The following is a 57,671-nucleotide window of genomic DNA, read 5'->3' on the forward strand; positions in this document are numbered from 1 at the left end:
AGATCGATTCCCTCGAGCCGTTCGAGCGCCTGCTGCGGCGTGATCAGCCGCTCATGCACGAGGTCGACCGCGATGCGCAGTGCGGCGCGCGGCGTGCGCTTGGCGGCGCGCGTCTGCAGGATCCACAGGCGGCCTTCCTCGATGGTGAACTCGATGTCCTGGACCTCTCCGAACTCACCTTCCAGCCGCTTCAACGTCGCGCGCAATTGCTGCGCCACCTCCGGCAGCGTCCGTGACAGCGCAGCCTCCGTCTCCGGCGTCCTTCGGCCGGACACCACGTCCTCGCCCTGCGAGTCGAACAGCACGTCGATGACCGGCGCGTCCGCACCCGTCGACGGATCGCGCGAGAACGCAACGCCCGCGCCCGACGACGTGCCGCCATTGCCGAACACCATGGCCTGCACTGTCACCGCCGTACCCGCGAGATCCTCCAGTCCCTGGAGCCGTCGATAGGTCCGCGCCCGCTCGCTGGTCCAGGAGCGATAGACCGCCCGCGCCGAGCGCTCCAGCTGGACCGCGGCATCCTCGAGCCAGCCATCATCGTCGGAATCTTCCAGCAACCGTCGCTCCTCGGACGCCAGCCGCTCCAGCGCCTCGCTGTCGAGCTCGCGCTCGTGGGCCGCGCCCTCTGCCGCGATCATCTGAGTCAACCGCTCGGCGAGCGGCCCGGGATCGAGCCCGAGCACCGTTTCCGCGTAGCTCTCCAGCAGGCGCCGGCGGCAATCCCAGGCCAGCCGTGGCCGTCCGGTCGCGCGCACCAGCCCGCGCACGGCGCGCGACGTGCAGCCGACATTCAGGACGGTGTCGAGCATGCCGGGCATCGACCGCGCCGCGCCGGACCGCACCGAGACCAGCAGCGGATTGCGCGAGCAGCCGAACGATTTTCCGGTCGCCTGTTCGAGGAAGGCGATGCCCTCCTTCAAGCCATCGACGAGCTGACGTGTCGCGTGGCCCTTCCCCGCGACCACGTCGGCGCAGAGCTGCACCGGCAGCACGAAGGCGGGCGGCACCGGCAGATCCAGCGCGGCCATCCGGGCGAGGTTGGCCGCCTTCGCTCCGACCTGTTCGGCGCCGGGCAGCTCACGCCTTCCATCGCCAATCCGTACGATCGTCATTGCATCATTCCTCACGCCGAGAGGTCACTCATCGTATAGCGCCGCAGCAGATGGCCGAAGCTCGCCAGGCAGTCAGTGGCGCGCTCGATCGCGCGCGCAAGCTCCAGCGCGGCGAGCGATGCGGTCACGTCGAGGCCGCCGGAAAACACCAGCGTCGTGATCTCGCGCTCCCTCGCATCCGCCTGATGCTCCGCATCCATCAGCCGCGCGACCGCCGCCAACGCATCCTCGGAGTCCGCGCGGCGCCCCTCCTGCACCTCGGCCGCGGCGGCGAGGCCGGCCGCGGCATGCTCGGTCGCAGTCACCCCAATGCCGGCGAGCGCCTGCAGCGCGGAGCTGATCTCGGGCTTCATCGGCGCCGGCGTCAGCGACGCAATGAACGCCGCCTGCTCCAGCTCGTCGATCGCCTGCTCGACGCGGTCGACCAGATCGCCGATCACCGCCCGCGCATTGAGCCGGGTGATCTCCGCACGCGCCTCGATCGCGATCCTGTCGGCCTTCTGCTCGATACGGCCGGCGCGCTCCGCGAGTTGCTTGACCGCCGCGGGATCAGGTTCGGTCATCGCCAGGGATTGCTGGACCAGCGCGGCAACGTCGCGCGCGAGGCCGATCTGCCGAAGCACCATCGCGAGCAAGGCGCTGTCGACGCGGTCGAGATGCCTGACGAGATCGGCCCCGATCCGGTCGCGCGCGAGCCGCGACGACTGTCCCTCCAGCAGCGCCTCGGTCGAGATCTGCAGGCAGGCCTTGAGGAAGCTGATGGCGGCCTCGCGCCCCAGCACCTGATCGAGCCGCTCACCGAAACCGATCCGGGTCGGCGCGGCGCTGCGCACGGCGGCGCCGAGCAGCTCGTTGCCGCCGAGCTCGAGGAAGCCGCGGTGGCCGATCCGCTGGCGCGCCGCCCATTCCAGGATGCGTACCGCATCGGTCTTGGCGACCCAGCTGCGCAGCAGCTTGCGGGCCTTGTTCCAGTCGATCAGGAACACCAGCGACGCTCCGATGGCGGCAAGCAGATCGTGGCGGTCGTCAGGCCCGCCATACTCGTGGGATCCCGTGACGAGATAGAACGTCCCCTCGTCCTCGAGCCCGGCGGCGGCATGCTTGTCGAGGCCGCTCCATTTCAGCGCGCGTCCGTCGAACAGCGACACGAAGAATTTTGCGCGAGCCAGGTGAATGTCGGTGTAGGTGATCGTCACCGTGCTCGCGGTGACGACGATGACGATGACATGCGCGTCGGTGGTGCCGATGTCGTTCTGGATCACCAGGCGATCGCCGGCGCGGATCGCGGTCGCATCGAGCCCGGGATGGTTGAACTTGAGCGGCCGGGTCTCGCCGAGCCCGCGCATGAAGCTTTCGATCGGCGCGCGATCCGCCTCCAGCACGCCGAACACATGAGCGCCGGCGATGACCTGCTCGGAATGGCTCGCGGCCAGACGGTTCAGCGCCTTGTGCAGGTCCATCACCAGCCGGTGCAGGCTGTCCGGCCCGTCATGATCGACCCCCGTCAACCGGCCGATGCGGGCGATCTCGATCTCCGGTGTCGCATCCAGATGCCCGGCGCTGCGGATCGAGGCCAGACGTCTGTCGAATTGCTGGCCGCTCGCCGTGTCGCCCGCGGCAACGGCGCTGATCATCGCGAGAATGTCGCTGTCGATGCCTTTCAGGAGCGGCGCGAGCCCGGGAGCCACGACCTTGTCGTCGCCGGCGAGATGGGCTCCGCCGATCAGCGTGACCAGGGCTGCGTGGGCAAGTCCGGCTGCGCGGCTTTCCAGCGTGAGATCGGGCACGTCGCCGCGCGGGTCTCTTGCATGTTGGACCGCGGCCTGCAACGCGCTGAGGCGAAGCTTGATGCGATCGTTGGCGGCCACCCCTTCGGCCACCAGACGTGGCAGGAGAATGTCGGCTTGTCCGAGCTCTTTGACGATTTCAGTCTTCATGGGCCCGTGTCATCATCCATGTCATCGTTACGCGACGCGTTGGTAGCAGCCGCAGATGAAGAGTGTTTGCGCTGGATCATTCACTGAATTGTCACATTCACAGCAGAGCGCACGTTATGCCATGCGTCGGGATGCACTGTTGCTGGGATGTCTTCAGTTTGGAACAAGGTGATGCGTTCTCGCGGCGGATGGAGCCCGAGCCATGCGTATCGCATACCCTCATGACATGCAGGAGGGCGCAGGGAATGCCGGGCGAAGGCCTCGCCCATGGCCCGCCTGCGAAAGAAAATGCAGGCGGCAGGTACCACAGGTTCAGCCGACACTCCGGCATTCCCTGCGCGACGGGCTTACGGCTGCTTCGCGATCTCCCCGGTGCGCCGGCTTGTTGGCCACCGTCGTCAGCGCCGCGCGTCGGTAGCGGCGCGAACTTGACCTCAGCTTCGGGAGGCCAGGACCACGCGACTTGACCGTCCGCAAATGCTCGTTCGTCCGCACGCCCGACGAGGACATGCTGCGAGCTCTCGCGGCCATCGCATCCCCGCCTCGCGTGTCGTGACGATCGCGCGCAACGCCCCTTCCGAATGAGGCGGGATGAGAGGACAAAACCACATCTTCCGGAAAAACGCAAGTCTATTTTTTATTTTCCGAACTCCATGACATTGCGCCCGGATCTGCGAGTTTCACGCCCGGAAGCGGCCGCCGCATCTTGCGAGCATCGGCCCTCAAAAGGCCGCGGTGGTGCGTACGCCGAACACGATTGCATCGCGGATGCGCCGTGTCTGGGTCGGATCGCTGGGGTCGACCGCGCCGCCGCCGGGATGCATGACATACTCGACGATCGGCTGGACTGCGACGTTGGGAGCGACCTGGAACGAGTAGCTCGCCTCGATGACGGCTTCGAAATCGCGGACCGGCGTCGCTATTCCGGTGAACAGCTGGAGATCCTGATCGTAGCGGCGGACGTCGCGCGAGATCCGCGCGTAGGTCGCGGCGACGCCGAACTTGTCGTCCGGCCGTGCCGCGCTGAAGCCGCTGAACTGGATGCCGCCATCGAGATAGAAGCTGATGAGGTTGCGGTCGGAAGGGCTGACCGACGTCCTGATGAACAGGCCGGCGCCCTTCGCAGGATCCAGGGGGCTGCGCATCAGGAGCTGCTCGAACACGCCGAACAGACCCTGATTGCGGCGCATGCGCGCCGGCTCGCCGGAGCTGAGCGGATCGGCCAGCGATCGGCCGGCGGCGTCGAGAGATTGGCTGTCGAACGAGCCGAAATGATACCAGGCGCCGGCTGCGATCGTGCCGGGCAAGGCTGTCGTACCGAGCTCGAAATTGTATCTGAGCTGGCCGATCACCCAGGGCGGGTCCTGCACGCGGAACAGGATGCCGTGCGGATTCTTGAGCTGAGGATCGCCGGGGCCTGGCGGCGCCGCATCGCCGTTGAACACCGCGAGATAGCCGACGAGCTTCTCCGTCAGCTGTGCCTTGAGCCGGACGCCGGGCACCGCGAGCGGCGGCGATGGCCCGCCGCTCGGCAGGATGATGCCGGTGATGCCCGGCCATCCCAGCGCCGAATTGGCGAACAGGTCGTCATATTTGCTGTCGATGAACTCCATGTCGGACGGCTGCTGGCCGACGCGGACCTGAAGCCTGCCGCCGAGCAGCGCCTGCTCGACCCAGAATTCGTAGAGCCGGCTGGCCGGCAGCGCCTCGACGCCGCTCACCAGCATCAGATTGCCGACATAGCTGCGCGACAGGCCGTCGCCGTGGATCTGGAAGGCGTTGGCGTGGAAGGTCGCGCCGCCCCAGCCGACCAGCTTCTCCAGGTCAATGGTCGTGCCGACATCGAGCCGCCCGGTATAGATAGCGCCGTTGCGGACGCCGCCGACCGGGTTGGCGAAGGTCTCGCCGATATAGGTCAGGTTGAACTGGATGCCCCAAGCAGCGAGCCGCTGCCGCAGATCCTGTTGCCCCGTCGCGGTAGCTCGATCGTCGGCCCGGGCCCCGGACCACAGCATGCAGGCTGCAAGCAATGCAACCGCAAACGACGAGACCCGCACTCTGACCGACGCTCCAAAAGCCACGCGACGCCCGCACTATCTGATCAGGCCGATGCGCTTCATCAAGACATACGAGCCGAGCGCGGCGAGCGCCATCAGCACAACGGCAGAGATGAAGCCGGTCTCGGAGTCCGTGAACGGCAATCCCTTGGTGTTCATGCCGAAGATGCCGGTCACCAGCGTGGGCGGCAGCAGCAGCGCGGTCAGCACCGACAGAACCCGGAGGCTGTTGTTGGTCTGCTCCTCCATCTGCAGATGGAGCTCCTCCTGCAGCAGGCGGCTGCGGTCGCGCAGCTCGACGACCATGTGGTCGAGCCCGTCGAGCCGCTCGGCGAGATTGCGGGCTCGCACCTGCAAGGCCGGCCTGATGTCGGCCGGCGCGTTGCGGTCGAAACGATGCAGCACGACGCGCAGCTCCGACAGATGCCGGTGCACTCTGATGCAGGTGCGGCGGAGGCGGCCGAGCGCGGGAAGCTGGTTGCCCCCCTCCTCGGACAGCAGCTTCTCCTCGATCTCGTCGAGTTGCTGCTCGAAGCCATCGACGATGTGCTCCATCGCCTCGGCGACATTTTCCACGATGCGCTCGAACAGCACGGCTGCGCTGGGGACGCGCTGGCCGGATTCCAGCGCCCGCCGCGTGACATCGACCGCATGCAAGGCATGATGGCGTCCGCTGACCAAGAGACGCTCGGTCATGACGAAGCGCAGCCGCCCCGCCTCCTCCGTCGATCCGCCGATGTCGCGCGCGAGATCGGCGATCACGCCGTGCACGCAGTCCTCGGTGCCATGCAGCTGCTGAAAGCTGTCCTTCGACAGCAACAGGTCGCGCGCGGCCGGCGGCAGCTCGGCATGGCCAAGCCACTGCACGGCGCGCGCATCGGCCAGATTGAAGTGCAGCCAATACCAGCTGTCGTGATCGAGATGAAACGGCTGGTCGTTGGCGAGCGGCTGGGGCGTGCCGTCCGCGGTGAAGCGGAAGGCCCACACCAGCCCCTCCAGCGGCGGCGCCGTCACAGCTGCAAGCGCCGCCCGGTCAGCGCGCATCTTAGAAGATCCGGCTGAAGATCACGTAGAGCGAGCCCGACAGCAGGATCGCCGCCGGCAGGGTCAGCACCCAGGCCATCAGCAGGTTGCGGACGGTTGACATCTGCAGGCCGGAGCCGTTGGCCGCCATGGTGCCGGCGACGCCGGACGACAGCACGTGGGTGGTCGACACCGGCAGGCCGAACACGTCGGCGGCGCCGATCGTGGCGGCGGCGACCAGCTCGGCCGACGCGCCTTGCGCATAGGTCAGATGCGACTTGCCGATCTTCTCGCCGACGGTGACCACGATGCGCTTCCAGCCGATCATCGTGCCGAGGCCCAGCGCGATCGCGACGGCGATCTTGACCCAGGTCGGGATGAACTTGGTGGCGCTGTCGAGCGAGCCCTTGTAGGCGTTCAGGGTCGCGACCTCGTCCTTGTTGAGGTCGTTTTCCTTGTCCTTCATCAGGAAGCGGATGGCCTCCGACGCCAGGTACATGTCGTTGCGGGTGTTGCCAACCGCTTCGGCCGGCACCTTGTTCAGCGAACCGTAGGTGCGAACCTGCTCGCCGACATCCTTCACCAGCACGGCGAGCGAGGGATAGGTGCCCTCGTTGATCTTGCGCTGGGAGACGTAGAGCGTCACGGCCGGGCGCGGATCGCCAATCACGTTGTAGCCGGCGGCCTTGGCGGCGATCACCTTGGACGCGGCCTGCGAAGTCTCCTGGAATTTGGCGATGTGCGATTCCGGCAGCGTGCGGTTGAGCGCATAGGCGGTCGGCACCGTGCCGATCAGGATCAGCATGATCAGGCCCATGCCCTTCTGACCGTCGTTCGAACCATGCGCGAAGGACACGCCTGTGCAGGTCAGGATCAAGAGGCCGCGGATCCAGATCGGCGGCGGCTTTGGGCCATCGGGAGCGGCGTAGAGCGCCGGGTTGCGGACCAGGAATTTGAGGATGTAGAGCAGCGCGGCGGCGCAGATGAAGCCGACCAGCGGCGACAGCAACAGCGCGTAGCCGATCTCGGTTGCCTTGCTCCAGTCCACTCCCGAGGTGCCGTCGCGGCCGCGCAGCAGCGCGTTGGCGACGCCGACGCCGATGATCGAGCCGATCAGTGTGTGCGAGGACGACGCCGGCAGGCCGAAATACCAGGTACCGAGATTCCACACGATGGCGGCGATCAAGAGCGCGAACACCATCGCGAAGCCGGCGCTCGAGCCGACCTGCAGTATCAGCTCCACCGGCAGCAGCGAGACGATGCCGAACGCGACGGCGCCGGTCGACAGCAGCACGCCGAGGAAGTTGAAGAAGCCGGACCACATCACGGCGAATTCGGCCGGCATCGAGTGGGTGTAGATCACGGTCGCCACCGCGTTGGCGGTGTCATGGAAACCGTTGACGAATTCGAAGCCGAGCGCAATCAGCAGCGCGATGAACAGCAGCATGTAAGGCAGATAGGTCGTGACCTTCACGCCGGTGGCGTCCACATCGACATAGATGCTGTAGGCGACGAACAACAATCCGGCGGCGAGGATGCCGAGGAAGAGGATCATCGTCAGCGGGTTGAAGCCCTTGTCGAGATTGGGCCGCCCGGCCGGCTGGATCGGCCGCTCGTCTCCGACGGCTTGGTTGACAGTAATATCGGCCATTTGGCTCTCCCCGTGACCCCACAACTAGGAAGCCCGATTTTGGAGCGCGGATGCGAAGCGCAGATGACAAGCGGTCGCACCCCGGCTGAAAACGATTGACAATGGAGGTAGTCAATCAGCCGTCACGCTCGCGTCCTATAGCTGATGCACCGCAGCACGCGTATGCCTCGCTCAATCAAAGGGGCGCAGCGAGGATGCGAATTTCGGCAATGGAGCGCGAAATGAGCCCGACCGTCCGCAACAAGACTTGGGCTGAGCTCAAGGTCGGTGACAGCGCAGCCATCGAGCGCAAATGCGCGGTTCAGGACCTGATCCTGTTTGCCCATGTTTCAGGCAACACCAACCCGCTGATGGTGCCCGACGGCAGCGTCAATCATGGCGCGAAAGACGTCGTTGCGCCGTCGATGTGGGTCGGGTCGCTGATTTCGGCGGTGCTCGGCAACGTCATGCCCGGCCCCGGCACCTTGTATCGCTCGCAATCGCTCGAATTCAAGAAGCGTGTGCATGTCGGCGATCGCCTGCGCATCACCGTGACCTGTAGTGAGAAGCGCGAGCAGCCGGTGGCGGTGTTTCGCGCCGAGATCACCGATCAGGGTGGCGATCTCGTGTGCGCTGGACTTGCCGAGATCGACGCGCCGATGATCGCGATCGAGACGCCTGTCCGTGAGCTGCCGGCGCTGATCGTCGATCATGCCGATCATTTTGCGAAGCTGGTCGGTCTCGCCGCGCAGCTGCCGCCGCTCAAGACCGTCATCGTCTGCCCCGAGGATCACAACTCGCTCGGCGGCGCCCTGCTCTCCACCGAACGCGGCCTGATCCATCCGGTGCTGATCGGCGATCCCGACCGCATCTCGGCGGCGGCGCGCGAGATCGACGCCGACATCAGCGGCTGGGCGCTGGTGCCCGAGACCGATCACCGGGCCGCGGCCGCCCGCGCGGTGGCGATGATTCTCGACGGCGAAGCCAGCGCGATCATGAAGGGCGCGATCCATTCCGACGAGCTGCTCGCGGCAATCGTGAAGAAGGATGGCGGCTTGCGCACCAACAGCCGGATCAGCCACGTCTTCGCGATGGACGTTCCCACCCTCGACGAAATCCTGTTCATCTCCGACGCCGCGATCAACATCGCGCCGGATCTGCTCGCCAAGGTCGACATCATCCAGAATGCGATCGATGTCGCGCGGGCCTGCGGGCTCGATCGTCCCAGAGTCGGCGTGCTCTCGGCGGTCGAGACCATCAACCCGAACATTCCCTCGACCTTGGACGCTGCGGTGCTGTCCAAAATGGCCGAGCGCGGCCAGATCAAGGGCGGCATCGTCGATGGTCCGCTGGCGATGGACAACGCCATCGATATGGAGGCCGCGAGGACCAAGGGCATCGCCTCGCTGGTTGCCGGTCATGCGAATGTGCTGATCGTGCCGAACCTCGAGGCCGGGAACATGCTGGCCAAGGAGCTGACCTTCGTCGCGCGCGCTGAAGCGGCGGGACTGGTCGTCGGCGCGCGCGTGCCGATCATGCTGACCAGCCGGGCCGACAATGACCGCGCGCGGCTCGCATCGTGCGCGCTGGCGCAGCTCTACGATCACTGGCGCCGCGAGGGCCGCGCGTTCGTCGCGCCGGCGCAGGCGCTTGCGGCAGAGTAGACGATGACTGAAATCATCCTGACCATCAACGCCGGCTCGTCGTCGATCAAGTTTGCGGCCTATGAGATCGTAGCAGCCGCGCTGCGACCGGTCGCCAGGGGCCATATCGACGACATCGGCGACGACACGATCTTTACCGCCGGTCCGGCTGACGGCCCGTTCGAGCGGCAGCCGATCGATGCGCGCAGGGGCGCGATCGATCACCGCGCCGCGTTGGAGCTGGCGGTCGATTGGCTCCGCCGCCACGAGGGCGGCTGCCATGTCGTGGCCGTCGGCCACCGCGTCGTGCATGGCGGGCCGGATAATGCCCAGCCAGTCGTGATCGACGACGACACCGTGCAGCGGCTGCGGAAATTTGTGCCTTTGGCGCCGCTGCACCAGCCGCACAATCTCGCCGGGATCGCCGCGGCGCTGCATGCATTTCCCGACGCGGCGCAGGTCGCCTGCTTCGACACGGCGTTCCACCGCCAGCATCCGTTCATCGCCGATACGTTCGGATTGCCGCGGCGGCTCTATGACGAAGGCGTACGCCGCTACGGCTTTCACGGACTGTCCTACGAATTCGTCTCGCGACGGCTGCGCAGCGTGGCGCCCGCGCTGGCATCGGGACGCGTGATCATCGCCCATCTCGGCAACGGCGCCTCGGTCTGCGCGCTGCGCGACGGCCGCTCGATCGCCTCCACGATGGGCTTCACCGCACTCGACGGCCTGCCGATGGGCACGCGCTGCGGCCAGCTCGATCCCGGCGTCGTGCTATATCTGCTGACCGAGAAGGGCATGAGCGCCGACGAGATCACGCATCTGCTCTATCACGATTCCGGATTGACGGGCCTGTCGGGCCTCTCCAACGACATGCGCGAGCTCGAGGCCTCCGATGCGCCGGAGGCGCGCGAGGCGATCGACTATTTCGTTGCGCGAGTGCGCCGCGAAATCGCTGGGCTCGCGGCGACCATCGGCGGCGTCGACGCCATCGTGTTCGCCGGCGGCATCGGCGAGCACGCCTGGCGCGTGCGCGAGCAGATCCTCGGCGACATGGACTGGCTCGGCATCATCATCGATCGCGACGCCAATGCGCGGAACGCGCAGACGGTGAGCCTGTCGGACTCCCACGTGACCGTACTCGTCATTCCGACCGACGAAGATTGCATGATCGCCGAACACACCGCCGAGATCCTGGGGCTGATGCAGAGCCCTGCGGACCCGATGCGCCTGACAGCCTGACCAAAGGGACCACCAATGTCTTCTCCCTACAGCCCCGCCACCGCCCTCGCCCGCAGCTTCGGCGCCGCCGAGATCACCACGACCCAGACGCAGCGCATCTCGCACAGCGCGAGCCGACATCTGGAGCGCTTCGCTCACGAGCATGGCAAGCGGGTGCAGGAGCTGATCAGCGACGGCGCCGCGCTGGCGCAGTCGTTCAGCACCGCTCAGCAGCATCTGTTCGAGCTTGCCCGTGACTACTGGATCGATGCCGGCCAGCGCATGGTGATGACCTTGGACGTGCTCCGCGAGCGCGCCGACAACGATGCGCAGCACGAGGCGGCGGGCACGCCGCCGGTGCTGATCTACGACCACGAGGTCGCGCTCGACGGCAAGAGCCTCGCCCGGCCGGTCAACTACATGCTTTTGAAGGTCCTGCCGCCGGCGGGCGTCGTCACCTATGAGTGGAAGCGGCCCTATGTGATCATCGATCCGCGCGCCGGCCATGGCGCGGGCATCGGCGGCTTCAAGCAGGACAGCCAGGTCGGCGTCGCGCTGCATGGCGGCCATCCGGTCTACTTCATCGTGTTCCGGCCGCATCCCGAGCCCAGCCAGACGCTGGCGGACGTGATGCGTGCGGAGGCGGAATTCATCGCCGAGGTGCATCGCCGGCATCCCGAGGCGCCGAAGCCGATCATCGTCGGAAATTGCCAGGGCGGCTGGGCGACGCTGGTGCTGGCCGCGGCCAATCCCGACATCACCGGTCCGCTCGTCGTCAACGGCGCGCCGGTCGCCTATTGGTCGGGACGGCTCGGCGAGAACCCCATGCGGTACAATGGCGGCCTGCTCGGCGGCATCCTGCCGGCGCTTGTGCTGTCCGATCTCGGCGGCGGCGAGTTCGACGGCGTGCATCTCGTCTCGAACTTCGAGATGCTCAATCCCGGCCGTAACTATTTCGGCAAGTATTTCGATCTCTACACCAACCCCGAAAAGGGCCGCGCCAGCTTCCTCGAATTCGAGCGCTGGTGGGGCGGCTTCCATTTCATGAACGAGCAGGAGATCCGCTGGATCGTCGAGCAGCTGTTCATCGGCAACCGGCTGTCGCGCGGCGAGGCGCGCATCGAACGCGGCCGCCAGCTCGATCTCAAGGCGATCCGCTCGCCGATCATCGTGTTCGCGAGCTGGGGCGATAACATCACCCCGCCGCAGCAGGCGCTGAACTGGATCGTCGACACCTATGCCGACGAGCACGAGATCCGCATCCGCGGCCAGCGCATCGTCTACATGGTGCACGACAAGGTCGGACATCTCGGCATCTTCGTGTCGTCCTCCATCGCCAGGAAGGAGCACACCGAGGTAGCCTCGACGATGAAGACGATCGAGGCGCTGGCGCCCGGACTCTACGAGATGACGATCGACGAGCAGATCGGCGATGGCGTCGACGCGCGCTTTCACGTCTCTTTCCACGAGCGCAAGATCGTGGACATCCTCGCGATCGACGACAATGACCGCAGCGAGGAGCGCGGCTTTGCCGCGGTGGCGCGGCTGTCCGAGCTCGGCGCCGAGCTGTACGACCTCACCGCGCGGCCACTGGTGCAGTCGATGGTGACCGACGAGATGGCGAAGCTGATGCGCGATGCCCATCCGGCGCGCGTCACGCGGCGCGGCTTCGGCGGCGACAACGCCGTGACCCAGGCGGTCCGCAAGGCGGCCGACGAGGCGCGCACGTGTCGGACACCGGCAGCGCCCACCAATCCGTTCCTTGCGATCGAGCAGCTATGGGCCAAGAGCGTGGTGCAGGCATTCGACGTGGTCCGCGACATCCGCGACACGTTCTATGAAGCGGCATTCCTGTCGATCTACGGCTCGCCATGGATGGACGCGATCGCCTCGACCCATGCCTTCCAGCGCGTCCGCCGCGAGCCGAAGGAGCTGCGCTTCCTGCCCGAGGCGCAGGCGATCCTGCTGGGTATTGATCGGGGCGGCTTCGAGGAGGCGGTGATCCGGATGCTGATCCTGCTCGCGGAGTCGCGCGGCTCGGTGCGCCGCGACCGGCTGGAGCGCTCCGCCAAGGTGCTGACCAAGGACGAGCCGTTCGCCTCCCTCGGCGCCGAGCACCGTGCCGCACTGATCCGCGAGCAGTCGATCATCGTCGAGTTCGAGCCCGAGCAGGCGGTCAAGACGCTGGCCGAGCTGCTGCCCGAGGTCGACGACCGCAACCGTGCCATCGACGTCGTCGAGTTCATCGCGGGCAGCGTCGAGGACATGGAGCCGAACACCATCCGTACCCTGCAGCGGCTGCGCGAGGCGCTCGGCCTGCCGCCGCTGGCACTCGCCGCTGTCTCGGCCGATCCGCTGAAGGAGAACGGCGCGATCCGCGACGTCGCCTGACAGGAGGACGCGATGTCCGAGACTGCGCACGACCCGCTGGCGACCGTGTGGAATCCCGACGACCGGATCAGCGACATGCTCCAGGGCCTGCGCGGTCTCGTCATCGGCGTCGCCAACGAAAGCTCGATCGCCTTCGGCTGCGCCGCCAAGCTGCGCGCCTTTGGCGCCGAGGTGGCGCTGACCTATGCCGACGCCCGCACCCGCGATTTCGTTGCGCCGCTCGCGGAACAGATCGGTGCCAGCATGCTGCTGCCGTTCAACGTCGAGCAGCCGGGCGAGCTCGAGGCGGTGTTCGCGCGCATCAAGCACGACTGGGGCCGGCTCGATTTCGTCGTGCATTCGATCGCCTTCGCGCCGAAAGACGACCTGCACGGACGCGTCATCGACTGCTCCGCCGACGGCTTCGCCCGCGCAATGCGGATCTCCGTCTATTCGTTCCTGGAGCTCGCCCGCGCCGCCGAGCCGCTGATGACCAGCGGTGGCGCGCTGCTGACGATGAGCTACTACGGTGCTGACAAGGTCGTGAGCAACTACAACGTCATGGGCCTTGCCAAAGCCTCGCTGCAGGCCGCCGTGCGCTATCTCTCGGCCGAGCTCGGCGACAAGAACATCCGCGTCTACGCCGTCTCACCCGGCCCATTGCGCACCCGCGCCGCCAGCGGCATTGCCCATTTCGATGAGCTGATCGAAGCCGCCCTGTCCCGCAGCCCCGGCCATCGTCTGGTTGACATCGCCGAGATAGGCCGCGTCGTCGCCTTCCTGGTCGGCGGCGGCGCGTCCGGCATGACCGGCGACACGATTTACGTGGACGCCGGCCTGCATAATGTGGCCTGAGGTCGGACTGCCCCGAACATCTGCCGCCGCCGGCGGACCTGCTGGGCCGCGAGAAATCTGCCCTCCGAATGGCGGAATGAAGATCTGCTGCCTCGGGCAGTAATGCGGCATAGCAAGCTCAGTATGCTAGACGCGAGAAGATCGAACCTTAGCTGGCTACATCAGGGTTGCCAGCCTGAACGTCGAGCTGCGCCTCAGCCGCACCTGTTTCGCACCAGAAACGAAGCGGTCAAACCGTCACGAATGCGGTTAAGATTGAACAAAACAAAGCAAAATCAACAAATCTGAACAATATACCACCGCTCATAACGGTCTGGTTGCAGGTTCGAGTCCTGCCGGGCCCACCATACCCCTGGATACAAATTTTAGAAGCGCGGCCTGCCGACGGTCGCAAAATCGGAGAGCGTAGCGAGGATAAGGATAGGCCGGCGAAGGTGCGGCGACCATTGCCCCCTTCTGATAAGGCCGCGATGTTCATGAGATGGGCAACTTCGCTGAAGCGCCAGACGACGTCGGGTCCTTATCGATCCAGTAGCCAAGGCTCCTGTAACCCCTGAACCGCTTTTCGCTCATTCGCTTAAGCACGGGCACCGCTTCATCGACGTAGTCATAGACAGTGACCTCGCGCTTGGTCACATAGGACCGATGCAGGCGCCCGACATATTGTTCGAGCGTTCCCCTCCATGAGATCGGCATCACCAGAAACAGCGTATCGAGCCGGGCGTCGTCAAATCCTTCCCCCAGATATCGCCCCGTGGCAATCAGCACGCGTTCGTCGGTCGCGGAAACATCGCTGATCCGCTGCATCGCGGCTCGCCTCTGCCTAGCTCCCACGCCGCCCGTCAAGACGATGACATTGCGCGCGAAACGAGCAATCTTCTCAGCCAAGAGCAACGCGTGATCCCTGCGCTCGGTGAGGATAACAGGAGAGCGTTTGTCCTCCAGTGCCTGCAAGACATCGTTGAAGATCAAAGCGTTACGAGCCTCGTCTGCCGCAAGGGCGGCGTAAACCTGCTGAATCGGTTGACGCTCCTGCTCAGGCGCAGCAGGAAGTGCAAAAGACGTCCTACGCGGCACTACTCGGTGGCTGAATGGACGCTCCGCAACCTGGGATCTTGCATCAACGCGGAAACGTATCGGACCACATTGCATGAAGATGATGGGGTGATGACCGTCCTTCCGGGTTACGGTCGCGGAGAGGCCCAGGACAAACCTTGCTTTCGCGCGGCGCGCCACAGCCTCGAAGCTGACGGCCGAAAGATGATGGCATTCGTCAACAATCAGTTGGCCGTATTCGGCGACGAGATCATCCACAATGCCACTACGTGTGAGGCTTTGAATGGTAGCGATGTCGACGATGCCCGTCGGCTTGCGCGCGCCCCCGCCAATCTGGCCGATGCTGTCGGCCGGCAAGCGGAGAAAGCTTTGCAGACGCGAAGCCCACTGCTCCATAAGCTGGCGACGATGCACCAGGATGAGCGTACTGACCCGACGTACGGCAACGATCGCCGCAGCCACGACTGTTTTACCGAATCCGGTGGTTGCTGCCAGCACGCCATTGTCGTGCAGTAGCAGTGCCGAGGCTGCTTCTTGCTGTTCCTTTGTCAAAGTTCCAAGGAAACGAGCATCAATGCCATGACCGCCGTTCCGCTCATCGCGCCAGCGCAATTCTACATTCAGGCCGGACGTCAGCGCCTCGACTTCCTCCCGACAGCCGCGCGGCAAAGCGATATGCTGCGAGAGCAATTCGGCGCATGCCACAATTCGCGGAATCCCGAACGTCGAAAGCCGCATGGCTTGAGCACTGTAGAACGCTGGGTTTTGAAAGGCAGCGAGCCGCACGATCCGATTGACGAGCCCGGAGGGAAGTCCTTCGCGCTGGATATAGATCTGATCGGCCAGCACGGCCTCGATACGCGTGGGCAACGGTCCAGCAATGGAGGCCTCCGGCCTGCGGCGGGAAGGCGGCGCGGCCCAGGGCTCATCGTCCTCTGCATCCAAGGGCAGACGCAATCCCGTGACACGTCCCTGCCGCCCGGCCTCTTCGGCAACGGCTGTTGCCTCTGCAAGGGTGATTCGCCTGACCGTCGCAAGGAAGGCCCATTGATCGGTATGAGGCTCGAAATGCGCTTCGTCGAGAAAGAGACTATTACATTCCGAGCGCGGACCATGTTGCAAGGGAAGCGCTATCAAGTTGCCGAAGCCGCCCGCTGGCATGCTGTCCTGACTTGGAAAGAAGCGGTCGTACGACGAAAAGCCGATGTCGGGATTGCGCTCCATCGCCTCCGTAATCAGGTGCGCCCCTAACCGACGCGCGATCGTTGCCGGAACTGGCTCAACAAAGAAAACCCACACATGGGCTCCTTGCCCGGAACGCGAACGCTCAAGCGCCGCGGGAATGCCGCGCGCCGCGCACGCCTGCAGGAAAGCAGCCGAGTCGTTAATCCACGTCGCTTGGTCGAAATCGACAGCCAAAAACCAGCAAGTGTCGTCCAACAGGAGGGGATAGACACCAACGGTATGGTGTCCGCGCAGATGTCCACCGATCACGTCATCTGATACGGAGAGAAAGGCACTGTGCGGACATTCGCCGCACTTCACTTTCGGCTTGCCACAGATACGTGGCGTCCATTCATTGGCGCAGGCTGGTGCATAGCCTGCTTTGCCAGTCTTTGTATTCTCCCAACGCTTGGGGAACACATCATCTCGGCCTCGAAAGAGCGAACGAAACAAAGCTATCTTGGCCGCGGGACTCGATGCGTTGGTTACAGACGGGGCGCCGGCCGCAGGCAGGCTGGTCCGGGGTTCCTTAGTGGAGAGCAACCTCTCAAGATCTGCCTGAAGTTCGGCCTTTTCAAATTCGAGCCGAGCCAACCGCTCGCGGACCGCTGCAATTTCACGGCCGCGCGCCATACCCCCAAGAGGATCTGACCGGTCTTGCGTCACTTTGGCTTCCCCGGTTACCTATTCTATCGCCAATCTCCAAATGAGCTATCGTCAAGACCGGCGATTTTCAGATATTGCAGTTAAATCGACAAAAGCCTATATTGTGGCTTCGCAAGGAGCCGGCCATGACCACCCACGTGCTGCAATTCGTCGAGCTCTCGGACCAGGACCGTAAGGCGGCCACGACCTTCGACAAGCTCGGCGAGGACGATCAGGTCGAAGTCCGGGTCCGCCGCAAGTCGGGCGAAGATCAGGTCATCAGGCTGCCGGCGAATGCGGCGGCGCTGCTTGAGACTGCGCTCGGCCACCTTGTCCAGGGCGAACGCGTCGCCATCCTTGCCGAGAACCAGGAACTCAGCCCGAACGATGCGGCGGACATCCTGGGAATTTCTCGGCCGCTGGTCGTCCACCGCATGGACGTTGGTGACCTGCCATTCCGATATGTCGGCAAACACCGCCGCGCCAAGCTGAAGGACGTGCTGGCGCTGAAGTCGCGGATCGAGGCCCAGCAGGCGGCGATGGAAGCGCTTGCCGAGGACGCCGATGACCTCGAGCGCCATGGCGTTTGAGCCCGCGGTCGCGATCTTCGACGCCTGCATTCTGTATCCTTTTCACCTTCGAAACATTGTCGTCCAGACCGCGGTCGACCGGCTCGTCGAAGCACGTTGGACCGACGCCATCCATGACGAGTGGATCCGCAACCTGGCGGCTGATGCGTCGGCGATCCCGATCGCACGTCTGCAGGTCACGCGGCGATTGATGAATGACGCGCTCCCGGCTGCGACGATCTCCGGATACGAGGGGCACATTCCGGATGTGACCCTGCCTGATCCAGACGATCGACATGTCGTCGCCGCGGCAATCGCAGCCAAGGCATCGCTCCTTCTGACCTGGAACTTGCGCGACTTTCCAGAGCGCGAGATCACGAAGTTCGGTCTTCGCGCGATGACCCCGGACGATTTTCTCTCCGGGCTTTTCGAGAACGTCCCAGAGTTACTGATCGGCTCTCTCGCGAACGCGCGGCGGAATCTCAGGAAATCCAGAGTTGGGACTTCAGACTTCATCGCAATCCTCAAAGGTCAGCATCTGGCTCAACTCGCGAAGCGGGTCGAAAGCTCCGGGGCCTGGCTGTAGGCGAGGATTTCGGCGCTCGCTTGCTCGATCTGGTCAGCGACTGATTTTCGGGTTTTCCTACCGCACCAGTTTCGCACCAGAATCAATGTGAACGAAATGGAGCGGACGTCCTCGAAATCGAATGAAATTGCTGCAGAATCAACGAACTTGTTCAATACGCTCCCGCTCATAACGGTCTGGTTGCAGGTTCGAGTCCTGCCGGGCCCACCAGTGATTTCAACGGCTTGCTCGCTCTGATTTTGTCGCTTCTGCCTCGCCGCACCAGATACGTGCACTTTTCGTTGGTGTAGAGGCCGCTCCGCCACGTCGTTTTTCTACAATCTCTCGCAGCCTGGGATCAAATATATCGTCACCATCTTTCATGCGCGCGATCGCGGCGGACGCTCAGTTACAATCCGATGAACTACATCCTCCTCGGCGACTTCAGAAGATCTGGGAAGAGTTCACGGGAACCGATGTCCACGTCGGGATCTACGACGACGGCATCCGGACACGGCACCCCGCGCTCGATCCGGAGACCTGCGGATCGCGGCCTGGCGTGGCGGTCGGAATCGCGATCGGCTCGCGCGTCACGAACAGCGCTTCAACGCCGACGGCCTGCGCTGCGGGGAGGCCATTCCGGCCGCGGACCATGAGCGCCGTGGCCCAGGCGTCCGCGGCCATGCAGGTCGCGGCCAGGACGGTCACCGATGCCGGCCCATCGGCGACGGGGCGCCCCGTCGCCGGGTCGATCGAGTGGCCGCCACGCGCGCCGAAGCGCCGATTGTCACCGGACGTCGCGACGGCGCGATCCACCAGATCGATGCGGCCGATCACCGTGCGGCGGCCGAACGCAGGCGCTTCGAGACCGATCATCCAAGGCGATGTCCCGGAACGCTGCGTTCGAGGTTGCGCAGCGCCCGCACGCAGTTCGCCATCGAGTGCAACGAGATGGCAGGCAAAGCCGGCTTCGCCGACAAGGCGGGACAGTTCATCGACCGCCCAGCCCTTGGCGATGCCGGCAAGATCGAGCGAGACGGGAGCATGCTTGCGGATCCGCCGCCCGGCGAAATCGATCTCGATCGCCTTGTGCGCCGGAACTGCCCGGCTCCGGCTTGCGCCGCTTCCTGCCCATCCGCGGCCGAAGCCGCAAGCCGCCACCTCCGCCGCAAGCCCGATGTCGAAGGCCCCGCCGGAGCGGCGGCCGACATCGAGGCCAACGGCAACGACCTCGGCCAGATCTCGCGACACCGGCTGCCACTCACCGAGAGGTGCGCCGTCGAGGACGACCACCTCGGAATCCGCGCGGAAGCGCGACAACGCTGCTTCGAGCCCGGCCATGCGGGCCGCGAGGCGCGCGGTGAGATCGGACAGGTCGCAATCCCTTGTCACCCACAGAATGACCGACCAGCGCGAGCCCATCGCCGGACCACCGATTACCCGGCGCTCCAGCGAACTGCTCAAGGTTCGCGCACGCGTCGTCATCCCGATATCGCTTTCGTGCCGAGCGCGACGAGCAGCCGTTCGACCCAGGCCGCATAGTCGGTTTCGCTACGGCGATGAATGCGATGGAGCGGCAGGATCGGGCTTGCCCCCGCGGCCGCCAGGACGGTGTGGACCGCTTCGGCAAATCCGCAGAATGCCACCGCGTCGCGCTCGCCGAACCCGAGCACGGCGAAGGCGGGCGGCAGTTTGGCGTGCGGCAGGCGATCGAGAAAGCGGGCGGCAGAGACCGGCGCCTCGCCGACGCCGTGGGTCGCCGTCAGAACCAAGAGCCGGGCGGCGTTCGGATAGGCTGAGGCCAGGCTGTTCATCGCCGCGAGATCGACGCTGTGCCCGAGCTCAACCAGCTGCGCCGCGAGCCGCTCGGCAAAGCTCCAGGTCGTGCCGCGCTGGCTGCCAACGAGAATGATCGTATCGGCCTCGATGGATGAACCGCTGACGACATGCCGCCGTCGACGGAATACGCCATCGACGAGACTGAGGCCGGTGAGACCGAGCGCCACGACCGCAACGGCGCCCAGACCGAGGGGGACAGCCGTCGCCATGACGCCGCGCCCCGCGTGGATGCGCAGCATCGCGGTCGCAAGCCGGTGGACAGCAGGGCGTTGGCGCGTGGCAGCGATCCGGCCGTCGACCGGATCGATCCACGCATAGGCATCGGCAGTCGCGAGAAAATAGCCATCCTCGGGATCGTCGGGGCGCGGCAGCACCAGCTCTTCGAGATCGCGGACCGCGACCGCCCTGAGCGCCTCGACGGCGGCGACCGGCAGGCGGTCGCCTTCGGTCAGCATTGCCGGAAAGGCCGGCCGAACGCCGTCGACCTCGAGCGGAAAGACGGCGACGGCGGCAAGCCCGAGCCCCGTTGCCGCGGAGACGGCGATAGGCAGAGCAAACACAAGGCCGAGGCGGCGATGCAGGCGCCGGACCGTCCCATCGCCACGTTCACCACGCCGCAGGCGCAAGAGCCCGGTTGCCGTGAGCAGCAGGCCCGCGGCGGTGCCGAGCGCAAGGATGACGCGGCCGGGACCGCCGAGCATCAAGCTGCGGTGCACTTCCGTTGCCATCCTGATCGGATCGCCCGCCTCCACGACCGGGTGAAGCGAGCCATCGGCCGGGTCGACCACGGCGCGGCGGCGTGGCGCCGTGAATTGAGCGACGATCGCGCCCGCAGGCGTCACCACAAGCCGTTCGAGCGAGCCGTGGCGCGCGAGGCTGGCGGTGAACTCGGCGACGCTGAGACCGGCAGGCGCCTCGGCCGGTCGCGCTCTTTGCTCGGCTATCGCATCGATCGCCAGCATGAAACCCGTAACCGCCAGAACCACCAGGAAGGGGCCGGCGATCAGGCCAAGCCAGCGATGGAATTGACGTGCCAGCATCCCCCGATCCCGCCGCTGTGATCACATCTCGAAGCGCAAGCGCGCGACGAGGCCGCGGCCGGTCGCATCGATGCCGGCCGCGGCCGGCTCGAGCGGCAGGATGATCTCGGCCGCATTGTCGGCAATGTTCTCCGCGGCCGCATCGACCCGGAGTTGATAGCCGACGCCAATCAGCGCGTCGGCGATCTCGACGCTGACATCGAGCCCGCGCCCGGCGCCGACGGAGGCGCCCGTGATGCCGTCGAGCGGCACGCTCTGCGGACCGACCGCGCGGATCCAGCGCGAGAGGTGCGGATAGTACTGGACCTTATCGCCGAAGATCTGGACCGTCGCGACGAAGTGTCCCTTGGCGTCGGTCACATACACCGCGAGATAGGCCGGATTGCCGGAGTAGCGCTCCATCGTCGCCCGCAGGCGTAGCCGCGCCGCCTCGGCCGGAGGCGCCGTTTCGATCATGAGCGCGATGCCGAGAACCAGGATGGCCAGGGCGTGCCTCGTCCTGAGCCCGCCGAGACGACCGATGATGGACATGGAGCCCCCTTCACGACCGAACACCGGGAGCGGCGAACCGCTCCCGGTGGAGGTGCGATCACCCGTTTTTCGGCGTGTCGAAGACGGAGACCTTGGGTGCCTCGCCCTTGAACAGCTCGACATCGGCCATGCAGGTGTGGGCCGAAGTCGCCTGGGCGAGCCGCGAGGTCGGGATGTCGAGCGTCAGCACGTTGACGTCGCCATATTTGCACAAGGCGTTCGGCTCATTGGCCTTCACCGGGTCATACCAGCCGCCTTCCTGCAACTGGATCACGCCGGGGCGGATGTCGTCGGAGACGACGGCACCAGCGAGACACTGGCCACGGTCGTTGAAGACGCGCACGACGTCACCGGTCTTGATGCCGCGTGCCGCCGCATCCCGCGTGTTGATCGTGCAGGGCTCGCGACCCGCGACCGCATAGATCGCCCGCACCTTGGTGCCGTTCAATTGCGAATGCAGCCGGTAGTCCGGATGACTCGAATTGACATGGAGCGGATATTTCGTCGCCTTGGAGCCGAGCCATTCGACCGGCTCGAGCCAGGTCGGATGCGGCGGGCAGTCGTCATAGCCGAACTTCTCGATCGACTTGGAGAAGATCTCGATCTTGCCCGATGGCGTCGGCAGCGGATTGAGCAGCGGATCCTCGCGGAACTGGGCGTATTTGGTGCGCCGCAGGTTCTTCTCGGGCGTGGCGAATTCGACGATGCCCGCCTTCCAGAACGCATCGAAGTCCGGCATCGGGATCTTCTTCGCCTTGGCCTGGTCGAGCGCGGCGGCATAGACCTCCTTGACGCGGTCGAGCTCGCTCTTGCCCTCGGAGAATTCCGGCTCGATGCCGAGCTTCTCGGCCAGCATCTGGAAGATGACGTAGTCGGATTTCGACTCGTAGAGCGGCTCGATCACCTTGCGCACCGCGAAATACGCCTTGCGGGTGACGACACCCAGCCCCTCGATGTCCTCACGCTCGAGCCCGGTCGCAGCCGGCAGCACGATGTCGGCGAAGCGGGCCGATGCGGTCCATTGGAAGTCCTGGACGATGACAGTCTCGAACTTCTTCCAGGCCGCGACCTGGCGGTTGCGGTCCTGGTGGTGATGCAGCGGATTGCCGCCCACCCAGTAGGTCATCTTGACGTCGGGATAGATGAAGGTCTTGCCGTTGTGCTCGTAGGACTTGCCGGGGTTCATCAGCATGTCGACGATGCGGGCGACAGGAATCGTCTCGGCGCCCTTCTCCTTCGGCCAAGGCATCGTCTCCTTGCGCTTGCCGGCCTGCATCGTGGTCGACAGCGCCGGGCTGTCGGCCTGCGGCGCGCCGGCATTGTCGAGATGATAGCGCTGGCAGAAGCCGCCGCCAGGCAGGCCGATCTGACCGACCATCGCGGCCAGGGTGACGAACACCCAGGGGAATTGCTCGCCATGCTGCTGGCGCTGCGGCGTCCAGCCGGACACCAGCATGGTGCGGCCCTTGACGAAGCGATGGGCGAGATCGCGGATGGTCGCGGCCGGGATCTCGGTCTTCTCGGCCGCCCATTCCGGCGTCTTCGCCGTGCCATCCTTCTTGCCGGTCACGTAATCGAAGAAGATCTCCCAGCCCGTGGTGTAGTCGGCCAGGAACTTCTTGTCGGCGAGATTCTCGGTGATGAGCACATGCGCGATGCCGAGCGCGAGCGCCACGTCGGAATGCGGGCGCACCGGCAGCCATTCGCCGGACAGGATCTTGCACCCCTCGGTCTTGAACGGATCGATGAAGATCGCCTTCTTGCCGGCCTTCTTCATCGCCTCGAACCAGCCGTATTCGCCGTGATCGGGCACGTTGGTCGAGATGTGGTTGTCCTTGAGCGGATCGCAGGCCCAGAACACGATGAGATCGGTATTGTCCAGGATCGTCTGGTGCGAGGTCTGCGGACCCTCGGCGTCGATCTGGCCGAGCACATAGGGCATGATCGCCTCGAGCCCCGCCTTGGAGTAGTTCGACGTCGAGCCGACCGAGCCGCCCATCAGGTTGAACACCCGGCGCAGCGCGGTCTGCGAGTTGAACAGCCGGCCGAAATGGCCCCAGCCATAGGAGCCGGTGTAGATCGACCACGGACCGATCGCGGCGCAGCGCTTGATCTCGGCGGCGACGAGGTCGAGCGCCTTGTCCCAGGACACGCGAACGAAATCGTCGCGCCCCCTTGTCTCCGGTTCAGCTCCGGGGCCTTTTTCGAGCCAGGCCCGGCGCACCATCGGATAGCGGATGCGCGATGGCGAATAAGCGAGGTCGACGGCCCCCTCGATGGTCGCGATCGGATGGGGGTCGCCCTCCCAAGGCCTGACCTTGACGACGCGGCCACCTTCGACCTTGGCCCAGAAGGCGCCGAAATTCGAGCAGCTCAGGATTTCGCCGTCGGGCGTAGCTGCGGCAGCCGGATTCGCGCCGAACAGAGGCGACAACGCCGTGGAGGCGGCCAACGTGCTCGCGGCGGTAAGGAAACGACGGCGGGTGAGAGCGTGGGTGGGAAGCGGGACCATCTTGCTGCTCCATCGAGCGATAGGAGGCCGTCGCGTGACGCGCGAACGGCAGTGGGGGGAGGACGCCGGATGGCGTCCGTCCGTCAGGCGTTTTGCGGCGTATCGAAGACCTTCACCTTCGGCGTCTCTCCAGCCCAGCGTTCGACCTGGACCATGCAGGTCGCGGCGGCGGTGGCCTGGCCGAGCTTGGAGGTCGGGATGTCCGGGGTGAGGACGTTCGGATCGCCGTAGCGGCACAGCGTGCCCGGCTTGCCGGGCTCGACCGGATCGTACCAGGCGCCCTCCTGAAGCTGGATCACGCCGGGGCGGATGTCCTCGGTGACCAGCGCGCCGGCGAGACACTGGCCGCGGCCGTTGAAGACGCGCACGACGTCACCGGTCTTGATGCCGCGCGCAGCCGCGTCCTGCGCCGAGATCCAGCACGGCTCACGCCCGGCGATCGCGTAGCTCTCGCGCAGCCTGGTGCCGTTGAACTGCGAGTGCATGCGGCTGATCGGATGGTTGGAGGCCAGATGCATCGGATGCGTCTTGTCCTTCTGGCCGAGCCACTCGAGCGGCTCCAGCCAGGTCGGATGCGGCGGGCAGTCGTCGTAGCCGAACTTCTCGATCGTCTTCGAATAGATCTCGATCCTGCCCGACGGCGTCGGCAACGGATTGAGCAGCGGGTCCTCGCGGAATTGCGCGTATTTGGCCCGCTTGGCTGCCTTGTCCTTGACCGGGAATTCGACGACGCAACTGCCGTTCCAGAAGGTGGCGAAGTCGGGCATCTCGATTTTCTTGGCCTTGGCCTGCTCAAAGGCTGCGTCATAAACCTCGCGGACACGATCGCCGGTGGTCTTGCCTTCGGAGAACTCCGGCTCGACGCCCAGCCGCGTCGCGAGCTCGACGAAGATGTCGTAGTCGTCGCGCGCCTCGGCCATCGGCTCGACCATCTTCTTCATGCCCATGATCGCCTTGCGGGCATGCAGCCCGAAGGTCTCGATGTCGTTGCGTTCGCACCAATGCGCCGCCGGCAGCACGATGTCGGCAAAGCGGGCCGAGGCGGTCCACTGGAAATCCTGGACGACGAAGGTCTCGAACTTGCGCCACGCTGCGATCATCCGGTTGCGATCCTGATGATGCGCGAATGGATTGCCGCCGACCCAATAGGTCATGCGTACGTCCGGATAGACGAACTTCTTGCCCTGGTGATCGTATTCCTTGCCCGGATTCATCAGCATGTCGACGACACGGGCGCACGGAATGATCGTGGTGCCCTTCTCCTTCGGCCAGGGCTTGATCTCCTTGCGTTTGCCGATCTGCAGCGAGCCTCCGAGAGAGGGCGCGTCCGCGACCTCGGTGCCGCCATTGTAGAGGTGATAGAGCTGGGAATGGCCGCCGCCGGGCAGACCGATCTGACCGACCATCGCGGCCAGCGTGACGAAGGCCCAGGGAAACTGCTCGCCATGATGCTGTCGCTGTGGTGACCATCCGGAAACCAGCATGGTGCGGCCCTTGACCAGCCGCCGGGCGAGATCGCGGATGGTATCGGCTGGAATCTCGGTCATCGGCGCGGCCCAGTCAGCCGACTTCGCCACACCGTCGGGCTTGCCGAGCAGGTAGTCGGCGAACGGCTCGAAGCCCGTGGTGTATTCGGCGAGGAATTTGACGTCGTGCAGCTTTTCGGTCAGCAGCGTATGGGCGAGCGCCAAGGCCAGTGCGGTGTCCGACTGCGGCCGCACCGGCAGCCACTCGCCCCCCAGCACCTTGCAGCTCTCGGTCTTCACCGGGTCGATGAACAGGGCTTTCTTGTTCGCCTTCTTCATCTCCTCGAACCAGGTCCATTCGCCATGATCCGGAATCGACGCCGAAATGCGATTGGTCTTGAGCGGATCACAGGCCCAGAACACGATGAAGTCGGTGTTGTCGATGATCGAGCGATGCGAGGTCTGCGGACCCTCGGCGTCGATCGAGCCGACGACGTGGGGCATGATCGCCTCGATGCCCGCCTTCGAGTAGTTCGAGGAGGAGACGACCGAGCCGCCGACCAGATTCATCAGCCGCTTCAGCGCCGACTGCGGATTGGCGATGCGGCCGAAATGACCCCAGCCATAGGTGCCGGTGTAGATCGACCAGGGACCATATTGATCCTGGCAGCGCTTGATCTCGGCAGCGACGAGATCGAGCGCCTTTTCCCAGGGCACGCGCACGAAGTCGTCGGTGCCGCGCGTTTCTGGTGCCGCTCCCGGTCCCTTCTCCAGATAGGCACGCCGGACCATTGGATAGCGGATGCGGGTCGGCGAATAGAGGCTGTCGAGCACGCCATCGAGCAGCGGCGAGGGATGCGGATCCTTCTCCCACGGACGGAGGCTGACGACACGACCGTCCTTCACCGTCGCCCATGCGGCGCCGAAGGTCGAGGTGCACAGGAATTCCCCGGGACCCGTCGGAGCAGCGAAGGCCGGGCGGCCAAGCAGCGCCGCGGCGCCGACACCGGCGACGGAGGTGAGGAAAGAGCGACGGGATAGCGCGGTCATGATGTCCTCCGGTTCAGGCGACGGGAGCAAGATCGAGGACGGCGTCCTCGAGCAGTCGAACGAGAATGCGGGCGAGCGCGGCGTAGAAGCCGGTCGGATCGTTCGCGGCGACGGCCGCGGCGAAATCGGGTGTCCACTCGGCGAGGCGTCGGCAGAGCGTCGAGATCGCGGCGCGCTCGTCAACCTCGACGAGACTCGCCTGCAGCCGGATCAATTGCTCCAGCAGCGACAACTCGATGGCGAGGTGATCCGGAGGTTCGGTGAAGTTCTTCGACGGACAGAGCCCGTGGGCGGCGAGCATGTCGCTCATGATCGAGACCGGCTCCTGAAACAGTCGACCATTGCCGCGATGTGCCGACTCGATCGGCAATGTCGCGGCGCTCGGGCCGAGGCCGAGAAAGAGCCGGCAGAAAGCGGCGTTGAGGAGCGATGTCGCAGCAGCGGCATCGCCGACCGAAGTCACGGCAGAGATCGCGCCGCACAGATCGGGGTGATGGCGCGGATCGCAGTCGAGCACGTGCAGTGCGTCGAAACGCTGGTTTGCGATGAGCGCGGCGACTTCAACCTCTTCGAGCGGCGCGCCGAACAGACGGGCCAACTCGGTGAGGCAGTCGGCGAATTGAAGGGAATCGGATCTCAACGTCATCGGATGATCTCTCCGGTCAAGAGCAACCGGCGCAGCGAACGGGAGCGATGGGCTGCGCCGGGCGAGTACGGTCAGTGACCGGCCACGTCCTGGGCATGGTTCTGCAGATAGGCCTGCAGCATGCGCACCTCGTCGTCATCGAGCGCGGTGTTCGCCTTCATGTCGTTGACGATGCCAGCCCACTGGTTGGCCGGGAAATGGTTCGGAGGCGCGGCGGAATGGCAGGCACCGCAGGCCGCATCGAACATTTCGGCGCCATAGGCCCACAACGCTTTCTGATCGGCGACGAGGTTGGCCTTCGCTGTCCACAACACGATCGAGGCCTCCTTCCAGTCGAGGTCGGTCTCGTCATCATGACGGGTCGACTTCACCTGCGCCGTCTCCGCGAGCGGAGCAGACACGGCAGCCAGCATGATGCGCTTGCCGGGCAAGGCGACGAACAGCCGTTCGGCACCGGCTTGCTGCCAACCATCGACGCGGACCTGGGCGAAATCGCCGGAGACCTTCAGCACCGTGACGGGCGCGGCCGGCAGGAGGCGGCCTTCGCCTGAGCCACCGGCGGCAGCCTTTTCGGCATCACCCCAGGCCGGCGACGTGGTGAGCACCCAGCTCTTCTCGGCGCGGCCGCCGTCCTTCAGAGCCGCGGCCTTGAGGTCCTTCATCATGGAACGGAAGCCGCCGGACATGTCGGGCAGCTTGTGAGCGATACCCTTGTGACAGTCGATGCAGGTGCCGCCGTCCTTATAGGCCTTCTGCATCTGCTTGGCGGCCTTGGGCTTCTGGTGAGCGAAATCCATGGCCTCGAACGAGTGGCAGTTCCGGCATTCCCGGCTATCGGACGCCTTCATGCGCGCCCATTCGTGCTTGGCGAGTTCGAGACGCCTGCTCTCGAACTTTTCCGGCGTATCGATCGTGCCGGTCAACTTGCCCCAGATCTCCTGCGAGGCCTGCACCTTGCGAATGATCTTGTGCGTCCAGTCCTTCGGCACGTGGCAGTCCGAACACACTGCACGGACGCCGGCCGGGTTGGAGTAGTGGATGGTCTTCTTATACTCCTGGTAGACGTTGTCTCTCATCTCGTGACAGGAGATGCAAAATTCGAGGCTGTTGGTCGCCTCCATGACGGTATTGAAGCCGCCCCATCCGATCACGCCCACGGCGATTCCGATGAAGCCGGCGGCGCCAAGCGCCACGGGTTTCGTCATGAATCGGGCGACTGCCATGAAAGGATTTGCCATTTCCGCACCGGAAGATATTTGTTGGTCTGCTTCGCGCGGAAAAACTAGCGGCGCGCTGTAAACCCGGTTCCAGCGAAGCGTGAACGGCCTGAACTCAATTGTGAACGAACTGAAAACGACGAGATGCAAAGCGCAGGGGCCCTACGATCGAACGAATTGGTGATCGCAGTCGTCGACGACGAGCCGCTCATCCAATCGACGCTCGTAAACTATTTCGAGAACGCGGGCTTCGCGGTCCGCGGCGCTGAAACCGCCGAGCAGATGCGCCGGCTCATGGCGCGGGAGCGGATCGACTTCGTCCTGCTCGACATCCGGCTGCCCGATGGTGACGGCCTCGCCTTGATGCGCGATATCCGCGCCGAGAGCGACGTGCCTGTCATCCTGATCACGAGCCGCGCGGAGGAGGCCGATCGGATCATCGGCCTCGAGCTCGGCGCCGACGACTATGTCACCAAGCCGTTTTCGCCGCGGGAAGTGCTGGCGCGCGTGAAGACCGTGTTGCGGCGAACGCGTGCTGCCGCAGATCCCGGCCGCCACAAGCGGCTGCGCCGATTTGCAGGCTGGTGCCTCGATCTCGAAACTCATCGGCTGACGTCGCCGACTGGCGAGACGACGCGTTTGACATCGGCCGAATTCGAGCTGCTCGCCCTCCTGGTGCGCCATCCCGGCCGAATCATGAGCCGGAATGATCTGCTCGACGTGATGAGCAACCGCGAGTGGGATCCGAACGACCGCACGGTCGATGTGCTCGTCGGCCGGCTGCGTCGCAAGATCGAAGCTGACCCGGCAAAGCCGCAGATCATCCTGACTGAGTACGGCCTCGGCTATGTGTTCGCCGAAAAGGTCGCCTAGTGCAGCCGCGCGATTGAGGTCTTTGCGGATCTTGCAGTGAACGCACCGCCTTCAAGGCGGGCCAGTTCGCGATCGGCATGGACCGCAAAATCGGCGAAATGGGTTCGCCCGAGTGTCGCGAGCACATCCGCTGCCGCCGCAAGAGCTCCGTCTTCAGTGGCGGCCCGTTCGAGCGTCGCGGCGGCGACGGCCATATCCTCGGCTCCGACATGCGCAGCCGCTCCCTTGAGGCGATGGGCAAGGGCGCTGGCCCGATCTTGATCGCCGCGGCGCACCGCGGCCACCGCCTCCGCGAGCAGCGGCGGCTGTGTCGTCAGGTACAGCGTGACGAGCTTGCGGGCGCGTTCGACACCAAAGTCACGCGCCTGCTCGCCGATCGCGCCCAGGCTCTGACGCCTTGCTTCGCGCCGACGTGATCGCAGGCCGATGGCCTGCGCAAGGGCGGCGGCGAGATCGGAGCGATGAAACGGCTTCTCGAGCCGTCCGTCGAAGCCTGCGTCGACGTCATCAGCCGACGCGCCCCCGGCGGACACCGCCAGAATGGGCACCACCGCGCGCGTCGGATGCCCGCAGGCGCGGATCTGCCGGCAGGCGCTCGCGCCGTCCAGACCTGGCATCGCCAAATCCATCAATGCGACGTCGAAATCCTCCGCAAGCGCCGCGGCGACCGCATCTCTGCCGGTCTCGACATGGCGGACGCGATGCCCGCCGCTCTCGAGCATTGTCCTGACGATGAGGGCATTGACCGGATTGTCCTCGGCAACGAGCACATGGAGCGGAGGCAATTCATCTTGCCGCTTGGCCGGAGGCGCCGCGGTCGCCTCCCCCATCCCGACCGGAAACAGCACCGTGAATGTTGTTCCGCGACCGACCGAGGTCTCCACGTCGATTTCGCCGCCCAGCGCATCGAGCAGCCCCCGGCACACGGCGAGGCCGAGTCCCGAGCCGCCGAAGCGGCGGGCGATCGATCCATCGGCCTGGGAGAAGGGCTCAAAGATGTGAGCGAGAACGTCGGGCGCGATGCCGATGCCGGTATCGGCGACGGTGATGCGCAGCCGGTCGGATCTTCCTTCGTCAGCCGCGACCGCGAGGTGCACGCCGCCGTGCTCGGTGAACTTGGCCGCGTTACCGAGAAGATTCAGCAGTATCTGGCCGAGCTTCGCGGCGTCGCCACAGACGTTGTCCGGAAGCTTCGGATCGATGACGACGGCGAGATCCAGCCCCTTGCGCTCCATCACCGAACGAACGGTCGCATTGACCATGGCGATGCGTTCGCGGAGCGAGAACGTTGCGATGTCCGCTCTGACACGACCGCTCTCCAGCCGGGTGAAGTCGAGGATGTCGTCGAGGATATCGCGCAGCAGGCGCCCGGACTGATCGAGCGCCTGCACCCATTTGCGCTGCTCTTTGCTCACGCGGCTTTCCGCGAGAAGCTGGACCGTTCCGAGAATCCCGTGCAGCGGCGTGCGGATTTCGTGGCTCATGTTGGCGAGGAATTGCGATTTGGTGCGACCGGCCATTTCGGAATGCCTGACCATTTCGTCGCGTGCCTGATCGATGCGCGCCCGCATGCGCCGCGCCTCCAGCGCTTCCAGACGGAATCCCTCCAGCGCGCGGATGATCGCGCTTGGCTCGTCATTCCACGGCGGCAGCGGGATCGGCGTATCGAGATCGCCGGCCCGCAGCTTGACGAGCGCGGCTTCGATGTTGCGCATCGGGGCCGACAGCCGCGTCCGCACGAAGGTCAGCGAAATGAAGCCGAGCACACCGACCAACACCAGCACGGCGGTCGAGATGGCGCCGGTGCGAAAGGCCTCCGCACGGCTGTTGTCGGCTCGACGGATTTCGAGGTCGAGCGCGTGGCTGCCGATGTCGAGAATCGAGGAATAGGCCGACACGCAGTTGTCAGACCACGCCGCGGCATCGAAGGCGGGCTTTCCAGAGCCCGACAGGCCGTCGAGTGTCTTCGTCATGACCGCCTGCGCCGCCTCGGTGCGTCTCCGGCCCTCGGCGACGAGCGGGACAAATCCGGTGTCTGCGGGCATTTGTAGCGCAATGCGCTGCAACTGCGTCCATAGCGCGCCGTAGGCTCCGATCTGCTCGCGCCAATTGTCGCGTTCGAGCTGCGTCAGCGGCGTATCGAGCTGCACCGCCGGACGGAACGCAGAGCACTGGCGCGAATAGCGGTCGCGGATGGCGAAGGACATCTGGCGGATGGCCACGAACTCACCGAGTTCCAGGTCATAGGCGCGCAGTTCGCGTCCGACCGATGTGCCCACGTCGTCGATCGTAGCAGCGAGATCATAGACCGCCATGCGCCACGGCTCGATGCGGTTCGCGTCTCGTGCCTCGCGCGGCAGCAAGATCTCGGCTTCGATATAGCGCTCCGTCTCCTGGAGGGCTTGCCTGGTCCGCGTCAGGCGCGTCATCAGCCGATCGCGATCGGGGAGCGAGGAAGCCGCAAGCGCGGTCTCCGCGCGCCGCCAAGCCTGGGTCATGTCGCTGAAACCGCCTTCGACGCCCGGGCGTGGATCGTCATCGCGCAGAAGCGCAACGCCGACGGAGCCGATCTGCAGGCGAACGCGAGCCATCGATCGGAAGACCGTTCGATCGAGGGTCACGAGATCGACGACGCTACGGGCGCGGGAATGATTCCGCCACGCCGATACGGCAAAATGGAAAGATGTTGCGAGGATCACCAGAACGGCGATCCAATGCAAAGTCAGGACCGAGCGTGCGACAGAGTTGCGTAACATGGAACAGTTGAACATGGCGAGCCTCCATCGGTCCTGGCGGCTGCGATGGAGGCAAGCTCTTCTCCGACGAACCTCGATCCTACGAGGCCACGGGTCGGCCACCATGATCGGAGTCAAAGTCGGGCAAAATATCGCGGCTTGGGCTGCAGGCCGGCGACGCCCTCCTTCAACATCCGATTTCCGAATTATGGAACAGGCTGGCGCGTTGCGCGATCAGACTGAGCGACCGCCGCCAGCTTCGTCAAAGATCGCGACCTCCTGCTCAGACGCCATGGCGCCCCGATGTCCGTGGCGTTTTTGGCAAGAGCCTTCAACGATCGTCCACGCTGTCATCGGCCGTCCCGTCGAGGCGCTCCGGGCAGATACGATCCACGAAGCGTTGATCGACCACCCGACGGCCGCCGTCGCCGGACGTCCCGGTCGGACATTTGCCGATCGCTCGGCGATCGATGAATGACGCGCTCCCGGCTACGACAATCATTGGAGACGAAAAGCACATGTCGAAGATCGAACGTGCGACGGACAACTCGGCAGTGGACGCATCGTGCCATCCGTATTAGTCTCGCGGCAGTTGCTCTTGTTATTTCACGCAACCATAATCTTTGTCCGGCGCAATGAGTCGCTGCGCCGAAACCCGTTTTGACGCGGCCGGACTGAGGAGAGCCCCTTGGGAGCCGAGATCGACTGCATTCTCATCGGATACAACGATACCGACCTCAACTGGATCGACGACGAGCTCAAGCCGCTGCAGAATTTCTCCGGCGCCTACCGGCACTTCCGCGGCAATGCGGTGTTCACCCGGGGACGCTGGCGGCATTTCACGGATCTGTTGAATTGCGCGCTCGAAGACGCCACCGGCCGGCGGCAGGGATTGCACGTCGCGCGCACGCCGAGTCTGGCCTGCTGCATCCTGAAGAGTTTTCTGGCGGCACGCGGGCTCAGGTCTGAAATCGTCAACTTCTTCAACCATGACCGCGGCCGCCTGATCGAGCTGCTGGCGCAGTCGCCGCGCACGGTCGCGATCACCACCACCGTCTACACCACGCCGCGGCCGGTCCGCGAGGTCGTCGAGTTCATCCGCCAGCACAATCCGGATGTTCGCATCGTGGTCGGCGGGCCGCACATCTTCAACACCTGCTCCGACCACGATGCGGAGACGCAGGATGTGCTGTTCCAGGAAATGGACGCCGACATCTATGTGTTCGATTCCCAGGGCGAGCAGACGCTGGCGGAGCTGCTGACGGAACTGCGGCGGCCGGATCCCGATCTGGCGCGGGTGCCGAACCTGATCTGGACCGAGGACGGCTTCACCTTCTCCCGCAGCGAGCGCCGGCCGGAGAACAACGACCTCGACGCCAACGTCATCGACTGGACGGTGTTCGACGACAACTACCTTTCGCCCTTCGTCTGGATGCGCACCGCCCGCAGCTGCGCCTTCGCCTGCGCCTTCTGCCGCTATCCGGCGATCGGCGGGGCGCTGACGCTCAACGACATCGAGGTGCTCAGGCAGCAATTCCGGATGCTGAAATCGCGCGGCGTCAAGTTCATCTATTTCATCGACGACACCTTCAATGTGCCGCTGCCGCGATTCAAGAAGCTGTGCCGGATGATGATCGAGGAGAATTTCGGCTTCCAGTGGGCGTCGTATTTCCGCTGCGCCAACGCCGACGAGGAGACCTTCGACCTCATCAAGGCGGCCGGCTGTGTCGCGGTGTTCGCCGGCATCGAGAGCGGCGACCAGCAGGTGCTCAAGAACATGAACAAGGCCGTCAAGGTCGACGGCTACAAGCGCGGTATGCGGGCGCTCGCCGAGCGCGACATCATGGTCCACGCCTCCTTCATTATCGGCTTCCCGGGCGAGACCGCGGCCTCCGTCCAGAACACGCTTTCCTTCATCGAGGAGACCGCCCCCACCTTCTACGCGGTCGAGAGCTATTTCCACGATCCGAAGGTGCCGGTGCAGGACCGTGCCGCCGAATTCAACCTGCAGGGATCCGGCTACAGCTGGAGCCACAACACGATGAACTGGCTGGAAGCCGCCGAGCATGTCGACCATCTCTACCGCAACGTCAAGAATTCGGCGCTGCTGCCGCTGTACGGCGTCGACATGTGGTCCGTCCCCTATTTCCTCGCCAACGGCATCACGCGGCCGCAGTTGATCGAGTTCCTGCGGATTGCGCAGGCCATGGTGATCCGCTCCTTCGACGAGGAGCGGCCTAACTACGATCGCGAATGGGCGCAATTGCGCGGCGTGTTTCAGCCGGTCGGCGCGCTGCCGGTCACGTCACAGCCGGTCAACGCGCGCGTCGCCTAGCTTCTTGGAGTCCGGACAGTCATGGCCAAGGGCGTCTTCTTGAACGTTTGCGGCGGCGGCCACGTCATCGCCACCTACGGCATGGTGGCCGAGCTGGTGCGGCGCGGCGACGAGATCGTCTATTTCGAGACCGAGCGCTACCGGACCGAGATCGCGGCGCTCGGCGCGACGTTCCAGGCCTATCCGGATGTGCCAGGTCCCTATCACGGCCCGATGGCGGGCTGGCGCTTCCACCACGAGCTCGACCTGCCGACGGCAATGTGCTGGTGGACCCTGGCCTGGTATCCGGAGCTGCTGGATCGGGTCACCGCCGAGCGGCCGGACTACATCGTCCACGATTCGCTCTGCCTGTGGGGCAAGATGATCGCAGCGCGGCTCGGGATCCCAGCGATCACTTCGGTGCATACGCCCGCTTTGAGCTGGCGGCTGCAACTGTCCTGCTCGACGTTCTGGCGCGACCTCCCGCAGATGGTGATGCACGGGACGCGGCCGTATTTCGGGTTTCGCAAGCTCGCCCGCGAGCTTGCGCGCCGGCACGGCACCGTGGTCTCGGCGATCGAGACCTACACCAACCCGCAGCCGGTCAACATCTGCCATACGCCGCGCGAGCTGCAGCCGCACGATCATCTGTTCGACGCGAGCTACCATTTCGTCGGCTCGGTGCACCATCGGCCGAGCCAGGAGATTCCGGGCTTCGACATGAGCCGGCTGGACGATGACATCATCTATATCGGCTTCGGCACCATCTGCGATCCCGGGCCGGAGTTCTTCCGCACCTGCCTGTCGGCCTTCGCCGATATCGGGCTTCAGGTGGTGATGCTGCTCTCCGCCAGCACCACGCCGGAGGATCTCGGCGAGGTCCCCGGCAATTTCATCGTCTGGAGCATCGATCGCGACGGCCTGCTGCCCCAGCTCGACATCCTGCCGCGCGCCAAACTGTTCGTCATGAACGGCGGCATGGGCGGCGCCCGCGAAGGCTCGTGGTTCGGCATTCCGTTGCTGGCGATCCCGACCACTTTCGAGACCGACATCATTTCGATCCGGATCGAGCGCCAGGGCGCAGGCCTGCGCCGCAGCGTCGATGCGCCGGCGGCCGAGCTGCGCGCGGCAGCCCAGCGCCTGCTCGCCGATCCAAGCTTCGCGCGCCACAGCGCCCGGATCGGCGACGCCTGCCGCCGGGCCGGCGGAGCTGTGCGCGCCGCCGATCTCATCCAGGCCCACGTCGCGCAGAGCCGCGCCACCCAGACCCACGTCGCGGGGGCGCTTCCCCGCCGAATGGCAAGCAGTCACCCATGAAGATCTTCATCAGCGGCATCGCCGGCTTTCTCGGCAGTCATCTTGCGGACTATTTCCTGCAGCTCGGGCACGAGGTCTGCGGCAACGATTCGCTGATCGGCGGCTATCTCGAGAACGTGCCGGACGAGGCCGAATTCCATCAGATCGACTGCGGCTATCTGAACTCCATGGTCAAGCTGACCAAAGGCTGCGACATCATCATCCATGCCGCCTGCACGGCCTATGAGGGGCTGTCGGTGTTCTCGCCGCATCTGGTGACGCAGAACACGTTCCAGATCACCTCGACGATGCTGAGCGCGGCGATCCAGAACAACGTCAAGCGGTTCGTCTACTGCTCGAGCATGGCGCGCTACGGCACCCAGGACACGCTGCCGTTCACCGAGGACATGGTGTGCCGGCCGCAGGATCCCTACGGCATCGCCAAATACGCCGCCGAGATGCTGGTCGCTACGCTGTGCCGAACTCATGGACTGGAATACGTGATCTGCGTCCCGCACAACATCATCGGCGCCCGGCAGAAGTTCAACGACCCCTATCGCAACGTCGCCGCCATCATGACCAATTTGATGCTGCAGAAGCGGCAGCCGATCATCTATGGCGACGGCACCCAGAAGCGCTGCTTCTCCTTCGTCCAGGATTGCGTCTACTGCATCGGGCAGGCGGCGCTGCGCGACGATGTCGTCGGCGAGACCTTCAACATCGGCCCCGACAACGAGTTCATCTCGATCAACGAGCTGGCCGCGCTGCTGGCCGACATTCTCGATTTCGACCTCGACCCGATCTATCTGCCGGACCGGCCGCAGGAGGTACGCTTCGCCACCTGCTCGGCCGACAAGGCGCGGCGCAAGCTCGGCTACAAGACCAACGTCACCTTGCGCGAGGGACTGACGGATCTCGCCGACTACATCCGCCGCCTCGGTCCGCGCAAATTCCGCTATCATCTCGATGTCGAGATCGTCAGCGACAAGACGCCGCGATCCTGGACCGATCGCATGTTCTAGGTGAAGCACCGCCCGCATTTCGGGGACCGTGCTCGGGAGTCGGCGCCACGACGATATCGACAGTCATCCAGTCCATCGACTGGTCAAGGGAGGTCTCGCGATGCTGCAACGAGTCGAAGGGACGACACACCTCTCTTATCCCGACATACCGCGTGTCCGCGGCGCCGATATCGGACCTGCGCTCGCTCAGCATCGCGCAGAGCGGCGCCCGCTGATCCTGGAGGGCGCCGGTGCCGATTGGCGCGCCGTCAAGCTGTGGTCGCCGGCCTATCTCGCCGAGATCGCCGGCGACGTCGAGGTCAGGCCCAGCGTCGGCCTGCCGGATACCGAGGTGCCCTACACGCTGCACGACAAGGACTACCGCCGCACGATGACGGTGCGCGCATTCGTCGAGCTGATGCGCAGCGGCGACCGCTGCTACATCGACCAGATCCCGGTCGACCGGCTGCCGGGTCTCGCGCAGGATTACGACTTCGACGGCCTTGCGTCCGACATCAAGGCGGTGATCATCTGGATCGGCGCGAACACGCGCTCGGGCCTGCACTACGACTATGTCGACAACCTGTTCGCCCAGGTGCATGGCACCAAGCGCGTGCTGATGGCGGCGCCCGAGGAGGCCTACAATCTCCACCTCTTCCCGGACTGCCACACCAAGAGCCAGGTCGCGCCGGAGCATCCCGACCTCGCGGCGCATCCGCGCTTCGCGCGCGCGGCGATGCTGCAGGGCCTGCTCGAGCCGGGCGACATCCTGTTCCTGCCGCGCGCCTGGTGGCACTATTTCGCCTCGTCCGAGAGCTCGATATCGCTGTCATGCTGGCATGGCGAGCCGCTCGGGCCGCGCTACGACGTCGAGGTGATGATGCGTATGCGCAGCCCGACGGCCTGGGCCTTGCTGGCGCGCGACTTCGTCTGGCACGGATTTTTCGCCCGTCCGCGCCCGAACCGGCTGTACAGCCCGCCGTCGACCGGACAGATGCTGTACCATCTGGTCTCGACCAGCCTCGCCCGACCCAAGCAGCATTGATACCGACGCGGCGAAAGCCGGTCTGCCTTATGCCTCGTCCTGCGCGGGTGCACGCGTTGTCGGCCCCACGCTGCACGACTGCAGGATCAGGCGCGCGAGCACGCCCGCATGGTCGGCGCCGAGCAGCGACATGTGCTCCCCCGGCACCGGCACGACATGGGTCCTGCCCTCAGTGAGTGTGCTCCATCCGAGCATCGGATCCTGCGGATGGGCCGCCCCCAGCGCCTGCGTCGCGAACACGTGGATGTCGGCCCGGCACGGCCTCGGCGAGAACGCGGCAATCGCGCGCATGTTGGCCTTGTAGACGTTCAACAGCCCGCTCACTTCGGCCGCGTCAGCATTGGCCGGCAGCAGCCGACGCTCCTTCATGCGGTTGACGACGAGATCGGTGCGCGCCTCGGCGGTCAGCTCGCGCAACGCGTCGGACGAGATCTCCAGCGCACGGCCGTGGAAGAGCTCGATCTGCCGCACGAGCTGAGCCAGCACCTCGTGCTCCTCCTCGTCCAGGATCATCGTCCAGCTCAGGTCGGCCTCGATCCCGGGAACGTCGATCACGCCGAGAAAGTCCACCTCCAGCCCCGCCTCGCTGAATTGGCGCGCCATCTCCTGCGCCACACGCCCACCCAGCGAGTGCCCGGCGAGTCTGTAGGGACCGCGCGGCTGCATCGCCCTGATCGCATCGACGTAATGGGCCGCCATGTCCTCGATGCGCGTCAACGGCTGCGCGCGGCCGTCCAGCCCGACGGCCTGCAGGCCGAACAGCGACAGTCCGGTCGTCCCGAAGTGTCGCGCAAGCGGCAGATAGGACATCACGTTGCCGCCGGCCTGATGCACCAGGAACAGCGGCCGCCCGGCACCGGCCGACGACAAGGGCACCAGCACAGCGGCGCGTTGCTGGCCGGATGCCGCTGTCCCGACGCCAGTGTCCTGCGTAGCTGAGCTCATCAGCTCGGCCAGCCGTGCAACGGTGCCGCTCGAAAACAACGCGGCGAGCGGCACGTCGCGGCCGAGCCTGCGGCGGATTTCGGCGATCAATTCGATGGCGAGCAGAGAGTGACCGCCGAGCTCGAAGAAGTCGTCGTCGATGCCGATGGGATCGGTGCCCAGCACGTCTTCCCAGGCGCGCACCAGCTGCAGCTCGAGGTGATTGCGCGGCGCCGCGAGATCGTCGCGGCGCGGCAATCGTGATGAGACCTCGAGTGCGGCGAGGTCGACCTTGCCGCCGGCCGCCCGCGGCAACTGATCGTGCCAGACGAACGTCGCAGGCACGAGATGCGCCGGCACCCGTTCCGCCAGCCAGCGACGCAGGCCGGACTCCGCACCATCTTGTCCCGGCCTTGCAACGACATGAGCGACCAGTTGCAGACGGTCGCGAGCATCGCGCGTGGTCGTCACCGCCACCTCGCGCACCCAGTCCGATTGCAGGATCCGCGCCTCGACCTCGCCGGGCTCGACGCGGAAGCCGCGCACCTTGATCTGGCGATCGATGCGGCCGAGCAGGCTGATCTCGCCGGAGGCCGTGAAGCGCGCGCGGTCGCCGCTGCGATAGCAGCGCGCGCCTGCGATGTCGGGTTGCGGATCGGGTACGAAGCTCTCGGCGGTCCGGGCCGGCCGGCCTGCATAACCGAGCGCGACGCCCGCGCCGCCGATGCACAGCTCGCCGGCAGCACCGAGCGGCGCCGCATGTCCGGCGGCATCGGCGATCCACACCCGCACGCCCGGGATCGGCACGCCGATCGAGACCTCGGCCGCATCGTCCATCGCCATGCGCGCCGCCGGCCAGATCTTGACCGTGCACCAGACGGTGGCTTCGCTCGGGCCATATTCGTTCGCCAGTTGCGCGTCCGGCAGCGCCTGGCGGTGACGCTCCACCAGCCGCGGCGGACAATCCTCGCCGGCGACGATGACGGTGCGGAGCGTGGCGAGCTCATCGCCCTCCGCCGCATCGAGCAGCGCCAGATACAGCGCGGGCAGCATCAGCGTCTGTGTGACTCGCTCTCTCTGCAGCACGGAGAGCAGCCGGATCGGATCGCGCTCCGCACCTGGCGGCGGCAGCACCAGCGTCCCGCCCGCATAGAGCGAGCCGAAGATGCCGGCCACCGACGAGTCGAACGCGAACGAGGACAACAAGGCGAAGCGCGGCTGCGGCTCGTCGTAGACGGCGGCGCGCGCGGCCGTCGAGGCCGCGAGATTGCTCTGCGACACCATCACGCCCTTCGGCGTGCCGGTCGAACCGGAGGTGTAGATGATGTAGGCCGGACAATCGCAGGACGGCAGATCCGGCGCGGATGAATCATCAGGCATGAGATCGGCGAGAGCCCGCACCGGCGGGCCCGAGTTCATGCGCGCCATCACGTCGTGCAGGCTGTCGCTCGACGCAGCCAGGATCAGGCAGACGCCACTGTCCTCGATGGTGAAGGCGAGACGCTCGACCGGGTAGCCGGGATCGAGCGGCACATAAGCCGCACCGGCCTGCATGATGCCGAGCAGCGCGATGATCATGTCCGGCGAGCGCTCGAAGGCCGCGCCGACGCGGCTGCCAACGGCCACGCCTTCAGCGCGAAGACCCACGCCGGTGCGGCGAACACGCTGCGCCAGCTCGCGATAGGAGAGCACGCCATCGTCCCAGGATAGCGCGGCCGCATCGGGCTGCTTGGCGGCGAGACTGAAGATCTGATCCAGAACACTGACGATGGGAGCTGCCAGCGGCAGACCACGCTCCTGCGCGCGCCGGCGCGACAGCTCGGCCTCGGACTCCAGCTGCAGCTCCGCCAGCCGTGCTTGCTGGTTCTGAATCAGGGCGGCGCAGCCGTGCACGAAGCGCGACGCGAGCAGCTCGACCGTCGATCGCTCCAGCAGGTCGGTGTTGTAGTCGATGACGCAATCGAGCCCGTCGCCTGACGGCGCGACCTGCAAGGTCAGGTCGAATTTGCTCACGCCCGTCGCGATCTCCTCCGGCGCGATCGCCAGGCCCGGCAGCGACAGCGGCGCGCCGGGCAGGTTCTGCAGCACGAGCATGACGCCGAACAGCGGGTGCCGGCCGCGATGGCGCGGCGGCGCCAGCCGCTCGACGATATCCTCGAACGGCAGGTCCTGGTGCGAGAACGCACCGAGCGCCACCTCGCGCACGCGGGCGAGCAGCTGTGCGACGGTGGGATTGCCGCCGGTGTCGATCCGCAGCACCAACGTGTTGACGAAGAACCCGATCAGCTGCTCGACCTCGACGCGGTCGCGACCGGCGACGGGTGCGCCGATCGGCAGATCCACTGCGCCGGACGAGCGATGCAGGACCGCAGCGAGGACCGTCAGCAGCGTCATGAACAGCGTTGCGTCATGCCGGGTCGCGGTCTCCATCATCCCGCGCGCCAGCGCGGGCTCCAGCCTGAAGCGCAGGGTCTCGCCACGGCCGACCGGCTCGGGCTTGCGCGCATGGTCGAGCGGCAGGATTTCGGCGGGCTCCAGATCAGCCAGTTGTCGCAGCCAGTAGTCGCGCTGCTGCGCGAGGCCGCCGCCGGCGAGGCGATCGCGCTGCCAGCAGGCATAGTCGGCATATTGCAGCAGCGGCTCGTCGAGCGGCGACGGACGACCGGCCTGGAATGCAGCATAGAGTTCGCGCAACTCGCGCGTGAGCACACCGAACGACCAGCCATCGGTGACGATGTGATGCATCACGATGAGCAGGCGATGCTCGCGGTCGGACCATCGGAACAGCCAGCCACGCGCCAGCGGCCCGACCGACAGATCGAACCGATGCCGCGCGGCCTTGCGCGCCTCGGCCGCGAACCGCTCGCTCTGTTGCCCGGAGGAGATAGCGGTGAGGTCGACGACTTGGAGATCGAACGCACGCGGCGGCCCGACGACCTGCTCCGGCCCATCGGCGCCACTCCGAAACACCGTGCGCAGGATCTCGTGACGCCTGACGATCTCGTCGAGCGCGCGCTGCAGGGCGGCTTCATCCAAACCGGCCCGTTCGCTGGGGCGCTCCGCAACCGCCTCGAGTCGCAGTCCGAGCACGACGTTGTAGGTCGGGTTGCCCGGCTCGAGCAGGTCGAGAAACCACAGGCGGGTCTGGGCCAGCAGCAACGGCACCGGCCCGTCGCGCCGCGCGCCAGGGACTAACAGCTCTGGAGATTTGGCGGCGTCCGCGACGCGCGCGTCTGTCTTGACATCTTCGATCGTCGATGCGGGAGCAGCAGCCGCGACATCACCCAGCCTTGCCGCAACACCGGCCACCGTCGGCGCCTCGAACAGCGCCCGCACCGGCAGCTCCGCGCCAAGCGTGGCGCGGATGCGGCTGATCAGTCGCGTCGCCAGCAGCGAGTGACCGCCGAGTGCGAAGAAATTTTCGTCGATGCCGACCTGATCGAGCTCCAGCACCTCGGCGAACAGCGCGCAGAGGCGTTGTTCGGCCGCGGTGCGCGGCGGCTGGAGACGGCGCGTCGACAGCTTGGCCGCCGACGGCGCCGGCAAGGCCTTGCGGTCGAGCTTGCCGTTGGGCGTCAGCGGCAAGGTATCCAGCAGCATGATCGCCGAGGGCACCATGTAGTCCGGCAGCCGCGTCGCTGCGTGCGCGCGCAGCGCTGTCGTCAGCGCGTCAGCATCGGCCCGCGCCCCGTCAGTCACGACATAGGCGACGAGCCGCTTTTCACCCGACTGATCCTGGCTCACCAGCACCACGGCCCGGTAGACCACAGGATGCGTCAGCAGCGCTGCTTCGATCTCACCGGGCTCGATGCGGAAGCCGCGCAGCTTGACCTGCTCATCGGCGCGGCCGCGAAATTCGAGACCGCCGTCCGGCAGCCGGCGCGCGACGTCACCGGTCAGATAGAGCCGCCCGCCGGGCTCGAAGGGATCAGGCACCATGCGCTGCGCCGTGAGCGCCGGCCGATGGAGATAGCAGCGCGCCACACCGGCGCCACCGACCGCGACTTCGCCGAGCGCGCCCGGAGGGACCGGCTGCATCGCCTCGTCGAGCAGATGCAGCGTGAGGTCGGATATCGGCATGCCGATGACGCTGCCGAGCCGGCGCGCGACGTCGGCGAGCCGGATGCGCCGGTAGGTCACGTGCACCGTCGTCTCGGTGATGCCGTACATGTTGACGAGCTGCGGATGCTCGTCACCGTGACGATCTATCCACGGCTCCAGCATGTTGAGGTCGAGCGCCTCGCCGCCGAAGATGACCGCGCGCAGCTTCAGCTCGCCTTCGCGGCCGAGCCGCCGGTCGGACTCGATCAACTGGCCGAAGGCGGACGGCGTCTGGTTGAGGATGGTGACGCGGCGACGGCACAGCAGGTCGTAGAACTCGTCCGGCGCGCGCGTCACCTCATAGGGCACGACGATCAGCTTGCCGCCATAGAGCAGCGCTCCCCAGATCTCCCACACCGAGAAGTCGAAGGCGAAGGAGTGGAACAGCGTCCAGACATCACGACGGCCGAAGCCGAACCAGCGATCGGTCGCATCCATCAGCCGGATGACGTTGGCATGCGTGACGACCACGCCCTTCGGCCTACCGGTCGAGCCGGAGGTGTAGATGACATAGGCCGCGTTGTCCGGATGCAGCGAGACGCTGGGCGGCGAGACATGCTCGTCGGGACCCGGCCGGGCCGCATCGTCCATCACGATCAGCGGACGGCCGGACGCCGGCGCGCGCTCGGCCAGCGCGGGGCTGGTGATGATCACGGCAAGGCCGCTGTCCTCGACCACGAAGCTCACGCGGTCCGGCGGATAGGCCGGGTCAAGCGGCACATAGGCGCCGCCCGCCTTGAGCGTCGCGAGAATCGCCACGACCATTTCGAGCGACCGTTCGAACCACAGCCCGACACGCACCTCCGGCCCGACACCCGCGGCAACGAGACGGCCGGCGAGCCTGTTCGCCCAGGCCTCCAGCTCCGCATAGGTCAGCGACGATCCCGGCGATGGCGGCACGCCGCCCCACTCCAGCGCGATCTGCTCCGGGGTCGCGGCGACCTGACGGGTGAAGCGCTGGTGCACGCAGTCTTCGACCGCGATGTGCTGCCGGCGCCCGGCACCGGCCAGCATCTGCTCCTCATGCGCGCTGAGCAGGCGAAGCTGCGCGACCGGCCGCTCCGGATCGGCGGCGATGTCGTCCAGCAAGGTGCACAGCTCGCGCGCCAACTGTTCGATGGTGGCGCGCAGGAACAGGTCGGTGTTGAACGAGACGACGCCGTCGAGCTCGCCGCTCTGACGCTCGTGAAAAAACACTTCGAGATCGAAGCGCGCGGCGCTCTGATTGGCGATGGCCTCGACCACCAGCCCGTCGATGTCGATCCGGGGCTCCGGCGCGTTCAACATCGTCAGCGCGACCTGGAACAGCGGATTGCGGGCCGGATCGCGCTCGGGCTGCAGACGTTCGACCAGCGTCTCATAGGGAACGTCGCCGTGGTCGATGGCGTCGACCATCACCGCGCGGACACGATCGAGCAACTGACCGAACTTGTCCTCGCCCTTGAGCTCGAAGCGAAGCACCAGCATGTTCACCAGGAAGCCGATCAGGCGATGGGTCTGGCGATCGGCGCGCTGCGCGATCGACGTCCCGATCACGATGTCGCGCTGCCGCGTATGGCGCGCGAACAGAACGCCGAACGCTGCCGTCAGCACCATGAACAGCGTCGTGCCGTCGCCGCCCAACTGCCGCAGGCAGCTCGTGGTCGCCGCCGGCAGCGAGAACGGCACGAGGTCTCCGGCGAAAGTCCGCATCCGCGGGCGCGGAAAATCGGTCGGGAACTCCACCAGCGGCAGATCGTGCAGCTGGCTCTCCCAGTAAGCCAGCTGCGTCGCCAGCCCCGCCTGGTCGAGCTGCTCGTGCTGCCAGGCCGCGTAGTCCACATATTGAATGGGAAGTTCGGCGAGCAGCGGAGTCCGCCCGGCCCGGAACGCGCGATAGCTCTCGACGAGCTCGTCCACCAGCACGCCGATCGACCAGCCATCGGCGATGATGTGGTGCACGCAGATCAGAAGAACAGCTGCCGGCACGCCATCGGACGTATCCGGAAGACGCACCAGCCGCACCCGAAACAAGGGGCCGCGCGCGAGATCGAACCGGTGCTGGCTCGCCTCCCAGACCAGCTCGTTCAGCTCATCCGTCCCGACGATTCGGTCGCGCCAATCCTCGCATGCGAGGCGGATCCCGCCGGGCGGCGCGACGCACTGCCATGGCACTCCATCCCGCTCGTGAAAAATCGTCCGCAGCGCCTGCTGCCGCTGAACCAGCAGCTCCACCGCGCGCTGCAGCGCGGACAGGTCAAGCTGTCCCGTCAGCGACAGCGCCGTGGCGATGTTGTAGGCCGCCGAGTCGGGATCCATCCGGGTGAGAAACCACAGCCGCCGCTGCTGCAGCGAGGCCGGCGCCTCGGTCGCTCCGCGCGGGCGCAGCCGTACGGGGGCGGTCTCCGCCAGCCCCTCCTGCTGCAGCAACTCATCGAGGAGATCGAGATCCTGCAGGTCCATCAGAACGTCGCCCCACCGTCGATGTCGATCACGCGGGCCGTGAAATAATCGCACCTGATAATGAATTCGAGCGCGAGCCAGATCTCCTCCGTGGTGCCGACACGGGCGAGCGGGACCTGGGCGAGCAGCCGTTCACGCTGCTCGGGGCTCATCGCCGCCAGCATCGGCGTGTCCGTGAGCCCGGGTGCGATGCCTGCGACGCGGATGCCGTGCGGCGCAAGCTCGAGCGCCCAGGTGCGGGTCAACGCGTCGAGACCCGCTTTCGAGGCCGAGTAGTTGGACTGGCCGGGATTGCCCTTGCTGGTCACCGACGAGACGTTCACGATCAGCCCCGGCCGGGTGCGACGCCGCAGCATCGCGGCCGCCACCTCGCGGGCCATCAGATAGGGACCGGTGAGGTTGGTGTCGATCACCGCCTTCCATTGCGCCGTCGGTAATTTGCGCACCCACTCCTCCTCGGGAGCGACCAGTAATCCGTCGCGCAGAATCCCCGCGCAATTGACCAGCGTATCGAGCCCGTCGAGTCGCGCCAGCGCGTCCTCGACGGCGGCCTTGACCTCGTCCTCGCGCGTCACGTCGGCCTGGGCCGTGAGCAGTCGGCCGGAAGCGCCCTGCGCCTCGCGCGCCAGACTGCGCAACCCCTCGGCATCGACATCCATGGCAACCAGGCTCGCCCCGGACTGCGCAAGCTGCGCTGCGAACTGCCGGCCGACCCCGCTCGCCGCCCCGGTCACGATCGCCCTGACATCGCTGAGCTTCACCGCAGTCCTCCGTCGTCCCGGCGCCGATACTACATCAGGACGCCAGGACGAGCGACCATCAACGCATCAAGGCAGTGGACGGATGCCGTGAGTAACGCAGCTTGAGCACCATGCGGTCTGAACGTACTATGCAGGCCGTATGTCGAGACCGATGAGATTGCCAGCTCAACGAGGGTCCCCATGGCTGAACCACCCGGCCCGCGCGGCCTGGATTTCGTCGCAGCTCTCAACGACTGGCGCAAGAACGGTCTGGTCGGGCTGGAGCATCTGGCACAGCGCTACGGCGATATCGTCTGCGTCAAATTTCCCGGCCGTCGCTTCTACATGCTGAACCATCCGGACTACATCCGACAGGTCCTGATCGACAACAAGGACAACTATCTGAGGTCCGAAGGCAGCCGGCGCGAGCGGCGGTTTTTCGGCAACTCGATGCAGGTGAACAACGGCGACGAGGCGCGCCGCCTGCGCCGGATCATCAGCCCGATGTTTCAGCAATCGCTGATGGCGCGCGATTATTGCGGGGTCGTCGTCGATCTGACGCGCTCGGTCGTGGACAAGTGGACGACGTTTGCGAGCGCCACGCTGATGAATGAGCTGATGGAGGTCGCGCTGAGCGCGAGCGTACGGATTCATTTCGGCACCGCGCCCGGCCCGGAAACAGACGAACTGGCGACGCTGTTCCGGGAGGCCGACGAATTCCGTACCCACGCCGTCTTGCCCGAGTGGGTCCCGACCACCATCAACCGCAAATATCTCCTCGCCGTCGACAGGCTCAATCGCGACGTGTTCGCCCGCATCAAGGCGCGGCGCGCCTCCGGTCCGGTCGGAGCGGATCTGCTGTCGGCTTTCGTATCATTGGAAGAGGGCCTGACCGATGTCGAGATCCGCGATTCGCTGGTGAGCACGACCGCCGCCGGAGCCGACGGCATCGGCATCGCGCTCAACCAGACGATTCGTCAGATCGCGTCGAACCCTACCATCGATGATGCGCTTCACAGCGAAGCGACGAAGGCGCTGGGAGGTCGTCCCGCGCGCTACGAGGACCTCGTCAACCTTCCCTATGCCGAGCAGGTGGTAAAGGAAGCGCTGCGGCTGGTGCCGCCGTCGGGCGCCATGGTGCGGCTCGCAGCCGGCGAGGATGAGATCGGCGGATGGCGGATCAGGCCCGGCTCACGCATCCTGATATCGTCCTGGGTGATGCATCGCGATCCACGATGGTTCGAGGACCCCTACAGCTTCAAGCCGGAGCGATGGACCCCAGCTTTCGAGCGCAGCCTGCCCACCTGCGCCTACCTGCCGTTCGGGCGCGGCCCGCGCACCTGCATCGGCGCTCCCATGGCAACCTTGATCCTGCGCCTGATGCTGGTGACGATCGCGCAGCGACACCGGCCGCGGGCCACGGAGCCCGAACGCAGCATCAAGGTTCGCCCCTTCAACCGGGCCGACGATTACCTGCCGGTCGTGCTCGAAGCGCGATGATGTGCTGCGGCGTTGACCGCTGTCGCAGACCGACATCTGCATCGGCCCGCGACAAGTCCAGCCTCGGCAAATCCCGCCTCGATCTCAGCGGCCCTTTGCCTCGGCATGCGCCGCTGCGCCGGCCTGCGCGCCCCTCGCGTTCTGCCGCTCGCGCAGAAGCGCCTTGGCCTCCGGCGACATCGTCTGCAGGATCACCAGCGCTTGTGCGATCCGCTGCGTCTGCCCGGGTCGCTCCTCCAGCGCGGTGATCGCCTGCGCCAGCTGCTCGATTGTCGGCCCGGCAAACAGCGCCCGCATCGGCAGCCTGACCTTGAAGGCCTGCCGGAGTGTGGACAGCACCGATGCCGCATGCAGCGACTGGCCACCGAGATCGAAGAAATTATCGGTCACGCCGATCCGCGGGACACCGAGCGCGTCCTGCCAGATCATCGTGATGGACTGCTCGATCGGATTGCGCGGCGCTACGCGCGGGCGATCGGGCGCCTCGGCATCCCCCGGCATCGGCAGGGCCTGGCGGTCGATCTTTCCGTTCGGCGTCAGCGGCAGCGTCTCCAGCACCACATAGGCCGAGGGCAGCATGTAGCCCGGCAGCACTGCATTCAGCGCCTCCTGCATGTGCTGACGAAGGCTCGCATCCGGCGTGCCGCGCGGCACCACATAGGCCAGCAGTCGCGCATGGCCTGCCTGGTCCGGCCTGATCACCACGACGGCATTGGCAATCGCCGGCATCGTCCGCAACGCCGCCTCGATCTCACCAAGCTCGACGCGGAAGCCGCGGATCTTCACCTGCTGGTCGAGGCGTCCGAGGAACGCGAGGCCGGCAGCGGTGCTGCGCACTTCATCGCCGGTGCGATAGGCGCGCGCACCGGGGGCTCCGAAGGCATCCGGCACGAAGCGCTCGGCCGTCAGTCCCGGCTGGCCACGATATCCTCGCGCCAATCCGGCGCCTGCAATGAGCAGCTCGCCCGGCACGAAAGCCGGTGCCACCTCCAGCGTGGAGTCCACGACATAGGTCGACGTCGCCGCGATCGGGCGACCGAGCACCATGACATCCGCAGCCGTCTGGATCAGACCGGCCTTCGACCAGATCGTCGTTTCGGTGGGTCCGTAGAGATTCCACAGCGCACGACCGCGCGTCAGCAGTTCGCCGGCCAGATCAGACGGCAAGGCCTCGCCGCCCGACCACACCGAAAGCTCGGGTGCACCGGCCCATCCTGCGGCGATCAGCATTCGCCATGTTGCCGGCGTGGCCTGCATGACCGTCGCGCGCTCGCGTTTGATGAGATCCGCCAGCTCTTCCGCATCCGCGGCCTGATCCGCACCCGCGATCACCAGCCGTGCCCCGACGGACAACGGCAGCAGGAGTTCGAGCGCCGCAATGTCGAACGACAAGGTCGTGACTGCGAGCAGCGTGTCCTCGCGCATCAGTCCCGGCGTCGCGGCAAAGCTGGCCATGACGTTGGCCAGCGCGCCTTGAGAAATTTGCACGCCTTTGGGCCGGCCGGTCGAGCCCGAGGTGAAGATGACATAGGCCAGATTGTCAGGTTGGACGACGACGGCCGGCGTCACAGCATCGGCCGCCTCATCGACGAGGTCGTCGAGCAGCAGCGGCTCGGCCGTGGTGCCGCTCGCAAGTCCATCCGCAAGCGCGCGCTGCGTCAGCACCGCGCGCGGCGCGCTTTCGGCCAGCATCAGCGCGAGCCGCGCGCGCGGGAAACGCGGGTCGAGCGGCACATAGGCCGCGCCCGCGCCGAGAACGCCGAGCAGCGCGACCACCATGTCGGCAGACCGGTCGAGACAGATGCCGACCAGATCCTCCGGTCCGAAGCCGCGCCGGATCAGCGCCGCCGTCAGACGAGCGGCGCGCGCGCTGAGCCGGCGATAGCTCAGCACCTCATCGCCGCAGACAACCGCCGTGCGATCCGGGTCGCGGGCCGCCACCTGCGCGATGCGTTCGTGCAGCGGCATCCATGCATCGGCCTCGCCGAGTTGGGCCGACGCGTGAACCGACAGGTCGAGCTCGCGGCGCGGAAACGTCGTGACAGCCTCGAGCGGTCGCGCCGGACTCTCGACGGTCGACAGCAATGTCGCGCGGCCGTGCTCCAGCACGCGCGCGACGCCTTCGCGCGAAAACCGCTTGGCATCATAGACCAGCCGCACCTGCAGCTGCTCGCCCGGCATAACAAAGCAGGTCAGCGGATAGTGCGTGCGCTCGACTGCGGCGAGATCGCGAACGGCGAAGTCGGCAAGCGGCGCCACGGCCTCGCCGAGCGGATAGTTCTGAAACACCAGGATGCTGTCGAACAGCTGTGTTCCCCGTGGCAGATCGGCGAGCTGCTGGACGTCGACCAGACGGCTGTGCTCGTGCTCGGTCAGCGTGGCGCGGGCGCCGTCGGACAGGGCGGCGAGCTGCAGCAGATTGCATCCCGCCGGCACCGCGACACGCAGCGGCAAGGTGTTGATGAACAGGCCGACGGTCGTCTCGATGTCGCTCAACTCGGCCGACCGTCCCGCGACCGTCACGCCGAAGACCACGTCGCGCCGCCCGCTGAAGCGCGCGACGAGATGCGCCCACCAGGCCTGGACGACCGCCGCCAGCGTGACATTGGCGTTGCGCGCCAGCGCAGCGAGAGCCGCCGTCGCCGCCTCCGGGAGCGCGAACTCGATCTCGCCATGAGTCTCCGCTGGAGCTGCCGAAGGCTCTGGATCCGCGGCCGGTGGCAGCAGCATCGCGCTCGGCGTATCGAAGCCCTGCAGCAGCGCGCGCCACTGCGCTCGGGCCGCGGCGTCGTCGCGTTTGGACAGCCACGCCAGATAGTCCGCATAGCGGCCAGACGGTGCGATCGGCGCAGGCGCCCCTTCGGTGAGCGCGCGATAGTGGCCCATCACTTCACCAAGCACGAGCGGCAGCGACCAGCCGTCGAGCAGCAGATGATGATGCGACCACAACAGCCGCCAACGATGCTCCGCGATCCGCATGACGCAGACCCGCATCAGCGGTGGAGAATCGAGATCGAAGCCGCGTGCGCGGTCCTCGCGTAGCATCTGCTGCCAGCGCGCCTCGCCATCGCCATCCGGCCCGTCGACCCAGCTCACCGGGCAATCCAGCCGATGGTGCACGATCGCATAGCCGCGACCGTCGCGCGCGCTGCGATGGAACGAGGCGCGCAAGGCGTCGTGACGCGTCAGCGTCCGGTCCCATGCGGCTTCGAAGGCCAGCCGATCGATGCGGCCCGCGATCTCGGCGGTGATCTGCTGCACATAGATTCCGGGCTCGTCGTCATCCAGCGCGTGGAACAGCAGGCCGTCCTGCAGCGGCGACGGCGGCAGGATGGTTTCCGTGTCGGGATGTTCAGCAAGCAGCGCATCGAGCTCGTCGTCGGCGAGCTGCAGCAGCGGAAAGTCCGAGGGCGCGGCGGCGGCCACCGGATCGCACGCCATCAGGTCCTGCAGGCTGCGCAGCATGTCCTGGGCCCGCCGTTCGACCGACGCTCGCGGGATCATCTTGCCCGGGTAGATCCAGTCGATGACCAATTCGCCATCGCTCACGCGGGCGATCAGCTCGAGCAGATAGTGCCGCTGGCCGTCCGGGTCGTGATCGTGGCCGCAAGTCTCCGGCGCCGGGTAGATGTCGATCGCCGACGCACGATCGGTCATCCCGGCGGCGTCGACCTGGCCGAGGAAATTGAACGCGATGTCACGCCGCGGCAGCGCCGCGAGCTGTGCCCTGACTTGCTGATCCGGCGACAGATGGAGCAAGGCGCCGAACTCCGCGCCATGCGCAGTCAGCGGCCGGAGGCCGCGCTTGACCGAGCGCATGAGGTCGCCGCCTGCAGCGCCGGCGGGACGCTGCACGCAGACGGGATAGAGCGCGGTGAACCAGCCCACCGTGCGCGACAGATCGAGGCCCGCCTTTCCATCGATCGCGATCTCCTCGCGGCCATGTCCTTCCAGGTCGAGCCACAGCGACGACGCCGTGTCAGCGGGCGACAAGGCGTCCAGCAGTGCGGCCAGCAGAATTTCCTCCGGCCGGGCGCGCAGCCGGCCTGGTGCGGCGCGCAGCAGCGCCGTCGTCTGCGCGGCCGCGAGTTTGACCCGCACCGTGGCTGCGTCCTTGACGAGATTGTCCGCCGGCACCGACAGGACGCGGCCGCCTTCGGCAAGCCGCTCGAGCGCAGATCCAGCCAATGGTAGCTCGGCCAGCGCAAGCCATGGCGCCGCATCTGCGGCACGGGCACGCGCATCGAGGCTGAGGACCCACTCCGAATAGGAGCTGGACGGCGGCGGCAATGCGACCGGGCTTCCCAGCATCACCTGCCGCAAGGCCGTCGCCAGATCCTCCAACAGGATCCGCCATGACACGGCGTCAACGACGAGGTGATGCAGCACCAGGAGCAGCCGGCCGGACTCGTGGCCTCGGCCGAAATAGACGGCGCGGCCGACCGGACCGGCATCCAGATCCAATCCCGCCTGGGCCAGCTCGGCACGCGACGCGAGCTCGGCCTGCCAGTCGCTGGCCGCCGAGAGGTCGACGACATCGAACGCCACGCCGTTCTCGACGTTCGGCGCAACATAGTGCTGCTGCCAGCCGGCCGATGTGCGACGGAAGCGCAGGCGTGTCGCGTCATGGAGCACCGTAACAGCGCGAACGGCGCGCTCGACCTGCTCTGCCTCGAGCGCAGCAGGCACCGTGAGCAGGATCGACTGATTCCAATGCGCCGCACGGCCGGGCGCTAGTCCGGCCGCGGCGATCGCGTCGAGGCGTGCCAGGAAGTCGCGCTGGATCGGCGCGAGCGGCACGATGCCGGCGGCAGCGCGCGGTGGCTTTGCCGCTGCCGTATCCGCAGCGAGCGGCACGAGCTGCGGTGCGAGCCGCGCAATCGTCGGCTGCTCGAGGATGCGCCGAGGTGACAGCCGCCAGCCGGCGCTGCGCAGCCGCGACACGATCTGCAGCGCCAGGATCGAATCGCCGCCGAACTCGTAGAAATCGTCGGCGATGCCGACCTCGGGCACGCGGAGAATGTCGGCGAAGATCTCGGCCAGTAATCGCTCGGTCTCGCTGCGCGGCGCGACATGGCTAAGCACCGCCCTGCCCGCCGCAGGATCGGCGCTCATGGCGGCCAGCGCTCGGCGGTCGATCTTGCCGCTGGCGGTCTGCGGCAGGACGTCGTGATGCACGAAGGTAGCAGGAATCAGCGCGCGCGGCAGCCGCTCGGCGAGATGGCTGCGCAGATCGTCTGCAACGGCCGAGCCGACGAGATGCGCCACGAGCCGCTTGCGCGGACCGTCGTCGAGCAGCAGCGTCACGGCCTCGCGCACCGCCTCATGCGCGCGCAGCGCCGCGTCGATCTCACCAAGCTCGATCCGTTGTCCGTAGAGCTTGACCTGATCGTCGGCCCGGCCGCGAAACTCGAGATCGAACGCCGGATCATCAACTGTGACGTTCAGCCAGCGCGCGCGATCGCCGGTTGCATAGAGCCGTGCGCCGGCCTCGCCCGTGAACGCGTCGGGAATGAAGCTCGCGGCCGTCCAGCCGGGGCGACCGGCATAGCCGCGCGCCAGTCCGGCGCCGCCGAGATACAACTCGCCGTCGGTCCCTGCCGGGACGAGCCTCCGGGCGGCATCGTCGAGCACGAACGCCGACATGCCGTCGACCGGCCTGCCGATGGCAACGAAGCGATGCTCGGCACGGATGACGCTGGTGATCGCGTCGATGGTGGCTTCGGCCGGTCCATAGAGGTTGACGAGCTCGGTGCTGAGGTGAGCTGTCGCAACACGTCGCGCGAGATCGCGCGACAGCGGCTCGCCGCCGACGAACAGGCGGCGCAGGCTTTCGCAGCGGCTCCAATCCGGCTCGTCCAGCAGCGCGGCCAGGAGCGTCGGCACCAATTGCAGAATGCTGACGCTGTTGTCGCGGATCACGCGCACGAGGTGGTCCGCGTCGCGATGCGATCCATCCGGCACCAGGACGAGCGCGGCCCCCTCGACCAAAGGCGCCCAGAACTCCCACACCGATGCATCGAACGACACCGGCGTCTTCTGCAGCACCCGGTCATCCGGACGAAGCGGAAACACGCGGCGCATCCACGCCATGTGATTGGCGATGCAGCGATGCGTGATCTGCACGCATTTCGGCCGTCCGGTGGAGCCCGAGGTCGAGATCACATAAGCAAGATTGTCCAGCACGACGGACACCGCCGGTGCCGTCGCGGGCAGACCCGCGAGCCGATCGGATCGCAACGCGACGAGCGCGACCGTGTCAGGCCAGGCGCGCCCCGCCATCGTATCGTCGACGACGAGCGTCCGCGCGCCGGCATCCGCGATCACCTCGGCGAGCCGCGCGCGCGGCTGCTCGGTATCGAGCAGCAGATAGGCTGCGCCTGCGCGCAGGATGGCCAGCATCGCCACTACGCGATCACAGGAGGATTCCGTGCACACGGCCACGACCGCATCCGGCCGCACGCCTTGCGCGATCAGGAGATGTGCGAGCTGGCTGGCGCGCCGGTCGAGGGCCGCGAAGGTCATCGATCGATCGCCTGAGATCACTGCGACGGCGTCAGGCGTGCGCGCGATCTGATCGGCGACGAGCTCGTGCAGGCAGGCCGGCGCCGATGGTTGCCGGGCTCGTCCTGCGGCGATCAGCGCGTCGACATGGACAGCGTCGAGAACATCGGCTGCGCCCACATCCTCATCCGAATGATGGGCGAGGCGCTCCAGGACGCGGCCATAGATGCGGGCGTAGTTCGCGCCCTGCTCGGCCGTGATGGCGTTGATGTCGAGGTCGAGACTGCCCGCAAGCGCCTTCGCCTCGATCGTGAGGCCGAAATTGACCGCGAGCGTGAAGCCGGTCTCCTCGACCCCGCGTCCGCCCAGGACCCGAAACGAATCATGCATCCGCAGCGCCTGCTCGAAGACGTGGAAATGCACGAAGTTGAAGTCGGTCTCGAACAGGGCCTGTCCGGCGAGACGCTGGATCTCCGCCAGCGGGAAGCGGCGGCGGGATTCGATCTGCTTCTCGACCTGATGCACCTGCGCCACGAGCGCGCGCCAGCTGCCGGCCTCGACCCGCAGCCGGAACGGCAACGTGCCCAGGAAGAGACCGAGCACGCGCTCGCCGTCCTGCTGCTCGGGCCGTCCGTTCGTCACCAGTCCGGTGACGACATCGGTCTCGCCGCAGATGACGCCGAGAGCACGGGCATGCGCCGCGAGCAGCACGCTGCGCAGCGGCACGCCGCACTCGCCGGCCAATTGTTCGAGCCGCCGCGACGTCTCGGCCGTGATGGGAATCGCGAACGACTGCACCCGCCGTCCCGGCGCGGCCTCGTGCGAGCCGGGTAGTCGCGGCAGCAGCGTCGGGCTGGCACCCTCTACATAGTCCGACCAGAAGGCCCGCTCGTCCTGATCGGCGAGCACCTCGCGCTCGATGGCGACATAGTCGCGGAAGCTTGCCGCCGGTGGCGGCGGCAGCGGCGCAACGGGATAGCGGAGACGATCGGCATAGGCGGCGAACAGCTCGGTAAGCAAGGTCGCCACGCTCCAGCCGTCGAGAATGGCGTGGTGGAAGCTGAGGCTGAGCTGGAACGTCGCCGCCGAGCGACGATGGACCTGCACCCGCAACAGCGGGGCTTGCGCGAGATCGAACGCATTCGCGGTCTCCGCGCGCGCCCACGCATCGATCCTTTGATCCTGCGCGTCAGCGACCAACCCGATGAGGTCATCGACATCAAGCGGAATCGTCGCCTGGCGATGCACGAATTGCAGCGGCTCCGGCCCGAGACCGATCCGTACGCTCGAACGCAGGACGTCATGCCGGGCAGCGACGACCGCCAGCGCGTCCTGCAGGGCCTCGTGGTCCCACGGCGCCTGCAGGTGGTAGGTCATCACATCGTGATAGGTGGTTGCCGCGCCGGCATCGAGCGTCTCCAGCAGCATGCCCTGTTGGAGACGCGTCAGCGGATAGGCCGCCTCGATATCGGCATCCAGCACGCCCGCGACGTCAGGCGCCACGAGTTCGAAAGCCCCGGTCTTCCGGTCGACCGGCCGGACCGCCGGCCCCGCTGCCGCGAGACCGGCGGCGAGCCCGGCCACCGTCGGGTGATTGAAGAGGTCGCCGAATTCGAGAGCTATGCCGGCGGCGCGCGCCCGCGACAGCACGCGGATGCTGCGGATAGAGTCTCCGCCGAGCGCGAAGAAATTGTCGTGAACGCCGACACGATCGAGCTCCAGCCCGGCGGCAAATGCCGCGGCGAGGATGCGCTCGACATCGTTTCGAGGCGCGACGAAGGTCGTTGCGCGCGTGCCTTCGCCCTGTTCCGGCGATGGCAGGGCCCGGCGGTCGATCTTGCCGTTGACGGTCAAGGGCAGCTCGTCGAGCAGCACGAACAGCGACGGGATCATGTAGTCGGGCAGCTTGCGGGCAAGATGCTCGCGCAGCGTCTCGACCGACGCCTGTCCCCGAGGAACGACATAGGCGACGAGGCGCTGGCGCGCTGGGCTCGCAGCGGCAAAGGCCTGGACTGTGGTCATGGCCACGGCCGGGTTGTCCAGCAGCGCCGCCTCGATCTCGCCAAGCTCGATGCGGAAGCCGCGCACCTTCACCTGCTGGTCGATGCGACCGAGATATTCGATGTCGTCAGCCCTCTGCCGCACGAGATCGCCGCTGCAGTAGAGCCGTTCGCCGCCGGGCGCCGGCAGAAAACGCTCGGCGGTCAGCGCCGGGCGATGCAGATAGCCGCGGGCGACACCGGCGCCGCCGACGAAGAGCTCACCGACCACGCCCGACGGCAGGGGCTGGCCGAACGGATCGTGCACCGCCAAGGACAGGTCAGCAAGCGCATGACCGATGACGCTGCCCGACCCGGCCGCGATGTCGGCCTGGCGGATGCCCCGCTCGGTGACGTGAACGGTCGTCTCGGTGATCCCGTACATGTTGGTGAGGCACGGCCGCGTCTCGCCACGGCGCGCGACCCAGTCGCGCAGCTCTTCGAGCTGCAGCGCCTCGCCGCCGAAGATGACGTGACGCAGCGCCAGCGGCGGCGGCTCGTCGCCCTGCTGTCGCGCCGCATCGGTTGCGGCCAGTTGCCTGAACGCGGACGGCGTCTGGCTCAGGATGGTCACACCCTCGCGCTGCAACAGCTCGTGCATGCGTTCCGGCGAGCGACTGACGTCATGCGGCACGATGACCAGGCGCCCGCCATGCAGGAGCGCGCCCCAGATCTCCCAGACCGAGAAGTCGAACGCCACCGAATGGAACAGCGTCCAGACGTCATCCGCCGTCGGCACAAAGCGCCGCTGCGTCACGTCGAACAGGCGGGTGACATTGGCATGCGTGATCACGCAGCCCTTGGGACGGCCGGTCGAGCCCGAGGTGTAGATCACATAGGCGGCGTTTGCCGGCGAGAGATCGGGCGCCGGCGCCGTCGGCGGATGCCGCGCGATCGCGGCCGCATCGCGATCGAGCGCGATGAACGACGCGACGCCGCGCACCGCCGGATCGAGCGCATCGAGCAACACTGATTCGGTGACGACGAGTTTCAGCCCGGCATCGTCGATCATGCTGCCGATGCGCTCGGCCGGCGCTCTGGGATCAATCGACACATAGGCCGCACCGGCCTGCAGGATGCCGAGGATGGCAACGACCACGTCCACGCTGCGGTCGAAATACAGTCCGACCAGTTGCTCCGGCCCGACGCCGGCCTGTCTCAGATGATGGGCCAGACGGCTGGCGCGCGCGCTGAGCGCGCGATAGGTCAGCACGCTGTCGCCACAACTGATGGCAATCCGCTCAGGATAAGCAGCCGCTGCTGTCGCAAAGCGCATCGGAAGCGTCTCGTCCCGACCATGCGCAACCGACGTCGGCGCAGGCTGCGATGAGGGAACGAGGCTCCAACTATCGACTGCCCCCACCTGGCCGCTGGAGAGCGTCTCCAGCAGATGCTGCAGACAGGCGAGCATCGTGTCCACGCCCGCATCGCCGATCCGGCGGCGGTCGAACAGCGCGCGCAGGCGGAGCTGGCGGCCGGGCACGACGGACAGCGACAACGGATAGTGCGTCCGCTCGACGCCACGCGTTGCGGCCACCTCGATATCGCGGAAACCGGCGGCCAGCGCTTCGTCGACCGGATAGTTGTCGAAGGCGATCAGCGTCTCGAACAGCGGCACGCCCTGCTCGACACCGCTGGCGCGCTGGATGTCGACGAGACGGCAATGGTCGAACTCGCGTAGCGCGAGCTGCTGCGCCTGCAGGTCGTGCAGCCAGTCGACCACCGGTGCGCCGCGCTGAATCCGCACACGCTGCGGCAGCGTGTTGATGAAGAGGCCGATCATGCGATCGGCGCCCTCCAGCTCCGCAGGGCGGCCCGCCATGGTCACGCCGAACACGACATCATCGCTGTGGGCGTAGCTCGCCAGCAGCCGGGCCCAGGCTCCGGTCAAAACCGAATTGAGCGTCAGGCGATGCTTGCGCGCGAACGCCTCGATCCGGGCGGTC

Annotated in this window: 29 protein-coding genes (2 of these 29 only partly in view); 12 read left to right on the forward strand and 17 right to left on the reverse strand. The window is 66.3% G+C overall.

Annotation, left to right across the window (positions count from 1 at the left end; genetic code table 11):
* From ACQR1B_RS17760 to ACQR1B_RS17780, 5 genes are all read right to left on the reverse strand, one after another.
* A protein-coding gene (locus ACQR1B_RS17760; RefSeq protein ID WP_434834635.1) for a PEP/pyruvate-binding domain-containing protein crosses the window boundary here: on the reverse strand, positions 1-1,115 show its 5' portion. It extends 499 nt beyond the left edge of the window; the window shows 1,115 of its 1,614 coding nt (coding positions 1-1,115); its start codon is at positions 1,113-1,115; its stop codon lies off the left edge, out of view.
* A gap of 11 nt (positions 1,116-1,126) precedes the next feature.
* Positions 1,127-3,052: a hypothetical protein gene (locus ACQR1B_RS17765; RefSeq protein WP_434834636.1), complete on the reverse strand. Its 1,926-nt coding sequence runs from the start codon at positions 3,050-3,052 to the stop codon at positions 1,127-1,129.
* A gap of 722 nt (positions 3,053-3,774) precedes the next feature.
* Positions 3,775-5,067: a carbohydrate porin gene (locus tag ACQR1B_RS17770; protein ID WP_434834637.1), complete on the reverse strand. Its 1,293-nt coding sequence runs from the start codon at positions 5,065-5,067 to the stop codon at positions 3,775-3,777.
* Between the two features lie 78 nt (positions 5,068-5,145).
* Entirely contained in the window at positions 5,146-6,153 is a 1,008-nt protein-coding gene (locus ACQR1B_RS17775) for a transporter (RefSeq protein WP_434834638.1), read from the reverse strand.
* A 1-nt stretch (position 6,154) separates the two neighbouring features.
* Positions 6,155-7,783 carry an inorganic phosphate transporter gene (locus ACQR1B_RS17780; protein ID WP_434834639.1) on the reverse strand — a complete coding sequence of 543 codons (1,629 nt, stop codon included), beginning with the start codon at positions 7,781-7,783 and terminating at the stop codon, positions 6,155-6,157.
* A 221-nt stretch (positions 7,784-8,004) separates the two neighbouring features.
* Here ACQR1B_RS17780 and ACQR1B_RS17785 point away from each other — a divergent pair, with 221 nt between their 5' ends.
* The 4 genes from ACQR1B_RS17785 to fabI are packed head-to-tail and all read left to right on the forward strand — an operon-like array spanning position 8,005 to position 13,851.
* The gene (locus ACQR1B_RS17785) at positions 8,005-9,426 is read left to right on the forward strand and encodes a bifunctional enoyl-CoA hydratase/phosphate acetyltransferase (protein ID WP_434834640.1); all 1,422 of its coding nucleotides are present in this window, start codon (positions 8,005-8,007) and stop codon (positions 9,424-9,426) included.
* Between the two features lie 3 nt (positions 9,427-9,429).
* Entirely contained in the window at positions 9,430-10,647 is a 1,218-nt protein-coding gene (locus tag ACQR1B_RS17790) for an acetate/propionate family kinase (RefSeq protein ID WP_434834641.1), read from the forward strand.
* A gap of 15 nt (positions 10,648-10,662) precedes the next feature.
* Positions 10,663-13,017, forward strand: coding sequence for a DUF3141 domain-containing protein (locus ACQR1B_RS17795; protein ID WP_434834642.1), 2,355 nt, complete (start codon positions 10,663-10,665; stop codon positions 13,015-13,017).
* A 12-nt stretch (positions 13,018-13,029) separates the two neighbouring features.
* Positions 13,030-13,851 (forward strand): enoyl-ACP reductase FabI, encoded by an 822-nt coding sequence (gene fabI, locus ACQR1B_RS17800; RefSeq protein ID WP_434834643.1) that lies wholly within the window; start codon positions 13,030-13,032, stop codon positions 13,849-13,851.
* Between the two features lie 474 nt (positions 13,852-14,325).
* Here fabI and ACQR1B_RS17805 read toward each other — a convergent pair whose 3' ends face one another.
* Positions 14,326-16,764 (reverse strand): TOTE conflict system archaeo-eukaryotic primase domain-containing protein, encoded by a 2,439-nt coding sequence (locus tag ACQR1B_RS17805; RefSeq protein WP_434834644.1) that lies wholly within the window; start codon positions 16,762-16,764, stop codon positions 14,326-14,328.
* A 158-nt stretch (positions 16,765-16,922) separates the two neighbouring features.
* Here ACQR1B_RS17805 and ACQR1B_RS17810 point away from each other — a divergent pair, with 158 nt between their 5' ends.
* Positions 16,923-17,366 (forward strand): DNA-binding protein, encoded by a 444-nt coding sequence (locus ACQR1B_RS17810; RefSeq protein WP_434834645.1) that lies wholly within the window; start codon positions 16,923-16,925, stop codon positions 17,364-17,366.
* Positions 17,341-17,931, forward strand: a complete 591-nt coding sequence (locus ACQR1B_RS17815; protein WP_434834646.1) for a PIN domain-containing protein — start codon at positions 17,341-17,343, stop codon at positions 17,929-17,931. The genes ACQR1B_RS17810 and ACQR1B_RS17815 overlap by 26 nt, the downstream gene beginning before the upstream one ends.
* Positions 17,932-18,402: 471 nt before the next feature.
* On the opposite strand, the gene ACQR1B_RS17820 is transcribed toward ACQR1B_RS17815, so the two are convergent.
* From ACQR1B_RS17820 to ACQR1B_RS17850, 7 genes are all read right to left on the reverse strand, one after another.
* On the reverse strand, positions 18,403-19,395 hold the full coding sequence (locus ACQR1B_RS17820; RefSeq protein ID WP_434834647.1) for an FAD:protein FMN transferase: 993 nt from the start codon (positions 19,393-19,395) through the stop codon (positions 18,403-18,405).
* Positions 19,392-20,789, reverse strand: a complete 1,398-nt coding sequence (locus ACQR1B_RS17825; protein WP_434834648.1) for a PepSY domain-containing protein — start codon at positions 20,787-20,789, stop codon at positions 19,392-19,394. Before ACQR1B_RS17825 ends, ACQR1B_RS17820 begins: the two co-directional genes overlap by 4 nt.
* 21 nt (positions 20,790-20,810) lie before the next feature.
* Positions 20,811-21,320, reverse strand: a complete 510-nt coding sequence (locus ACQR1B_RS17830; RefSeq protein WP_434834649.1) for a DUF2271 domain-containing protein — start codon at positions 21,318-21,320, stop codon at positions 20,811-20,813.
* A gap of 58 nt (positions 21,321-21,378) precedes the next feature.
* Positions 21,379-23,832 (reverse strand): molybdopterin guanine dinucleotide-containing S/N-oxide reductase, encoded by a 2,454-nt coding sequence (locus ACQR1B_RS17835; RefSeq protein ID WP_434834650.1) that lies wholly within the window; start codon positions 23,830-23,832, stop codon positions 21,379-21,381.
* Between the two features lie 83 nt (positions 23,833-23,915).
* Complete coding sequence (locus ACQR1B_RS17840; RefSeq protein WP_434834651.1) at positions 23,916-26,348, reverse strand: molybdopterin-dependent oxidoreductase; 2,433 nt, start codon at positions 26,346-26,348, stop codon at positions 23,916-23,918.
* A gap of 13 nt (positions 26,349-26,361) precedes the next feature.
* Entirely contained in the window at positions 26,362-26,994 is a 633-nt protein-coding gene (locus tag ACQR1B_RS17845) for a TorD/DmsD family molecular chaperone (protein WP_434834652.1), read from the reverse strand.
* 71 nt (positions 26,995-27,065) lie between these two features.
* Positions 27,066-28,199 carry a NapC/NirT family cytochrome c gene (locus ACQR1B_RS17850; RefSeq protein WP_434834653.1) on the reverse strand — a complete coding sequence of 378 codons (1,134 nt, stop codon included), beginning with the start codon at positions 28,197-28,199 and terminating at the stop codon, positions 27,066-27,068.
* 192 nt (positions 28,200-28,391) lie between these two features.
* On the opposite strand from ACQR1B_RS17850, the gene ACQR1B_RS17855 reads away from it, so the two are divergent.
* Complete coding sequence (locus tag ACQR1B_RS17855) at positions 28,392-29,084, forward strand: response regulator (RefSeq protein WP_434834654.1); 693 nt, start codon at positions 28,392-28,394, stop codon at positions 29,082-29,084.
* Here ACQR1B_RS17855 and ACQR1B_RS17860 read toward each other — a convergent pair.
* A complete protein-coding gene (locus tag ACQR1B_RS17860) occupies positions 29,081-31,945 on the reverse strand; it encodes an ATP-binding protein (RefSeq protein ID WP_434834655.1) in 2,865 nt (954 codons plus the stop codon). The two genes, ACQR1B_RS17855 and ACQR1B_RS17860, sit on opposite strands and share 4 nt — an antisense overlap.
* Positions 31,946-32,507: 562 nt before the next feature.
* Here ACQR1B_RS17860 and ACQR1B_RS17865 point away from each other — a divergent pair.
* From ACQR1B_RS17865 to ACQR1B_RS17880, 4 genes are all read left to right on the forward strand, one after another.
* Positions 32,508-34,154 carry a radical SAM protein gene (locus ACQR1B_RS17865; RefSeq protein ID WP_434834656.1) on the forward strand — a complete coding sequence of 549 codons (1,647 nt, stop codon included), beginning with the start codon at positions 32,508-32,510 and terminating at the stop codon, positions 34,152-34,154.
* Between the two features lie 21 nt (positions 34,155-34,175).
* Positions 34,176-35,450 carry a nucleotide disphospho-sugar-binding domain-containing protein gene (locus ACQR1B_RS17870; RefSeq protein ID WP_434834657.1) on the forward strand — a complete coding sequence of 425 codons (1,275 nt, stop codon included), beginning with the start codon at positions 34,176-34,178 and terminating at the stop codon, positions 35,448-35,450.
* Positions 35,447-36,451, forward strand: a complete 1,005-nt coding sequence (locus ACQR1B_RS17875; RefSeq protein ID WP_434834658.1) for an NAD-dependent epimerase/dehydratase family protein — start codon at positions 35,447-35,449, stop codon at positions 36,449-36,451. Before ACQR1B_RS17870 ends, ACQR1B_RS17875 begins: the two co-directional genes overlap by 4 nt.
* A 100-nt stretch (positions 36,452-36,551) precedes the next feature.
* Positions 36,552-37,475, forward strand: a complete 924-nt coding sequence (locus ACQR1B_RS17880; protein ID WP_434834659.1) for a cupin-like domain-containing protein — start codon at positions 36,552-36,554, stop codon at positions 37,473-37,475.
* Between the two features lie 27 nt (positions 37,476-37,502).
* Here the strand turns inward: ACQR1B_RS17880 and ACQR1B_RS17885 are convergent, their stop codons facing one another.
* Both ACQR1B_RS17885 and ACQR1B_RS17890 read right to left on the reverse strand, forming a co-directional pair.
* On the reverse strand, positions 37,503-44,942 hold the full coding sequence (locus ACQR1B_RS17885; protein WP_434834660.1) for an amino acid adenylation domain-containing protein: 7,440 nt from the start codon (positions 44,940-44,942) through the stop codon (positions 37,503-37,505).
* On the reverse strand, positions 44,942-45,703 hold the full coding sequence (locus ACQR1B_RS17890; protein WP_434834661.1) for an SDR family NAD(P)-dependent oxidoreductase: 762 nt from the start codon (positions 45,701-45,703) through the stop codon (positions 44,942-44,944). Before ACQR1B_RS17890 ends, ACQR1B_RS17885 begins: the two co-directional genes overlap by 1 nt.
* A 180-nt stretch (positions 45,704-45,883) precedes the next feature.
* Between ACQR1B_RS17890 and ACQR1B_RS17895 the strand changes: the two genes are divergently transcribed.
* A complete protein-coding gene (locus tag ACQR1B_RS17895; RefSeq protein ID WP_434834662.1) occupies positions 45,884-47,182 on the forward strand; it encodes a cytochrome P450 in 1,299 nt (432 codons plus the stop codon).
* A gap of 84 nt (positions 47,183-47,266) precedes the next feature.
* Here ACQR1B_RS17895 and ACQR1B_RS17900 read toward each other — a convergent pair whose 3' ends face one another.
* On the reverse strand, positions 47,267-57,671 hold the 3' portion of the coding sequence (locus ACQR1B_RS17900; protein WP_434834663.1) for a non-ribosomal peptide synthase/polyketide synthase. The gene runs 8,558 nt beyond the window's last position; 10,405 of the gene's 18,963 nt are visible here — the last part of the coding sequence; the start codon falls outside the window, past its right edge; the stop codon is at positions 47,267-47,269.

The sequence above is a fragment of the Bradyrhizobium oligotrophicum genome (genome assembly GCF_051168495.1).
In the GTDB taxonomy this organism is placed as follows: Bacteria; Pseudomonadota; Alphaproteobacteria; order Rhizobiales; family Xanthobacteraceae; genus Bradyrhizobium; species Bradyrhizobium oligotrophicum_A.

Excerpts from the sequence above, each read along its gene's own strand:
- ACQR1B_RS17815 (WP_434834646.1), top strand. The coding sequence starts at position 17,341 with ATGACCTCGAGCGCCATGGCGTTTGAGCCCGCGGTCGCGATCTTCGAC.
- ACQR1B_RS17770 (WP_434834637.1), bottom strand. The coding sequence starts at position 5,067 with ATGCTGTGGTCCGGGGCCCGGGCCGACGATCGAGCTACCGCGACGGGG.
- ACQR1B_RS17805 (WP_434834644.1), bottom strand. The coding sequence starts at position 16,764 with ATGGCGCGCGGCCGTGAAATTGCAGCGGTCCGCGAGCGGTTGGCTCGG.
- ACQR1B_RS17795 (WP_434834642.1), top strand. The coding sequence starts at position 10,663 with ATGTCTTCTCCCTACAGCCCCGCCACCGCCCTCGCCCGCAGCTTCGGC.
- ACQR1B_RS17860 (WP_434834655.1), bottom strand. The coding sequence starts at position 31,945 with ATGGTGGCCGACCCGTGGCCTCGTAGGATCGAGGTTCGTCGGAGAAGA.
- ACQR1B_RS17895 (WP_434834662.1), top strand. The coding sequence starts at position 45,884 with ATGGCTGAACCACCCGGCCCGCGCGGCCTGGATTTCGTCGCAGCTCTC.
- ACQR1B_RS17885 (WP_434834660.1), bottom strand. The coding sequence starts at position 44,942 with ATGGACCTGCAGGATCTCGATCTCCTCGATGAGTTGCTGCAGCAGGAG.
- fabI (WP_434834643.1), top strand. The coding sequence starts at position 13,030 with ATGTCCGAGACTGCGCACGACCCGCTGGCGACCGTGTGGAATCCCGAC.
- ACQR1B_RS17825 (WP_434834648.1), bottom strand. The coding sequence starts at position 20,789 with ATGCTGGCACGTCAATTCCATCGCTGGCTTGGCCTGATCGCCGGCCCC.
- ACQR1B_RS17790 (WP_434834641.1), top strand. The coding sequence starts at position 9,430 with ATGACTGAAATCATCCTGACCATCAACGCCGGCTCGTCGTCGATCAAG.
- ACQR1B_RS17870 (WP_434834657.1), top strand. The coding sequence starts at position 34,176 with ATGGCCAAGGGCGTCTTCTTGAACGTTTGCGGCGGCGGCCACGTCATC.
- ACQR1B_RS17840 (WP_434834651.1), bottom strand. The coding sequence starts at position 26,348 with ATGACCGCGCTATCCCGTCGCTCTTTCCTCACCTCCGTCGCCGGTGTC.
- ACQR1B_RS17845 (WP_434834652.1), bottom strand. The coding sequence starts at position 26,994 with ATGACGTTGAGATCCGATTCCCTTCAATTCGCCGACTGCCTCACCGAG.
- ACQR1B_RS17820 (WP_434834647.1), bottom strand. The coding sequence starts at position 19,395 with ATGACGACGCGTGCGCGAACCTTGAGCAGTTCGCTGGAGCGCCGGGTA.
- ACQR1B_RS17775 (WP_434834638.1), bottom strand. The coding sequence starts at position 6,153 with ATGCGCGCTGACCGGGCGGCGCTTGCAGCTGTGACGGCGCCGCCGCTG.
- ACQR1B_RS17830 (WP_434834649.1), bottom strand. The coding sequence starts at position 21,320 with ATGTCCATCATCGGTCGTCTCGGCGGGCTCAGGACGAGGCACGCCCTG.
- ACQR1B_RS17850 (WP_434834653.1), bottom strand. The coding sequence starts at position 28,199 with ATGACGAAACCCGTGGCGCTTGGCGCCGCCGGCTTCATCGGAATCGCC.
- ACQR1B_RS17780 (WP_434834639.1), bottom strand. The coding sequence starts at position 7,783 with ATGGCCGATATTACTGTCAACCAAGCCGTCGGAGACGAGCGGCCGATC.
- ACQR1B_RS17835 (WP_434834650.1), bottom strand. The coding sequence starts at position 23,832 with ATGGTCCCGCTTCCCACCCACGCTCTCACCCGCCGTCGTTTCCTTACC.
- ACQR1B_RS17880 (WP_434834659.1), top strand. The coding sequence starts at position 36,552 with ATGCTGCAACGAGTCGAAGGGACGACACACCTCTCTTATCCCGACATA.
- ACQR1B_RS17765 (WP_434834636.1), bottom strand. The coding sequence starts at position 3,052 with ATGAAGACTGAAATCGTCAAAGAGCTCGGACAAGCCGACATTCTCCTG.
- ACQR1B_RS17875 (WP_434834658.1), top strand. The coding sequence starts at position 35,447 with ATGAAGATCTTCATCAGCGGCATCGCCGGCTTTCTCGGCAGTCATCTT.
- ACQR1B_RS17810 (WP_434834645.1), top strand. The coding sequence starts at position 16,923 with ATGACCACCCACGTGCTGCAATTCGTCGAGCTCTCGGACCAGGACCGT.
- ACQR1B_RS17785 (WP_434834640.1), top strand. The coding sequence starts at position 8,005 with ATGAGCCCGACCGTCCGCAACAAGACTTGGGCTGAGCTCAAGGTCGGT.